We start from the raw sequence: 57,671 nt of genomic DNA on the forward strand, positions 1-57,671 counted from the left end.
GGCGGCGGTCAGCACGGCGAACGCCTGCTCGACGAGGTCGGGGGTTTCGGCGCCGAATTCGATGATTTTCACTGGGACAGTGTGCCGGGTGCGACCGACGGTCTCAATCGGATATCGGTGGACGCCCGGCTCCTGGCCGTTCGGCCAGGGCGTGGTCATCCGTTCGTACGATGTGCACCCGTGGCGGTTCTTCCGTCTCTACAGGTATCTCCACCGCATTTCCCTAGAGAAACGGAACCTACCGTGACCGGATCGTCTGTCCCCGCAGGGGAGCCGCCGGGTCCCCCGCCGCCAGGGGCGCCCACGAGGCAGAGCGAGTTCGAGGACTTCGTGCGGGCGCGGTCGGGGGCGCTGTACGCCTCGGCGTACCTGCTCACCGGCGACCGGGGCCTCGCCGAGGACCTGGTGCAGGACGCCCTCGCGCGCACCTGGCGCTCGTGGAAGCGCCTGCACCGCACCGCGAACGCCGAGGCGTACACGCGGCGCACGATGTACCACCTGCACGTGAGCTGGTGGCGGCGGCGGAAGGTCGCAGAAGTCGCGACCGAGACCGTGCCCGAGCGGGCGGGCGAGGAGCCCGACACGGCGCTGCGGTTGGCGGTGCACGCGGCGCTGCTGTCGCTGCCGGCGACCCAGCGCGCCGCGATCGTGCTGCGGTACTTCGAGGACCAGACCGAGGCGTCGGCCGCGGCGATCCTGGACTGCCCGGTCACGACCCTGCGGGCCCGCGTGCAGCGGGGCCTGCGGCGGCTGCGGAACGGGTTCCCCGAACTGGTGATAGGCGGCGATCCGGGCACCCGCCTGGCGCGCTGGGAGTCGGAATTCGCGAACGTGAAGGGAGAGGCCAATGCCTGACTCGATCCGCGAAGTGCTGCAGGGCATCGCCGGCGACGAGGGTCCTTCACAGGACCTGGCGGCCGGCGCGTACCGGCGGGCCCGGACGATCAGGCGGCGCAGGTTCAGCGCGGTCGCCGTCGCCGTCGTCGCCGCGCTGGCGATGGCCGGCGGGGCGACCGCCTCGATCATCGACCGCGACAGGGTCGAGCCGCCGGTGGGCGATCCCACCACCGGCACGACGGCCCCCACCGATCCCGCCACCACGCCGCAGGAGGCGACGCCCACCGGCGCGGAGGCCGACGGCGGGTGCAGCGGGCTCGACGGCTGGTCGGGCTGGGGGCCTTCGGCGTCGATGGGCGACCTCGACCAGCTGCCCGAGGCCCTCGTGTTCCTGGTGCGCCAGGACGACCTCGACGGCCTGGAGACCCTCGTCCGCTTCGACGGCCAGACGCCGTCGAACGCGATCGACGGCGAACCCGGGCCCGGATACGCGATGGCCCCCGACGGCGACCGCTTCATCTCCTCCAACGGAGGCACGTGCGACGGCACCCTGGAGACCGCGGGCGGCGAACGGATCGACGAAGTGGAGGTCTGGACGATGTACTGCAAGCCGTCCTGGTCCCCGGATTCGGACCGCGTCGTGCTGAACCGCGCCGACCCGGAGAGCACCGCCTACCTCCTCGACGTCGCCACCGGGGCGGTGTCGGACGTGCCCGCGGCGGTCGGGTGCTCGGCGACCTGGTCGCCGGACGGGGAGTTCCTGGTCAGCGCCGACGGCGCCGTGGCGATGCGGCCCGACGGCAGCGGCCGCGTGGAACTGGCGGGCGCGGACGCCTGGACCGAGGCGGCCGGATTCGTCGGCGTCGCGTCGATCTCGGCGGACCTGACCCGCGCGTGCCTGCACTTCGACGACTCGGAGGCCGCCGCGTCCGGCCACGTGGACGCGGAGCGCTGCGACCGGTATGTGGACACGGCCACCGGCGACGAACTGGCATTGCCCGTGGCAGCGCAGCACCCGAACGTGGTGTTCCTGGCGGACGGCTCGATGATCGTCTGCGACGACCAGTACGGCCAGATCGTGCTGACCATGGTGGACGCCGAAGGCACGGTCATGGACACGCGCACGCTGGAGGGCCAGGGTTCGGGCGGCACGTTCCTGCGGGGTTACTACACCGGTTGACCCCGGGCACCACAGAAGCCGCTGTCCTTCGCATCGGAAGGGCAGCGGCTTCGGCTGATGGGACTAGAGTGCGCGCAGGTTTGCGGCCTGCGGGCCCTTCTGCCCCTGCTCGACGTCGAACTCGACCCGCTGGTTCTCTTCCAGCGAGCGGTAGCCGCTGCCGGTGATGGCGGAGAAGTGAACGAAGATGTCGGGTCCGTTGTCATCGGGAGCGATGAAGCCGAAGCCCTTTTCGGAGTTGAACCACTTGACAGTGCCTTGCGCCATTACTGCGTTTCCTTGCGATGTTGATTTCCAGACCCGCCTCGCACCCGCCCCGGTAGCCCGGTGCGAACGCGGCGGCGAGGCCTGCGCGTACTGCCATTGCTGGCCTTTCACCACTTCGGCGAAGAATACTCCGAACCGGCTTCTGCACCCTACAATACTCCGGCTCCCTCGAACTGGGTCTTGTACAGCTCGGCGTAGAGCCCGCCGCGGTCCACCAGTTCCCCGTGCGTGCCGGACTCGGCCACGCGCCCGTCTTCGAGGACCACGATCTTGTCGGCCCGCCGCACCGTGGAGAGGCGGTGGGCGATGACCAGGGAGGTGCGGCCTTCCAGGGCCGTGTCGAGGGCGCGCTGGACGGCCGCTTCGGACTCGGAGTCGAGGTGGGCGGTGGCCTCGTCGAGGATCACGATCGGCGGGGCCTTGAGCAGGACGCGGGCGATCGCGAGGCGCTGCTTCTCGCCGCCGGAGAACCGGTAGCCGCGCTCGCCGACCACGGTGTCCAGCCCGGATTCGAGGCGGCGCACGGTGTCGCCGATCTGCGCCCGGTCGAGGGCCTCCCAGATCTGCTCGTCCTCGGCGTCGGGCCGGGCGTAGCGCAGGTTCTCGCGCACGGTGTCGTGGAAGAGGTGCGCGTCCTGGGTGACCATGCCGATGTGCGCGGCGAGCGACGCGGCTTTGAGGTCGCGCACGTCGATGCCGCCGACCTCGACCGCGCCGCCGGTGACGTCGTACAGGCGCGGGACCAGGGTCGCGGTGGTGGTCTTGCCGGCACCCGAGTGGCCGACGAGGGCCACGAGCTCGCCGGGGGCCACGTCGAAGGAGACGCCGTCGAGGATCTGGCGGCCGTTGTCCGAGCGGTCCGGCCGGGCCAGGTCCTCCAGGCTCGCGAGGGAGACCTCGTCCGCGCCGGGGTAGCGGAAGCTCACGTCGCGGAAGCGGATCGAGGCGGCGCCCGCGGGGAGCTCGCGGGCGTCCTCCTTCTCGCGGATGAGCGGCTGGAGGTCGAGGACCTCGAAGACGCGCTGGAAGCTGACGAGCGCGCTCATGACGTCGACGCGCACGTTCGACAGGGCGGTGAGCGGGCCGTACAGGCGGGTGAGCAGCAGCGCGAGGGTGACGACGGTGCCCGCGCTCAGCTCCCCGGCGAACACGAGCGCGCCGCCGAGCCCGTACGCGAGGGCCTGCGAGAGGCCCGCGACGAGGGTGAGCGCGACGATGAAGGTGCGGGCGTACATCGCGGTGGTGATGCCGATGCCGCGCACCCGGTCGGCCTTGTCCGCGAACTCGCCGGACTCGGTCTCGGGGCGGCCGAAGAGCTTCACGAGCATCGCGCCGCCCACGTTGAACCGCTCGGCCATCTGCGTGTTCATGGCCGCGTTCAGGTCGAAGCCCTCCTTGGTGAGGGCCGCGAGCTTGCGGCCGACCCACTTGGCGGGCACCAGGAACACCGGCACGAGCACGAGCGACAGCAGCGTGATCTGCCAGGACTGGAAGAACATGACGCCGATGATGAGCGCGACCGCGATGCCGTTCGAGACGAGCCCGGAGAGGGTGCTCGTGAACGCCCGCTGCGCCCCCATCACGTCGTTGTTCAACCGCGAGACCAGCGCGCCGGTCTGCGAACGGGTGAAGAACGCGACAGGCATCGACTGGACGTGGTCGAACACGACCCGCCGCAGGTCGAAGATGATGCCCTCGCCGAGCTTCGCGCCGTACCAGCGCATGGCGAGGTTGAGGACGCCTTCGACCGCGGCGAGCCCGGCGATGACGCACGCGATCGTGACGACCCCGCGCTGCGTGCCGTTCGCGCCGGTCAGCTCGTTGACGATGTCGCCGGCGAGCACCGGGGTGGCGACGCCGATCGCGGCGATGAGCGTCACGAGCCCGAGGAAGAAGCCGATGTCGCGCCGGTAGGGCCTCGCGAAGCGGAGGATGCGGCGCTTCACGCCGCGGGAGAGGGTGACGCCTTTGAGGTCGTCGGCGCGCCGCATGGAGCGCATCGCGTCCCATCCGGCAGGTCCCATGGATGACACTGGGCCTCCTGTGTTCAGGTATTGCCCAAGATCGGTCTGGGGCCCCGCTCGTCGTCTGCCTGCAAGGCGGAGCGGGTGGGCTTGGGCTGGAGCTGCTGTCTCGTCGCCCCCTCAACGCCCGGTCCGGCCCGGTTTATTTCCGCGGGCCCTTGCGGGCGCCTCCGCGGGTGCGCAGCTCGGTGCCGGACTCGGCGAGGAGCCGGTGCACGAAGCCGTAGGAGCGCCCAATGGTCGCGGCGATGTCCCGGATGCTCTGCCCTTTCTCGTACTCGACGCACACGAACTCGGTGAGCTCGCGGCGCTCGTCGCCGCGGACCTGCCGGTTCGGGTCGGTCCTGGTGGACTCGGCCGGGGGGAGGCCGGACGCACCACTGCTGCGGGAGGGAACCTCTGATGCCATGTGTCCTTTCCTATGCACGGAGGGTAATGAAGGTGCGTTGTGAAGTTTGCCGGAGTTTTCTCGCCCGGCGGTCGCTTGTGTCGGATACCCGATAGTTTCGTAACGTGACCGCACCGCAGACCTCATTCACCGACCGGGTCGAGGCCCTCGCCCCGGCCCGGCCCCGCCACGGCCGCGTGCGTGACATCGGCATCTGGATCACCCTCCTGGTGGCGACGCTGACGCTCGCGTCGGTCGCGGTCGAGACCGCGTCCGAAGTGGTCGGTCCCACGACGCTCCCCTGGTGGCCCGCCCAGAACCTCCAGTTCCACGTCACCGCCGGCATGGTGGTCGCGCCGCTCACCGCCGCGGCCGTGCTCGCGGTGGCCTCGCGGCCCATGGCGGCCCGCATGTCCTGGAACTCGCTGCTGGTGCTGTCGTACCTCGCCTCGATCACGTGGTCGGCGGCCCTGCACACCAATGTGGACCCCACGACGATGACGACGGCCACCGCCGGTGCGCGGCAGGCGATCGCGCTCCTGGTCTCGTACACCGGGTCGCAGGCGGGCCTGGCGATCACCGTGATCGCGATCTCGTGCCTGGCGGTGCCGCTGACGCTCGTCGCGGTCAAGTCGGTGGCCGGACCCGTTGCGGCGCGGTCGCTCTCGCCGGTGCTCATCCTCGGGCCGTGGGCGGCCTGGACCACCCTCGGCATCGACGGGATCTCGGCGGCGGCCTGCGCGGCCGTGCTCGCGTGCGGCGCGGTCGTCTCGGAGCGGAAGGTCCGCGGCGCGGACGCGTTCTGGGGCGCGGCGGCCGCCGGCGGCATGCTCGGCATCGCGGCACTGCTCTCCTACGGCGCGGCGTGGTTCGCGGTCTCGCTGCTCTGCATCTTCTTCGCGCGGCGCCGCTCCGCGCAGATCCTCACCGCGGCGGCTTCCGCGCTCGCGGTGCTCGGTTTGGCCGCGGCCCTGGGGAACTCGTGGCCGTACGGCCTCGTCGACACCTACAACGCGGCGATCGGCGAGATCGCGGCGCACCCCGGCCAGCTGTGGTGGCTCGCGCTCATGCCCGCACTCGTGTGCGTGGCGTGCGGCCCGGCGATCATCGAGAGCCTGCGGCGCTTCGGCACGAGCGCGGCGTGGCCGCTCATGATCGGCCCGCTGCTGGCGCTGATGATCGCGCCGCTGAGCGGATCGAACCCCGAGCAGCCCGAGTACGGCTGGATCGCCTTGTGCCCCTGGCTCATCGTCGCCGCGACCGCCCCGCAGGTCTACGGCGCGCACGCCGGCAAGGCCCGCACGCGGTCAGTGCGAGTGCCGCTCGTGACGGCGGGCGCGGGCGCCTGCGCGGCGATCGTGCTCATGTACTCCGGATGAGCACAGCCCGCTTACGCCAGCTCCACCAGTTCCATGAGGTCGTCAGACCAGAGGTCCTCGTCGCCGTCCGGGAGCAGGATCGCGCGCTCGGGACGCAGGGCCTCGACCGCGCCCGGGTCGTGCGTGACCATCACGATCGCGCCGGTGAAGCCGTCGACCGCGTCGAGCACCTGCTGGCGGCTCGCCGGGTCGAGGTTGTTCGTGGGCTCGTCGAGCAGCAGCACGTTCGCGCCCGAGCACACCAGGCTCGCCAGCGCCAGGCGCGTCTTCTCGCCGCCCGAGAGGACGTGCACGGGCTTGTGCACGTCGTCGCCGGGGAACAGGAACGCGCCCAGGATCTTCCGCAAGTCGGCGTCGGGGATGTCCGCGCCGGAGTCCGAGGCGGCCGACTGCATCTGCTCCAGCACCGTGCCGGTGTGGTCGAGCGTGTCATGCTCCTGCGCGAAGTAGCCGATGCGCAGGCCGTAGCCGGGTTCGACCTGGCCGGTGTCGGGTTCGAGGGTCCCGGCGAGCATCCGCAGCAGCGTGGTCTTGCCCGCGCCGTTGAGGCCGAGGATGACCACGCGGGAGCCGCGGTCGATGGCGAGGTCGACGCCGGTGAAGATCTCGAGCGAGCCGTAGGACTTCGAGAGCCCCGAGGCGGTGAGCGGGACCTTGCCGCACGGGGCGGGCTGCGGGAGGCGCACGTCGGCGACCTTCTCCTGCAGCAGGTCCTCTTCGAGGTTGTCGAGCATCTCCTCGGCGCGGCGGATCATGCCCTTGGCGGCCTTGGCCTTGGTGGCCTTGGCGCCGAGCTTCGCGGCCTGCTTGGTGAGGGTCGCGGCCTTCTTCTCGGCGTTGGCGCGCTCGCGGCGGCGGCGTTCGGCGTCCTCGGCGCGCTGGCGCTGGTAGGCCTTCCAGCCCAGGTTGTAGGCGTCGATGACCGAGCGGGTCGGGTCGAGGAACCACACGGTGTTGACGACCTCTTCGAGGAGTTCGACGTCGTGGGTGATGAGGACGAGGCCGCCCTTGTGCCCGGCCAGGAAGCCGCGGAGCCAGTTGATGGAGTCGGCGTCGAGGTGGTTGGTGGGCTCGTCGAGCAGGAGGATGCCGTCGCCGTCGTCGGAGAAGAGGATGCGGGCGAGCTCGACGCGGCGGCGCTGGCCGCCGGAGAGGGTCTCGAGCGGCTGGGCGAGGATGCGGTCCTCGAGGCCGAGCTTGGAGCAGATGCGGGCGGCCTCGGACTCGGCCTGGTAGCCGCCGCGGGAGGAGAACTGCTCTTCGAGGCGGGAGTAGCGGTTGACGAGCTTGTCGCGCTTGGCGTCGTCGGCGACCTCGGCGAGTGCGGCCTCGGTCTTGGCGAGGTCGGCGATGAGCTGGTCGAGGCCGCGGGCGGAGAGGACGCGGTTGGAGGCGGTCTGCGTGAGGTCGGCGAAGCGCGGGTCCTGCGGGAGGTACCCGAAGGGGCCGTTGTTCTCGATCTTGCCGGCGTAGGGCTGGGTGAGCCCTGCGAGGACGTTCATCGTGGTGGTCTTGCCGGCGCCGTTGCGTCCGACGAGGCCGATCCTGTCGCCGGGCTGGATCCGCAGATCGGCCCCGGACAGGAGGATGCGCGAACCGGCGCGCAGCTCGAGACCGGTGGCAGTGATCATGTGGGGACTCCTTCAGGCGATGGCGACCGTGGACGGCGACCGGGTGAGATGGCGGCGGTCGTACGAGCGACGCTGCCGCAGACTTTCCAAGTTTAGGCGGCGTCGTACGTCACGGTCATGCCGATATCAGCCGTCCTGCTGAATGTGAACGAGCACTCACTCCTGGTGATACCCCTCGTCCTTTCGGATGAGGCGCGGCCGCCCCGAGGTGCCGACCTCTGCCGCAAGAGGACCAGTCACAGCGTTGTATCGCCTGGTCGTGGGCTTGTTGTCCAATTCGGGTCTGTTAGGTTTCCCCGCGCTATGGGCAAACATGACGACACCAGCGAATCCGCTGGCAGAGAAATGACCAGCCGCCGGCTTCGGGCCGTGCTTCGGCGCCGCCGCATTCGTCGCGAACGTCACAGTTGGCGCTTCGTGAACGGCGGGCTCGCCGCCGCGATCCTCGTCGGCTCCGGGCTCGCCGCCCTTTCGGGGCAGAACGCCGCGGCGCAGGCCGCTGAGGCCGAAGAGCAGCAGAACGACACGGTCGTCCAAACCGAGTGGCAGGTCGACTCCGTCCTGGCCGGGATGGAGACCGAGTGGGCGGCCGAGCAGGCGGCCCGCGAGAAGGCCGAGCAGGCCGCTGCCGAAGAGGCGAAGCGACTGGCCGAGGAGCAGGCCGCGAAGGAGGCCGCCGAGCAGGCCGCCGCCGAGGAGGCGGCCCGCGTGGCCGCTGAGGAGGCCGAGCAGGCAGCCGCGGCGGCAGCTGAGGCGGCGAAGCCGTGGACGGCCCCGTCGGACGCGCCGATCACCTCGTACTACGGGATGCGCGACGGCCGGCTGCACGGCGGCACTGACTTCGGCAACTTCGAGGGGGACGACATCGCGGTGGTCGGCGACGGCACCGTGACCTATGTCGGCTTCGAAGCGGGCGGCTACGGCAACGTGGTCTACGTCGACCACGGCGACGGCATCGAGACCCGGTACGCCCACGCCTCTGAGGTCCCCGTCAGCGTCGGCGACAAGGTCTCCAAGGGCGACACCATCATCCTCTCCGGGAACACCGGCGGCTCGACCGGCCCGCACCTGCACTTCGAGGTGCTGATCGACGGCGAGAAGGTCGACTCGCTCGCCTGGCTCGAGGAGCAGGGCGTCAACGTCGGCTGACACGCCGTCGGCCGACCCCCTGAGGACTTTCCTCTCACCATCACAAGTGAATAGAGCGCGGCGGCCCTGGGGACATCTCCCCCAGGGCCGCCGCTGTGCGTGCGTCAGCGCAGCGTGAGCTGCGGTTCGATGAGTGTCGAGTCCGGGACGTCGAGGCCGTCGAGCTTGCGCATGAGGTGGCGCACCGCGGTCTGGGCGAGGGTCTCGGCCGGCACGAGGACGGAGGGCAGCTGCGGGTGGACCCGCTCGGCGACCTCGTCGGGGCCGATGACGACCACGTGGAAGTCCTCCCCCACGCGCTTGCCGGCGTCGGCGAGGGCGTGCATGACATGGCCGACCGCGGGTTCATTGTGGACGGCCAGTCCGGTGAGGTCCGGTCGCGTGGCGAGGAGCTCCTTCACCGTGCGCTGCACCTCGGTCGGGTAGTTCGGGCAGGGCCGCACCTCCGCGCGCAGGCCGGGGCGGCTGAGGAAGCCCTCCCGTACGCGCTCGGCGAAGCCCGTGCGCCGCTCGTAGACCGCCTCCGCGGCGCCCAGCAGCGCGATGTCGCCGCAGCCGCGTTCGGCCAGGTAGTCGGCGCAGACCCGGCCCGCCGCGGTGAAGTCGAGGTCGACGCAGGTGAGCCCTTCGGAGTCCGCTGGGAATCCGATCAGGACGCTCGGGAGTCCCAAGCGGCGCAAGGTCTCCACCCGCTGGTCGCGGACTTCGACGTCCATGAGGATGAGTCCGTCCACCATGGCCGAGGCGGCGACCCGGGCCAGGCCGGAGGGGCCCTCGTCGGCCGTCATGAGCAGCACGTCCTGGTCGTGGCGGCGCGCTTCGGCGACCGCACCCGCGGCGAACTGCATGAGCACCGGCAGGTGCATGCCGTCGCGGATGGGGAACATCATCGCGAGGACCCCGGCCCGCCGGGAGGCGAGCGAGCGCGCCCCGGCGTGCGGGTGGTAGCCGAGGTCGGCCACGGCCGCCATGACGCGGTCGGCCGTCTCCGGTGAGATCGACCGCTTCCCGCTCAGCACATAGGAGACGGTGCTGGCGGCGACGCCGGCCCGCGCCGCGACATCGGCGATCGTGACGCCCCGGCCGGCCACTACGCCTCCCCGTCGGGTTCGGCGCCGTGCGCAGCAGCGCTGTACTCAGTGGAGAAGTGCAGCGACGCGAGGCGCACCGGACCGGACTCGAAGGTCACGTACAGGTCCTTGACGCCCTCGATGCGGCCCAGTTCCACGGTCACGTCGGTGTAGTCGTACACGCCGCTCGTGGCGGGGGTGTCGATCTTGGCGAGCACGTCGCCGTCGAGCGGGTCGTCCACGCGCAGCGTGAGCTGCGAGGCCTGGCCCGCGACCCGGGCGGTCACCGCCGGGTACTGCTCGGCAGTGCCGAAGTCGCAGTCGCCCAGCATGATCCAGCCGCCGGCCTCGTCGGCGGCGATCACGTCGCCGGAGGTGCGGTTCTCGTCGCGCCACAGCACGCCCTCGTAGAGGTCGTTCGCGGTGGCGGCCAAGGGCTCCGAGAGGTCGCGGGCGCCCACGGTCTCGCCGTCGACCCGCACGGAGGCGGAGAGGACGATGTCCGTGGCGGAGCGGCCGACCATGAGGCGCTGGCGGGACTTCTCGATGATCATGCGCCCGGTCACGTTGTCCCAGTGGGCGAGTTCGTCCACGGGGAGGGTGAACGCGACAGTGCGGGTCTCGCCCGCGGCCAGGCGGACCTTCGCGAAGCGGCGCAGCTGGCGCAGCGGCTGCTTCACGCGGGAGCCGCACTGGTGCGTGTAGAGCTGCACCACCTCGACGCCGTCGCGGCCGCTGGTGTTGGTGACCTCCACGGTGACGGTGAGCTCGTCGCCGGGCTTGGCGTTCTCCTTGTCGGCCTTCAGGTTCGCGTACTTGAAGTCCGCATAGGAGAGGCCGTGGCCGAACGGGTAGAGCGGCTGGCCGAGGTAGTAGAGGTAGGTCGCGTCGGAGGCCACGATGTCGTAGTCGAGCATCGCGGGCAGCTCGGCCGCGTCGGTGTACCAGGTCTGCGGGAGGCGGCCCTCGGGGTCGCGGTCGCCGTAGAGGACGTCGGCGAGGGCGTTGCCCCATTCCTGGCCGCCGTGGCCCGACCACACCACGGCGCGCACGTGCTTCTCGGCCCAGTTCGCGGCGTAGGGGTAGGAGGAGGACATGACCAGAATCGTATTCGGGTTCGCGTCCTGGACGCGCCGCAGGAGCCACTCCTGGGAGTTCGCCAGGCGCAGGTCGGTGCGGTCCTCGGTCTCCCGGCCGTTCACGAGCGGGTGGTCGCCGAGGACGACGACGGCGACGTCGGCGTCGCGGGCGAGCTCGGCCGCAACGTCGTGGCCCTTGACGACCAGCTCGATGTCGAGCTCGACGGCGTCGGCGCGGTCGTCGCTGAGCACGATCCGGCCTGCTTCGAGGGCGTACCACTTGCCGCCCTCGTCGCCTTCGGCGACGTGGATCTGCTGGAGCGCGACCTTGCCGCCTTCGAGCTCGACGATGCGGAAGGTCTCGTGCACGTCGAACTCGTGCGGGCCGACCGAGTCGGCGCCCACGGTCCCGTCGAGGCGGCCGTCCACGTACAGGCCGGTGGCGGCGTTGCGGGCGGTGTACGACCAGCCGCCCCAGTCGAACAGGTCGTACTGGGCCGCCGCGCCGGTGGCGTCGGTGATCTCCAGGGCCTTGCCGTCCTCGACGGCGGTCACGTAGCCCTGCTTGTGGCGCAGGCGGACGCGGTCGACGGCCTCGCTGTAGACGACCTCGGCGCGCTCGCCGAGGGCCTGGCGGGCGGTGACGGCATACGGCAGGGTCCCGGAGTACCAGTCCTGCATCTGCGTGTCCGCGAACGGGCCGAGGACCGCGATCTTCTTGGGGGCCTGGCGGTCCGGGCCGCCGAGCGGCAGGATCCCGTCGTTCTTCAGGAGCGTGATCGACTGGGTCGCGGCCTCGCGGGCGAGCGCCTGGTGCTCGGGCGAGTTGACCGCGTCGTCGCCGATGTGCGCGTACGGGTCCTCGGGGTCGAACTCGCCGAGCCCGAAGCGCACGTGGAGGTTGCGGCGCACCGCCGTGTCGATGTCGCTCTCGTCGAGCAGGCCGCGCTCGAGGGCGGTCTCGACGTGGACGAGGACGTCGCGCGAATGCTCGTCGTCCTGCGTGAAGGAGTCGAGGCCGGCCTTCACGGCCGCCGCATAGGCGGTCGGGAGGTCCTCGAAGTAGCCCTGGAGGTTCGCGAGGTTGTTGGGCGCGTAGGCGTCCGAGACGATGTACACCTCTTCGTCGGTCCAGGTGCGCAGTTCATCGTTGACCAGCGGCGTCACATGCGCCGGGCGGCCGTTGACGAGGTTGTACGAGAGCATGACCGCGACCGCGTCGCCGCTCGCCAGTGCCGGGCGGTGGGCGGCGAACTCGTATTCGCGGAGCACTCGCGGCGGCATGTTCGAGGAGGTGGTGCAGCGGTCGGCCTCGTTGCCGTACGCCAGGAAGTGCTTGACGGAGGGCGCGGTCTTCCACACCGAGCCGTTGTCGCCCTTGAGGCCGCGCGCGTAGGCGGCGCCCATGAGGCCGGCCATGCCCGCGTCCTCGGAGTAGCCCTCCTCGTTGCGGCCCCAGCGGGGGTCGCGCAGGGGGTTCACGGTGGGGGCCCAGACGTTGCGGCCGACCTTGACCGGGTCGTTGTGGTTGAAGGCCAGCACCTCGTCGGCGACGGCCGCGCCGATCTGCTCCACGAGCTCGGGGTTCCAGGTCGCTCCCAGGGCGACCACCTGCGGGAAGACGGTGGCCTCGCCGAGCCACGCGAGACCGTGCAGCGCTTCGGTACCGGTCTTGAAGGGGCCCATGCCGAGGCGTTCGACCGGACGGTGGTACTGGTGCAGCAGGCCGATCTTCTCGTCGAGGGTGAGTCGGGCGAGGAGATCGGCGACGCGCTCGGCGCGAGGCAGGTTCGGGTCGCGGAAGGCGGGTCGCGGGTCGATGTCGCTCATGGGTGGACTTCCTTGCTTACTCGGACGTCGCTGTCGTTGTGAGGCCGTGCTCCTGGAACCGGCTCCTGGAAGCCGAAGCTCCAGGAAACCCGAGTCGAAGCGCTTCGATGATCAGGGCATTACGTCCGTGATCTGCAATTGGAAAGTGTCTTGTCGAAGCGCTTCGATGAGGATGCAAGATTTGTACACCTGGGCCGTGATCCAAGTCAAGGCAGGTGGGGTGCGACAACGTACGGGATTGACGGGTTTCGGCCGATTCGCAGGGCTTTAACCTGCGCAAACATGCGGGGTAACAATCGTGAAACAGGGTGCTAGGCGCCCAGGGGCGTGGGCATCCTTCCGGCGTCGATGTCGTTGAGGATGCCGGTGGCCGCTCCCAGGGCGGGGGCCTCGTGGCCGAGGGCGGAGACCACGATCTCGGCGCCGCCGGCCCCGGAGGCGTGGGTGCGGGCGGCGAGCTCGCGTTCGGCCGCCGGGCCGATCCAGGGGCTCAGCGCCTGGTAGTGCCCGCCGAGGACCACCGCTTCGGGGTTGAGCAGGTCGACGGCGAGCGCGATGCCCGCGCCGAGCGAGCGCCCGATGCGGTCCAGGGCCTCGAGGACGTCCGGCTCTTCGGCGCGGGCGCGGGTGACCACGTCCTCGACCTCGGCCTCGACCTCGGCCCCGGCGATGGCTTCCGACTCGGACAGCGTCTTGAGGACGGCGCTGATGCCCGCGAGGTCCTCGACGCGGCCGACGCGGCCGTCCACATCGATGAGGAGGTTGCCGATCTCCCCGGCGAAGCCCGTTGCGCCGCGGCGCAGCTCGCCGTCCACGATGAGGCCGGCGCCCAGGCCGATCTCACCGGTCAGGTAGATCATGTTGGACACCCCGGCCCAGGAGCCGAAGCGCTGCTCGGCCACGGCGCCGAGGTTGGCGTCGTTGTCGGCGGTCACGGCGTACTTGGGGTCGCGCATGGCCTGGCGCAGGCGGCCGGTGAGGTCGAACTCCTCCCAGCCGAGCATGGGGGCGCGCTGGACGACGCCGTCGTTGTCGATCATGCCGGGGACGGCGACGGCGAGCCCGAGGATCTGGCGGCCTTCGGCGTCCATCTTGTCGACGGCGCGCTTGGCGAGGCCCGCGAGGGCGGAGACGGAGCGCCCTGGGGTCGACCCGGCGCCGTCGTGGGCGCGGCGCCAGGAGAGCAGCCGGTTGCCCGCGAGATCGACGGCGACGAGTGTCATGTAGTCCACATTGACTTCGACGCCGAGCGAGGCGTAATAGCCGGTGTCGACACTGAGAAGCACTGCGGGGCGGCCGATGTTGCCGATGACCGAACCGGACTCGCGCAGCACGCGGCGCTCGATGAGCTCGGCCACGAGCGAGGAGACCGTGGCCTTGTTGAGGCCGGTCTTCGCGGCGAGATCCGCACGGGAGCAGCGCCCTTCGGCGCGCACCTGGCGCAGCACGAACCCGAGGTTGTTGGCCCGCACGTCGGTGAAGTCGGCGCGTTTGGCCCGGACCCGCGCTTCCTCGCCGGCAGCCCCGGCCGACTTCGACGCTATGCGCATCGCCATGTGTTCCTCCTGTGCATGTCCCGGCTCATTCTGATCGATCACGGCAACGGGTCCTCGAGCGGTCCCTGACGGTTGCGCAGCGAAGCGTTTCACCACAAGGGCCGTTCCCGAATCGTGATCAATCCGCGCCCGTATCGCCTGACCCCCGGCTTGTGTCGGGTGCCACCGTGCGCTACTTTAGTTTATCGAATAGCCGAACTAATTATCGGCCAGACCCCCCACAAGACCTGCAAGACCCTCACATGTGCATTACGACCGAAAGGACAGCATCGTGGCTACTCCCTCAGACGGGTCGATCTTCCGGCGCCGCTCCCTGCTCAAGGCAGCCGGCCTGGGCGCGGCCGGTGCCGCGGGCCTTCCCTTCATCGCCGCGTGCAGCGACATCGAATCGGGCAGCGGCACCTCGCAGACGACCGACGGCTTCGACTTCCTGCCCGAGTACAAGGAATGGCCCCTCCCGGTCGAACCCGACCTGGTCGGCGAGCCGCCGAACCACCCGTCCGGGTTCACGACCTACCCCGAGCCCGTCCCGGCCATCGAGAACCTCCCGTCCAACAGCGGGACCTTCGAGATCACCATGCCGATGTGGGGCGAGGCGCCCTCGAACGACGACCCGTACTTCGCGGCGATCGCCGAGGCCAGCGGCGGCACCAGGGTGGACCTGCGCCAGGCCGACGGCATGACCTACGCCGAGACCTCGGTGCAGTGGCTCAACGCCAACGAGTTCGGCGACGGCATCATGTTCTTCGCCTGGATGATCGCCTCGCACCCGAACTTCCAGGAGACGGTGGTCAACACCTTCTACGACCTGACCGACATCGTCAAGGGCGACATCTCCGAGCGCTGGCCGCTGCTCGCCGGCCTCCCGACCGCCTCCTGGGGCCAGTCGGTGTGGTCGACGGACCCCAATGACCCCGAGACCGCCCGCGTCTTCGCCATCCCGGGCTCCTTCTCCGGCGGTTCGAACAACGCGATGTTCGCCCGCACGGACCTGCTCGAGGAGAAGGGCCAGGCCCTGCCGACCTCCGTCGAGGAGCTCCTCGAGGTCGCCCGCGCCGTCAACGACGACGCCGGCGGCCGCTGGGCCTTCGGCGGCACCGACTACCTCACCCCGGCCTGGTTCGGCCTCGCCGGCGGCGACGGCTGGGCGTACATCGACGGCAAGCTCGTGCACAACTGCGAGCGCCCCGAGTACACCGAGTGGCTCGAGTTCCGCCGCACCATCTGGGACGAGAAGCTGGTCCACCCGGACCTTCCCTCGGGCACGCTCGACGGCCAGGCCCTCCACAAGGCCGGGACCATCGTCTTCCAGCTCGACGGCATCTCGTGGTGGCAGGGGTTCATCGACCAGTCCACGGCCGAGGGCACGGGCGGCACCATCGCCCCGCTCGGCGCGCTCGCCGCGAAGGGCCGCAAGCCCCTCGTGCACGTCAACACCAGCGTCGACTCCTGGACGTTCCTGAACAAGGACCTCTCCCGAGAGCAGGTCGAGGAGTTCCTCGACTTCTGCAACTTCGCCTCGGCGCCGTTCGGGACCACCGAGTACGAGCTGATCAACTACGGGATCGAAGGCACGCACTTCACCTACGGCCCCGACGGCGTCCCGGTCTTCAACGAGGTCGGCACCACCGTCGTCCAGGCACCGGTGAACCACAAGACGATCTCCGGGCACGTGCAGCAGTTCCTGACGGGCGCGCCCGACATGGTCCAGGCCCGTTTCGAGTACAACGCCTCCCTGCTGGAGTTCGCCGAGGTCAACATCTTCGAGGGCATGCGCGTCGAGGGCCCGGCCGACTTCAAGTCCGCCGGCCAGGTCCTCATCGACCAGCAGAACGACATCGCGTACGGCCGCGCCGACCTCTCGTCGATCCCCGAGATGGTCGAGACCTGGAAGGCCAACGGCGGCGAGGCCGGCCGCGAGCACTACACCGCGGCTTACGACAAGCTGCACGGCTAAGGCGCCCGGCCGGGTTCGCGACGCCCGTCGCGGCCCGGCCTCCCCGTCCCTGCACAGGTACTCACTGACTGGATTACACACAAGCGATGGCAGCTCTGCAGACCTCAGCGCCCCCGGTTCCGTCCGGGTCGGGCGGCCGCACCATTGGCAAGCGCAAGCGGAAGCGGACCGTGGCCCAGCGGTTCCGGTCCGACTGGCCGCTCCTGCTCATGACGCTCCCGGCGATGGCCCAGCTCGCGGTGTTCTTCTACTGGCCCTCGGCCTGGAACATCATCGCGTTCATGGACTACAGCCCGCACCGCGCGTTCTGGGAGAACCCCCTGGTGGGCTTCGCCTGGTTCGAGCGGCTGTTCAACAACCCGTACTTCGTTCCGGCGCTGCTGAACACGCTGAAGTACTCGTTCGCGAACCTGCTGTTCCTGTTCCCGCTCTCGATCGTCCTGGCGCTGGTCATGCACTCGGTGGTCTCCACCAAGGTCCGCAGCGTCTTCCAGTCGATCGTGTACCTGCCGTACTTCTTCTCCTGGGTCCTGGTCGTCACCGTGTTCGTCCAGACGCTCGGCGCCGACGGCCTGGTCTCCAACTGGATCCTCGGCTTCGGCGGCGACCGCCTCACGTTCACCTCGAACCCGGACACGTTCATGTTCCTGGCCTGGCTGCAGTGGGCGTGGAAGGACGCCGGCTGGGGCATGATCATCTTCCTGGCCGCCCTCGCCTCGATCAACCCGAGCCTCTACGAGGCCGCGGCCGTGGACGGCGCCAGCCGCTGGCGGCGCCTGTGGCACATCACCCTGCCGGGCATCCGGCCGGTGATCGTGCTGCTGCTGATCCTCCACATCGGCGGCATCCTCACGGTCGGGTTCGAGCAGTACCAGCTGCAGCGCGACGCGATCGGCTACCAGACCACGGAAGTGCTCGACACCTTCATCTACTACCGCAGCGTCATCGGCACCGAAGGGGCCTCCTTCGGCACCGCGGCCGGCCTGTTCAAGGGCGTGATCGGGCTGATCCTGATCCTCATCGCCAACAACGTCGCGCACCGCCTCGGAGAGCAAGGGATCTACCAGAAGTCATGACGGCCATCGACACCAAGCTCAAACTCAAGCCGCGCAAGAGTGCGCGCCCCGTCTGGGACGAGGAGCCCTCGTGGTTCGGGAAGCTCGTCAAGGCGCTCTTCCTGATCGCCTACGGCGCGGCCATCGTCCTGCCGATCTGGGCGGTCGTGGCCACCAGCTTCGCGAGCGAGGAGTCGCTCGCCAAGGCGGGCGGCAACATGCTGCTCATCCCGGCCGAGTTCAGCATCGCGGCCTACCAGGAGATCTTCGACGGCGGCGCGCTCACGAAGTCGCTGCTCCTCACGATCGGCCTGACCGCCGGCGGCACCGCACTGAGCATGGTCCTGACCATCGGCGCGGCCTACGGCCTCTCGCGGCCCGGCTCGCTGCTGCACCGGCCGATCCTCATGCTCGTGCTCTTCACGTTCCTGTTCGCGCCGGGCCTCTACCCGAGCTTCCTGGTCGTGCAGAAGCTGGGGCTGTTCAACAACTACCTGTCGATCATCCTGCCGATGGCGTTGAGCGCCTTCAACCTCATCGTGCTCCGGGCGTTCTTCATGAACAGCGTCCCGACCGAGCTCATCGACGCCGCCAAGATGGACGGCGCGGGCGAGTTCCGCACCCTGTTCAAGATCGTGCTGCCGATGTCGAAGGCGATCCTGGCGGTCGTCGCCCTGTTCTACGCGGTCGGCTACTGGAACATCTACTTCTCGGCGGTGCTGTACATCCCGGGTCTGGAGACCCAGCCGATCCAGGTCGTGCTGCAGCGGATGCTCATGTCCACGCAGGGCCTGCCCGGCGCCGCGGCGAACGTGAGCCAGTACCAGTCCGCCGCGCCCGACGCGGCGCTGAAGATGGCCGTGGTCGTCTGCACGATCATCCCGATCGTCATCATGTACCCGTTCATCCAGAAGCACTTCACGAAGGCCGTCATCACCGGCGCGATCAAGGGCTAATTTACGGCTCGCGAGCGTCGCCGTGACCGGCTGATTTACGGCTCGCAAGCGTCGCCGTGACCGGCCGACAGGCTCCCCCTGGTGCAAAGGGCCGCTTCCGCATTGCGGAGGCGGCCCTTTCACGTGCGGTCAGGTGAAAGCCGGGGTGAAAGGCGAATGGGACCGGAGTGAAAGCCGGGGCGCGCACGCTGGGCGGCACAGGAAGCAGACCAGTGCAGCACCAGAGAGGCGCACCCCATGCGATACGCCATCGAAGTCCGGGGACTGAAGAAGTCCTTCGGGGAGGTCCACGCCCTCAGCGGCGTGGACCTCGCCGCGGCCCCCGGCACCGTGCTCGGGGTCCTCGGCCCCAACGGGGCCGGGAAGACCACGGCCGTCCGCGTCATGTCCACCCTCACCAAACCCGACGCCGGGTCCGCCCGCGTCCTCGGCCTCGACGTGGTCGAGCAGGCCGCGCAGGTGCGCGAGCGCATCGGGCTCACCGGCCAGTACGCCGGGCTCGACCCGGCCCTCTCCGGCGAGCAGAACCTCGTGCTCGTCGCGCGGCTCCTCGGCGCGTCGCGCCGCCAGGCGAAGACCCGCGCGAACGAGCTCATCGAGCGGTTCGACCTCGCCCACGCCGCCACCCGCGCCGCGGGCAGGTACTCCGGCGGGATGCGCCGCCGCCTCGACCTCGCCGCGTCGATCGTGCGGCGGCCCGAGGTCCTGTTCCTCGACGAGCCGACGACGGGCCTGGACCCCCAGAGCCGCAACGGGTTGTGGCAGGTCGTGCGCGACCTCGTGGCCTCGGGCACCACCGTCCTGCTCACCACCCAGTACCTGGAGGAGGCCGACCAGCTCGCCGACGCGATCGCCGTGATCGACAGCGGCCGCGTGATCGCCTCGGGCACGCCGTCGCAGCTCAAGCAGGCCGTGGGCGGCCAGGTCCTGCGCCTGTCCCCCACCCGGCCGGACGCGGTCGACCAGCTGGTCCAGCTCGCCGAATGGGCCGTGGGCGTGAAGGCCCGCGCCGAGGGCGGCGAGGTGCTCGTGCCCGTCGCCCACGCGGGCGAGGCGCAGGCGGTCATGGCCCGCGTCTCGCAGGCCGGGGTCGACCTGGCCGGGTTCGGGCTCCACGAGCCGACCTTGGACGAGGTCTTCCTCCAACTCACCGGGCACCGCACCCGCACCGACGAGACCGCGAAGGAGCCGGTGGCATGAGCACCGCTGCAACCGAGACCACCTGGACGACCAAGCGCGGGACGCTCGCGCAGTCCGCCACGATGGCGGCCCGCTCGCTCGCCTCGATCAGGCACGCGCCCGCCCAGCTCATCGACTTCTTCATGATCCCGCTGATGATCCTGCTGTCCATCACGTTCTTCATGGGCGGGCAGATGATGGGCTCATGGCAGGACTTCCTGCAGTACGCCGGGCCGACCATCATCGCGATGGGCCTGTTCTTCGCCATCACCTCGACCGGGCTGGGCCTGTTCGGCGACATCAAGGACGGCGTGTTCGACCGCCTCACCGCCATGCCCGTGTCGCGGTTCGCGCTGCTCGCCGGGCGGGTCGCCGCGGACATGGTGAAGTACGCGTGGGCGCTGCTCGTCGTCGGCGGGGTCGCCTTCGCGATCGGCTACCGCGCCGAAGGCGGGCTCCTCGGCACCGCCGCGGCCGCCGGCGTGCTGCTGCTGTTCCTGTTCGCCGCCTCATGGTCGATGGTCCTCGTGGGCCTCACCGCCAAGAGCGAGGAGCAGATCCAGACCTGGATGATCAGCCTCCTCATGCCGCTCGCGTACACCTCGACGGTGTTCGTGGAGCTCGACACGCTCCCCGGCGCGGTCCAGTGGTGGGCCGAGCTCAATCCGCTCACGGCCCTCGCGGACTCGATGCGGGTCTTCCTCAACGGCGGCGACGCGGGCGGCGAAGTGCTCGCGCTCCTCGCCTGGTGCGCCGCGCTCACCGCCGTGTTCGTGCCGCTGTCGCTGCGGGCCTACCGCCGCAAGCTCACCGACTGAGTCAGGAGCTGAACGGCCAGGTGCTCTGCTCGAGCATCGAGGCGGCCCGGGCCTCCAGGTCCGGGTCGCCCTGCTCGCGCGCGATGGCCGCGAGCTGGCGGTACAGCTGCATCGCGACCTCCGAGAAGTGCTGGAACCGCGGCAGGTCCCGCTCGGCGTCGAGCAGTTCGCGCAGGGCCTCGTCGGTCTTCCCCATGCGGCGCAGGCAGATCGCCGCGACGGTGCGGGTGGCGAGGGCGTTCTCGGCGTTGCCGATCCGCTCGGCGCGCTCCCGCTGCGCCCGCATCCGCTCCAGCATCGCCTCCGGGTCGTCGCCGTGCTCGGCGTCGATCCGCCACAGCAGGTCGGCGATCACCGAGTCGGCCAGGTCCGCCCCGAACTCCGCTTCGGCCGCGATCGCCCGCAGCAGCAGCCCGCGCGCGCCCAGGTAGTCCCCCGCGGCCATCCGGTCGGCCGCGAGGCCCTGCCAGGAGAGGATGAGCCCGAAGCGCTCGCCCAGCGAGGCGAAGATCCGGTTCGACTCGGCCAGTTCGGCCGCGGCCTCCTCGGGCCGCCCGGACCGGTAGGAGAACTCCGAGACGAACAGCAGGCCGATCCCCCGCACCCACGCGTGCTTCTCGTCGCCGAGTCCGGCCATGATCTCGCGCAGGCGGGACGCGTCCCCGGCGATCATCGCCCGGATCATCGGGATCATCTGCAGCAGCGGCTCGACCTCGTAGAGGCCGTGCTCCTCGCTGATGCGCTGCGCCGCGGCGAACTCGGCGTCGACCTCGGCGGGGTCGCTGCGACCGGACCACAGGCCCCAGCTGCCGGCCATCGAGACCTTGGCGCGGTGCAGCGGGTCCACGTGGGCGGGGTCGAACGGCATCGCCCGGACCTGCCGGGCCAGTTCCATGCCCTCCTCGCGGTAGCCGCGCATCCACCAGTACCAGGAGAGCGGCGCGATCGCGCGGAACGCCACGCGGGCGTTCCCGGCCGCGACCATCCGGCGGATCGCCGCGAAGAGGTTCGCGTGCTCGGTCCCGAGCCGTTCGAGCCACTCGACCTGCTCGGCGCGCATGAGGTGCGGTTCGGCCTCTTCGGCGAGGGCCGCGTAGTGCTCGGCGTGCCGCTCGAAGCGCTCGGCGGTCTCCCCGGCCTCGGCGAGCCGCGCGGCGGCGTACTCGCGCACGGTCTCCAGCAGCCGGTACCGGCCGCCGGGCAGGCGCTGCACCAGCGACTTCTCGACCAGGCCCGTGATGTCGTCGGCGTTCGCGGAGCAGACCTCGCACGCGGCGGCGAGGTCCGTGCTGCCGCTGAAGACGGACATGCGGGCGAGCACGAGGCGCTCGACCGGGTCGAGCAGGTCCCAGCTCCAGTCGACGACCGCGCGCAGCGTCCGCTGGCGCGGCTCGGCCGTGCGCGGCCCGCGCCCGAGCAGGTCGAATCGTTCGGGGAGCCGCGCGGAGAGGTCCGCGAGGCTCATGGACCGGAGGCGGGCCGCCGCGAGCTCGATCGCGAGCGGCAGGCCGTCCAGCGCGACGCAGACCTGGAGCACCGCCTCGGCGTTCGACGCGTCGATGCCGAATCCCGGATCGCTCTGGCGGGCCCGCTCCTCGAACAGCGCGATCGCCGCGTGCGAACGCAGCTCAGCCACCGGGTCGGCGCTGGCTGCGGCGGGGCTGCCTGCAAGGGCGCTGTCTGCAAGGGCGCTGTCGGGCAGCGGCAGCGGCCCGACGCCGAACACGGCCTCCCCGGTGATGCCGAGCGCTTCACGGCTCGTGGCGAGCACCCGCAGGCCCGGCACGCGGCCGAGGAGGTGAGCGAGCAGTTCGGCGACGTCCTCGATGAGGTGCTCGCAGTTGTCCACGGCGAGGAGGAGTTCGCGCCCCCGCAGGGCATCGGTCAGGCGCGTCCGCGGGTCCTCGCTGCGCCGGGCGAGGATCGACTCGCCGAGGCCGATGGCGTCGCCGAGCACTTCGGGCAGGCGGACCGGGTCGGTGACGGGCGCGAGCTCGACCATGCGCACCTCGCGGTCCTCGGCGGCCAGCCGGTTCGCGGTCTCCACCGCGAGGCGGGTCTTGCCGGTCCCGCCGGGGCCGGTGAGGGTCACGAGCCGGTTCGCGCCGAGCAGCCCGGTCACGGCCGCGATCTCCGCTTCGCGGCCGATGCACGCGGTGAGCGGCTCCGGCAGTCGATGCTGCCGGTGCGGGGCCGCGGGCGGCTCGACGCCGCGCAGCACGTCCAGGTGCGCCTCGCGAAGCACCGTGGAGGGGTCGACGCCGAGTTCGTCGGCGAGCCGCTCCCGCACGGTGTCGAAGACGGCGAGCGCTTCGGCGCGGCGGCCGGCGGCGGCGAGCGCGAGCATGTACCGGGCGGCGTCCGGCTCGTTCAGCACGTCCGCACTGTGGCGGGCGGCGAGCTCCGCGAGCACTGCGTCGGCGCCGTCGAGGCGCATCCGGGCGTCGAGGAGCAGGGCGGCGACGGTGTCGCGGCGCATGGCGAGCCGGGTGCGGGCGGCCTCGGCGAAGGCGTACCCGTCGAGGTCGGCGAGCGCGGGGCCGCGCCAGAGCGCGAGGGCGGCTTCGGCGCTCGCGCGGGCGGCGGCGGGCCTGTCCTCTCTAGAGGCCGCTTCGGTGCGCGCGGCGAGGCGCTCGAAGGCGTCGATGTCGGTCTCGGCGGCGGCGAGGCGGTAGCCGCCGGGGCCGCTTTCGAGGCGGTCGCCGAGGAGGCCGCGCAGTCGCGACAACTGCGTGTGGAGGGCGCCGCCGGCATTGGCGGGCGGGTCCTCGGGCCAGACGGCGCCGATGAGGGCGGCGGCGGGAACGGCGCCGCGTTCGAGTGCGAGTCGTGCGAGGAGGGCGCGCTGGCGGCCGGCGGGGATCGGGACCTCGGTCCCGTCCTCGTCGAGCACTCGCAACGGTCCCAGCAGCTCCACTCGCATGCGGTCTATCTTGCCGCCCTTGCGGGGGCCGGGGCGACCCGGTCGGCGAGGGGCCTCTTGGACTCCCTAATGGAATCTGCCACTTGCATGAACAGGTTGTCACGGCATATCAGGGCCTTATCAGTGCTTTTCTGTCAAGTTCCCGACTGATCGAACATACGGCCCGATCGCGCACGTACTGTCGTTCCCAAAACCCCGAAGCAGTACGACCCCATGTGAGGTGCGGTGTCCGCCATGGCGATCAGTCTCGATCACAAATACGATGCTCTGCCCCGCACTGCCGAGTCACATGACCCGGAAGGAGATCCCCCCATGAGTCCTGGCCCCGCCGGCGCGCATATCGCCGGTTACTGCGTCGAGTTCCGGCTCGAGACCCGGGACAGCGGGACCCAGGTCCTCCTCGCCCAGGACCCCGACGGCGTTGCCGCCGCCGTCGCCACGATCGTGGCGGCCGACCTGCTCCAGGTCGCGACCGCGCTGGTGCGCGACCGGCCCGGCTACGAGCCCGGCGGCCGGCCCGACCACGGTCTCAAGATCATCGCGGACAAATCGGCGGAGATCGGGGCCCTGGCCTATTTCGGTCCTGGCGGCGAGGACTACGGTCCGGGCGCCTGGGTCACCTACTCGAACGAGCTGCAGGCCCCGCATCTGCGGCTCTTCCGGGACATGGACACGGCGAGCACGTTCCCGCCGGACGCGCACATCGCGCTGAGCACGCTGGCGCGCGCGGTGGAGGACTTCCGGGCCACGGGCGGCCTGCGCCCCTCGGGCTGCATGTGGCGGCCCAGCACGGTGTGGTGACGCCCGGTGTGTCGGCTTACCGCCTGACGGGATCGCGACCCGGTACCGGTCCAGTTCCTCGGTAGTCTTGCCGCTCATGAGCACCAGTGACACCTCCCCGGACCTCGTCGCCGTGCGCTACGCCGAGTCCTCGGACGCGGCCGCGTTCGCCGCGATCGTGAACCACTACATCGCCCGCAGCACCGCGAACTTCCGCACCGAGCCGCAGCCGGCGGCGGACTGGGAGCACGAGATCGCCGCATACGGCGACCGCTACCCGTGGCTGGTCGCCGAGCATGCGGGCGACGTGGTCGGCCTGGCGTACGCGAAGCCGTGGAACGCCCGGCAGGCGTACGACTGGACCGCCGAGGCCACGGTGTACGTCGCGGACGGCCAGCGCGGCCGCCGCGTGGGCTCGACGCTGTACCGGGAGCTGCTGGAGCGCCTTGAGGCCCAGGGGTTCCGGAGTGTGATGGCGCTGGTGACGAGTCCGAACGAGGGCAGCGAGGCGCTGCACGCGTCGTTCGGCTTCAAGCTGGTGGGCACGATCGAGGCCGCCGGGTTCAAGCACGGCGAGTGGCACGACGTGGGGATCTGGCAGCGCACGTTGGCGGCCCTGCCCGACCCGCCCGCGCCGACGGCGCCGACCGACCGTTCGGCGGCCTGAGCGGTTCCAATGAACCTCTAATCGTTCTCGCGTGGAATACAGAGGCCCCGTCCCTAATCTTCGGTGCAGGGGAAAGAAACCTCCTGAGGGGTGACAAGCCGCAAGGCGAGTCGAATCCAATTGATGGGTGTGGGGTAGTGATCGGGCCCGGAGCGGAAGCTCCGGGCCCGATCGCATTGTGCTTTCTAGCGAACGCCGTAGAGGTGTTCGAGGGCGAGCTGGTCGAGGTGCTCGAAGGCCATGCCCTTGGCGGCGAGGCCTTCGACGTCGACCTTGACGTCCTTGAGGTCGGCCCAGGTCTCGCCTTCGGCGAGGGTGGGGGTGGCGAGCTCGTCGACGCGGGCGGCCTTGAGGGCCTCCTGCACCTCGGGGTCGGCGCGGAAGGCGCGGACCTTGGCCTGCAGGATCTTGTAGTTGCGCATGCAGGCGGCGGCGGAGACCCACACGCCGTTGTCGTCTTCGACGCGCGGGGGCTTGTAGTCGAAGTGGATGGGGCCGGTGTACTGGCCCTTGGCGATGCCCTCTTCGACGGCGTCGACGACCCAGAACGCGCCGCCGACGTTGCCGGCGCCGAAGCGCAGGTCCTGGTCGAAGCGCGGACCGGTCTGGCCGTTGAGGTCGATGTGGTAGAGCTTGCCGTGCCACATGGCCTGGCGGATGCCGGCGGCGAAGTCGAGGCCGGCCATCTCCTCGTGCCCGATCTCGGGGTTGATGCCGACCAGTTCGGGGCGCTCGAGCTCGTTGATGAACGCGAGGGCGTGGCCCAGCGTCGGCAGCAGGATGTTGCCGCGGGGCTCGTTCGGCTTGGGCTCGATGGCGAAGCGGAGGTCGTAGCCCTGCTCGGTGACGTAGTCGCCGAGGGTGTCGAAGGCTTCCTTCATGCGGGCCATGGCGGACTGGACGTCCTTGGAGCCGCCGAACTCGGCGCCTTCGCGGCCGCCCCAGGCGACGTAGATCTCGGCGCCGAGTTCGGCGGCGAGGTCGATGTTGCGCATGACCTTCGCGATGGCGTAGCGGCGCACGTCGCGGTCGTTGTGGGTGAAGCCGCCGTCTTTGAAGATCGGGTGGCTGAAGAGGTTGGTGGTCGCGGTGGTGACCTTGAGGCCGGTCTCGTCGAGGGCCTTGCGGAACGCGCCGACCTTGGCGTCGCGCTCGGTTTCGGAGTCGTCGAAGCCGAACACGTCGTTGTCGTGGAAGTTGACGCCGTAGGCGCCGAGCTCGGCGAGCTTGCGCACGGCGCGGTCGGCGGCCATGGCCTCGCGGGTGGCCGAGCCGAAGACGTCCTGAGCCGCCCAGCCGACCGTCCAGATGCCGAAGGAGAACTTGTCCTCAGGCACCGGTGCGTATTTGTCGGTCATGATCAGTCCTTTTCTCATTGGTGTGCGGCCCAGGACGAGGTCTCGCCCCGGAGGCTCGCGTACTGCTCGGACACTGACGCGGCGGCGGTGCCGGTGAGCCGCGCGGTGTCGCCTGTCGTCCACTGTGGCGGGTTCTTGGAGCCGGTGAGGGCCCAGGCCGCCTGCTTGGCGGCGCCGAGGGCGACGTACTCGGCCGAGGGCGGGGCCTCGACGTCGACGCCGAAGACGCTCGGGGCGATGCGGCGCACGGCCTCGGAGGCGGAGGCGCCGCCGATGAGGAGCACGCGCTTGGCGGTGAGGCCCTGGGCGGCCATGGCGGCGAGGCCGTCGGCCTGGGCCGAGAGCATGCCTTCGACGGCGGCGCGGGCGAGGTCCTCGCGGGTCAACGCCGTGGTGATCCCGCTGAGGACTCCGGTCGCGTTGGGGCGCTTGGGGGTCCGTTCGCCGTCGAGGTATGGCAGGAGGGTGAGGCCTCCGGCGCCGGGGGCGGCGGCGAGCGCGAGCCGGTCGAACTCGGCGTGGTCGACGCCGAGGAGGGTCCGGAAGGTGTCGAGGACGCGGGCGGCGTTGAGCGTGCACACGAGCGGCAGGAATCGGCCGGTTGCGTCGGCGAACCCGGCCACGAGCCCGGTGGCGTCGGCGGCGGGGACGTCGGAGACGCCGAAGACGGTGCCGGAGGTGCCGAGCGAGACCACGACGTCGCCGGGGCCGAGGCCCAGGCCGAGGGCGGCGCCGGCGTTGTCGCCGGTGCCCGGCGCGACCTTGGCGCCCGCGGCGGTGCGGCCGACGATCTCGTTCGGGGCGGCGACGCGCGGGAGCACGAGGTCGCGGCCGAAGGCCTGGACGAGCCGGTCCCGCACGTAGCCGCCCGTGGCGGGCGACCAGTAGCCGGTGCCGGAGGCGTCGGAGCGGTCGGTGGTGGCGTCGGCGGCGGTGGCCCCGCGGAGCTTCATGGTGAGCCAGTCGTGCGGCAGCATCACCGAAACTGTTTTCGACGCGTTTTCAGGCTCGTTCTCGGCGAGCCAGGCGAGTTTCGTGGCGGTGAAGGAGGCCGCGAGGACGAGGCCGGTGTCGGCGGCCCAGGCTTCGGGGCCGCCGTGCTCGGCGGTGAGCCGCTCGGCCTGCGGGGCCGAGCGGGTGTCGTTCCACAGCAGTGCCGGGCGCACGACCTGGTCGTTCGCGTCGAGGGCGACCATGCCGTGCTGCTGCCCGGCGACGGCTACGGCCTCGGCGCGCTCCAGCAGGCCTTTGCCGGCCTCCTGGAGCGCCTCCCACCAGGCTTCGGGCGGGCACTCGGTCCCGTCCGGGTGGGAGGCGCGACCGGAGTCGACGATCTCGCCGGTCTCGGCTTCGACCAACAACACTTTCGTCGACTGCGTCGATGAGTCGACTCCGGCCACGAGGGTCATCTAGTTACGCTCCAGCTCCACGTTCGCGGGCTTGCCCGCAACATCTACGACGCTCACATTAGCGATATCCGCGGGCCCTGTCGACACCAGGGTCACAACAGTTTCTGAAACTGTTTCAATCCCTACGGTGGTGTCGCCGTCGACGTCGCTGATCACGATGCCGCGGTCGGGCGTGCCCCAGACTTCGAGGGTGATGCCCTCGAACGCGCCGTCGCCGATCTGGAGGCCGGGCTCCACGCGCGGGACGATCGCGCCGTAGCGCACGAACACCGGGAAGGTCTCCAGGTCGTGCTTGGTGTCGATGTAGCGCCCGCCCTCGTGGACCTCCTTGGTCCAGAAGTCGATCCACCGGCCCTCGGGCAGGTAGACCTTCCGCTCGCCCGACGGGTCGTTCACCGGCGCGACGAGGAGGTCCTTGCCGAAGCGGTACTCCTGGTCGGCGTTCCACGCCACCGGGTCCGAGGGGTTGTCCACATTGAGCGCCCGCAGCACCGGCTCGCCGGTCCGCGAGGCGTGCACGGCCGCGGAGTAGATGTACGGCATGAGCGAGTACCGCAGCCGCAGCGACTCGACCGCGAGGCGCTCGGCCTCCTCGGAGAACTCCCACAGTTCGCGGGTCGTCGTCCCGTGGTAGCGCAGCAGCGGCGAGAGCGCGCCGAACTGGGCCCAGCGGATGTACAGGTCGTCGGTGGGCGTGCCGTTGAAGCCGCCGGTGTCGTGCGACCAGAACGGGACGCCCGACAGACCGTGGGAGAGGCCGCCGCGGATGGTGCCGCCCAGGCCCGCCCAGGTGGTCTGGACGTCGCCCGACCACTGCGCGGAGTGGCGCTGCCCGCCCAGGAACGACGAACGGGCCCACACGAGCTCGTGCCCGTTGACCTCGCGGGTCACCTCGACCACCGCGTCGTTGTAGAGCAGGGTGTACACGTTGTGCAGCTCGGTGCCGGTCATGCCGTTGTGCGCCACCGCATCCGCGGGAACCCCCTCGGCGAAGTCGGTCTTGTACAGAGCCGCACCCGCCTGCAGCGGACCCCGCAGCAAGTCCTTCCACCACGCCACCGCGTCCGGGTTGGTGAAGTCGACGATGCCGCTGGCCTGGTGCGAGCCGTGCCAGACGTCCGCCACGTAGGTCTCGCCCTTGGCGTTCTTCAGGAAGTAGCCGCGCTCGTCGCCCTCGGTGAAGACCGGCGACTTGTGGGAGATGTACGAGTTCATCCACAGGCAGACCTTGAAGCCCTGGGCGGTGAGCTCGGTGAGCATCCGCTCCGGGTTCGGGAAGTTCTCGCGGTCCCACTGCATGTCGGACCAGTGCGGCTCGTGCTGCCAGAACGTGTCCAGGTGCAGCACGTCGCAGGGGATGCCGCGCTCGCGGATCTTCTTGGCCCGCTCCATGACCCGCTCCTCGGAGTCCACGAAGAAGCCCGAGGAGATCCAGGTGCCGAAGGCCCACTTCGGGGGCAGCGACGGGCGGGAGGTCAGCCGATCGAACCGGTCGAGGACCTCGACCGGGGTGCCGCCGAGCACGAAGTACTCGAGCGCGTCGTCGGGCACGATGAACTCGACGGCCGCGTGCGTCTGCTGGGCCATGTCGAACTCGACGGGCGCGCCGGAGTTGACGACGATGCCGTAGCCGCGGTCCGAGACGTAGATCGGGGCGTTCTTGTACATGCGGATCGACTCGGAGCCGAACGCGTCGAAGTTCCACATGACTGGGCGCTGGCCGCGCGCGTTCAGCGGCGCGAACCGCTCGCCGAACCCGGCGAAGGCCTCGTCCGGCGCGGCCGTGAACGACTCGTGGAACGCGACCGGCTGACCGTCCACGAGGGACCGGCCGAACGGCAGCGTCCGCAGGCGGCCCGAGATGTCCTGCTCGCCCGGGTTCTGGGCGACGAGCGTCTTGCCGGCGGCGTCGGTGTACCGCAGCGACCAGGTGCCGAGGGTCGCGACGGCGCGCACGGAGCCCGCGTCCACGACGACGACCGTGCCGCCCTCGTCTGTGCCGTCTTCAACCGTGACCTTCGCGTCCGCGTAGGCGCCGGCGTGGACCAGTTCGATGATCTTCTCGACGGCGGGGCGGGCGGCCGGGTCGGCCGACAGGCGGGCGCGCACGACGCCCTCGGCGACGGCGGCGAGCCCGATGTAGAGCTCCTCCCCCGCGCTCGTCACGGCCTTCAGGAGCACGGAGGCGGGGCCGGTCTCGGCCACCTCGGCGCTCGTGACGGCCGACAGACCCTGCTCGCCGTCGGCTCGCTGGGGAAGCTCCGGGGGGTCGGCGACGAAGAACTCGCGGGCGACCAGCGGCGGGCGATAAGGCATTGGATGCTCCTGCCTGTTGAGGGTGTGTACGACAGCGCGGGCCGGGGTGGGGCGGCACGACGCTCATTAGTTTATCGACTATCCGAACAAATTGCGACCGGGGGCGACGAGATTCCACAAGCGGGTTCGGTCCCGCCCCCCGGGGGCCTGCGATCCACGCCGGTGCGCCGAGTCGCCCACACGGCGGGCGCGGGAAAGCTACCCTGGGCGGTGCGACCGCCCGAACGCTCACGCCGCGCGCCGCGCAGCACGAGCCGCTGACCAGAGCCCAGTCCGATGCGAGGTACCGAGATGTCCACCGTCCGCTCCAGCCTTTCCGACGAGAACCGCGACACCACCGCGAAGGCCCTGCAGGGCGCGCTCGTCGACCTCATCGACCTCTCCCTCATCGGCAAGCAGGCGCACTGGAACGTCTACGGCAAGAACTTCCGCTCGCTCCACCTCCAGCTCGACGAGATCGTCGTGTCGGCGCGCAACGCCACCGACCTCGTCGCCGAGCGGGCCATCGCCATCGGCGTGAGCGCCGACGGGCGCGCGGCCACGGTCGCCGAGACCTCCTCCGTGCCGAAGATCCACGACGGTCAGATCAGCGACAACGAGGTCGTCTCGCTGTTCATCGAGGCCTACACCGCGATCATCGCCAACATGCGCGAGCGCATCGAGGTCACCGAATCGGCCGACCCGGTCACCCAGGACCTCCTCATCGGCGTCACCGCCGAGCTCGAGAAGCAGAGCTGGATGTTCCAGGCGGAACTCGGCTAGCGCATCGCGAACGCGGCAGGGGCCGGGCGGAGCGGCTGGTGAGCACGGCTTCGCCGCGCTCACAAATCGGCCGCTCCGCACCGGCCCCTGCCTGTGCGAAGAGATAGGTCTAAGCGGGTGTGCAGGTCACCGCGGGCACCGACGCGGTCGAGCCGTCGGCCTTGGTGATGTTGAATCCGAACGTGGTCGACTGGCCCGACGCGAGCGTGCCGTTGTAACTCGCGTTCGCGCCGTTCACCGTCGCCCCCGTGAGCGTCCCGGTCACGCTCCAGGCGTTGGAGATCCGCTCCGAGCCCGGCCAGGTCCACGTCACCTTCCAGCCGCTCAGGTTCTGATTGGCCTTGACGGTGGCCGAGTACGTCGCCCCCGTGTTCCATGGACTCGAGACGCTCAGCGTCGCGGTGCAGCCCGAGCCGGGCGGCGGCGAGGTGGTCGTCGCCGGGTCGGAGGTGGCCGGGGTCGTGGTCGGGTTGCTGGTGCCGCCGCCGAGCGCGTTCAGCACGGCGTTGTAGGCGGGCTTCTTCGAGTAGTCCTCGAAGAACAGCAGCGCCGCACCGGTGCCGGGGAAGGTGCCGGGCACCCACGAGTCGTTGTCGCGCAGGCCCCAGACGGTGATGCCGGAGCAGTCGGCGAGTTCGGCGCAGATCTCGGTCACGCGCCGGTAGTCGTTCGCCTGCTGCTGCAGTTCGTTGGCGTCGGCCGGGGTCGTGAGCCTGATGTCCAGCTCGGTGATGCGGACCTTCAGGCCCAGATCGACGAAGCGCTGCAGGTTCGCCTCCATCGTGGAGGGCACCTGGCCGAGGATGAGGTGCGCCTGGAAGCCGACGCCGTCGAGCACGTTCTGCGACTTCAGGCCCTGCGCGATCCGGTAGACCGTGTCGGACTTGGGGTTGATGCCGTCGATCGAGTAGTCGTTGATGTAGAGGTCGGCGTTCGGGTCGGCCGCCCGGGCGGTCTGGAACGCGGTGGTGATGTACCCCTCGCCCATGGTGCGCAGCCAGAACGAGTCGCGCATGGCGCCGTTGTTGTCGCTGACGACCTCGTTCACGACGTCCCAGGAGTCGACCCGGCCCTCATAGCGGTTCGCCACGGTGTTGATGTGGTCGACCATGGCGGCGCGCATCGCGGTCGCGTTGAGGTTCTGCACCCAGGTCGGGGTCTGGGCGTGCCAGACGAAGGTGTGGCCGTGCACGGACTGGCCGTTGTCCTCGGCGAAGTCCACGATGGCGTCGGCCTGGCCGAAGGTGTAGTTGCCGTCCGAGGGCTCGGTGGCGTCCCACTTCATCGCGTTCTCGGCGGTGAGTGAGTTGAACTCCCTGGCGATGGTCTCGCGGTACTGCGTGTTGCTCTGGAGCTTGTTGTAGTCCACCGCGACGCCGATGTCCTTGCCGATGGCGTCGGCGGCGGCGCGGAGCGTGGTGGCCTGGGCGCCCGCGAACTGCGTCGAGAGGCCTATGCCGAGGGCCGCGGTCGCGAGGGTGACGGCCCCCGCGATCACCGCCCGGCGGCGTTGACGGGTAAGCAGCACGAAAATCTCCTCATGGTGGTGCCGCGCCGTGAGGGAACGAGGCTGTTCAAAGGGTGGTCCGCGCCGGAGCGGAGCGCTCCCAGCGAGGTGAGCACAGCCTAGCGAATGCATCGATGCTGGTCAATACTCCGGCAGTCGTTTCGACGCCGCCCGCCGCACGAGGGGCCAACCGGCGGCGCACCGGCGGAACACCGGCGGGAATCGGGCGACCGCCGCACGAGGGGACCCGCGAGCAGGCGAGGAGACTTATTCTTCCGACATGGAGACCACCCCTTCGAAACCCGTCTACCACCGCCCGATGCCCTGGCACATAGTCGTGGCGCTCGTGGTCACCGGCCTCGACGCCCTGGCGCTGGCCTTCATGGCCGCCGGACTCGCTGCCGTCTCCGCCTCCGCGCCGCGACAGTTCCAGGGCCTACTGCTGATGCTGACGGCCCTGGTGGCGCTGGTAACCGTCGTCTACGTCAGCCTCGGCGTGTGCATCGCCGCGCGCCTGAACAAGGCGAGGAAGCTCGCCATCGTCCTGAACCTCGTCTTCTTCCTGGCCGCCGTCGGCATCTTGATCGTCCTCGCCGTCATCGGCGAGTTCTACCCCGCCGCCCTCGCGAGCGGCGCCCTCTCGCTCTTCATGATCGCCCTGCTGAGCAATGAGCGCTCCCAGGCGTACACCTACAAGAGCGGCGAAGCCCGCTGGCCCGAGGACTGACGAAGGCGGGCCCGCGGTCACGGGCCCGCCTCACGCTCAGCCCGGCTACTTGGCGACGATGGAGACCATCTTGCCCGCCACCACGATGACCTTCTTGACGTCCTTGCCCGCCAGGTTCGCGGCGACCTTCTCCTCGGCCAGCGCGGCGGCCTTCACGGCCTCCTCGTCGGCGCCCGCACTGATGTCGATGCGGCCGCGGACCTTGCCGTTGATCTGCACCGGGTAGGTGACGGTGTCCTCGACCAGGTGGCGCTCGTCGGCGACCGGGAAGTCCACATAGGCGATGCCGCCGTCGTGGCCCAGGCGCTCCCACAGCTCCTCGGCGATGTGCGGGGCGACCGGCGCGGCCATGGCGACCAGGGCCTCGGCGACCTCGCGCGGGACCGGGTTCAGGCCGGTCACGTGGTTGTTCAGCGTGATCAGCTTGGCGACGGCGGTGTTCATGCGCAGCTGCTCGTAGTCCTCGCGGACGCCGGCGATGGTCTTGTGCAGTTCGCGCATGGTGGCCGGTTCGGGCGCGACGTCGCTGACGTGGACCTCGCCGGTCTCCTCGTCGATGATGTTGCGCCACAGGCGCTGCAGGAACCGCTGGGAGCCGACGATGGCGCGGGTCTCCCAGGGCTTGGACTCGGCCAGGGGGCCCATGGACATCTCGTAGACGCGGAAGGTGTCCGCGCCGTACTCGGCGCAGATGCCGTCGGGGGTGACGACGTTCTTCAGGGACTTGCCGATCTTGCCGTATTCGCGGTTGACCTTCTGCCCCTGGTAGAAGTACTCGCCGTCGACTTCCTCGACGTCTTCGGCCGGGACGTACACGCCGCGGTCGTCGGTGTAGGCGTACGCGGAGATGTACCCCTGGTTGAACAGGCGGCGGAAGGGCTCGCGGCTGGAGACGTGGCCCAGGTCGAACAGGACCTTCTGCCAGAAGCGGGCGTACAGCAGGTGCAGGACGGCGTGCTCGACGCCGCCGATGTACAGGTCGACGCCGCCGACGTCCTCGGCGTCCTGCGGGCCCATCCAGTAGGACTCGTTGGCGGGGTCGGTCAGCTTCTCGGCCGACTTGGGGTCGGTGTAGCGCAGTTCGTACCAGGAGGAACCGGCCCAGTTGGGCATGGTGTTCAGTTCGCGGGTGTAGGTCTTGGGCCCGTCGCCCAGGTCCAGTTCGACCTCGACCCAGTCCTTGGCGCGGCCCAGCGGCGGTTCGGGGGCGGAGTCGGCGTCCTCGGGGTCGTAGGTCTTGGGCGAGAAGTCGTCCATCTGCGGCAGTTCGACGGGCAGGTGCTCCTCGCTCAGGGCGACGGGCAGGCCGGTCTCGTCGTAGACGATCGGGAAGGGCTCGCCCCAGTAGCGCTGGCGGCTGAAGAGCCAGTCGCGCAGGCGGAAGGTGGTGGCGCCTTCGCCGCGGCCGTGCTCGGCCAGCCAGTCGATCATGCGGGCCTTGGCCTCGGTGACGCGCAGGCCGTCCAGGAAGCCGGAGTTGACGGCGGTGCCGTCGGCGGTGAAGGCGCTCTCGCCGTCCCACGCTCCATCGCCAGCGACGACTTGGACGATCGGGATGTCGAAGGCCTTGGCGAACGCGAAGTCGCGTTCGTCGTGGGCGGGGACGGCCATGATGGCGCCGGTGCCGTAGCCGGCCAGCACGTAGTCGGCGATGAAGACGGGCACGGTGGCGCCGTTGACGGGGTTGGTGGCGTAGCCGCCGGTGAAGACGCCGGTCTTCTCCTTGGCGTCGGCCTGGCGCTCCACGTCGGTCTTGGCGGCGGCCTGGGCGCGGTAGGCGGCGACGGCCCCGGCGGGGGTGTCGTGGCCGCCGGTCCACGCGGCGGGGGCGCCGGCGGGCCAGGACTCGGCGGTCAGGGCGTCGACCAGCGGGTGCTCGGGGGCCAGGACCATGTAGGTGGCGCCGAACAGGGTGTCGGGGCGGGTGGTGAAGACGCGGATGTCCCCGGCGTAGGTGCCGAAGTCCACGTAGGCGCCGATGGACTTGCCGATCCAGTTGCGCTGCATGGACTTCAGCGACTCGGACCAGTCCAGGCCGTCCAGGTCGGCCAGCAGGCGGTCGGCGTAGGCGGTGATGCGCATCATCCACTGCTTCAGGGTGCGCGTGTAGACCGGGAAGTTGCCGCGCTCGGAGCGGCCCTCCGAGGTGACCTCCTCATTGGACAGCACGGTGCCCAGGCCGGGGCACCAGTTCACGGGGGCCTCGGTGACGTAGGCCAGGCGGTGGCCGTCGATGACGCGGCGGCGCTCGACCGCGCCCAGCTCCGCCCACGGGCGGCCGTCGGGGGTCTCGCGCTCACCCGACTCGAACGCGGCGACCAGCTCGTCGATCGGGCGGGCCCGGTCGGCCTCGGTGTCGTACCAGGAGTTGAAGATCTGCAGGAAGATCCACTGCGTCCACTTGAAGTAGTCGGGGTCGGTGGTGGCGAACTCGCGGCGCTTGTCGTAGCCCATGCCCAGGATGCGCAGCTGCTCGCGGTACCGGTCGATGTTCTCCGCGGTGATCTCGGCGGGCTGGCGCCCGGTGGCGATCGCGTACTGCTCGGTGGGCAGGCCGAACGCGTCGTAGCCCAGCGGGTGCAGCACGTTGTACCCGGCCATGCGCAGGTAGCGCGAGTAGGCGTCGGTGGCGATGTAGCCCAGCGGGTGGCCCACGTGCAGCCCGGCCCCGGAGGGGTACGGGAACATGTCCATCACGAACTTCTTGGGCGCCCCGGCGCGCGGGTGGCCCGGCTCGGCCAGGTCCCCGGTCGGGTTGGGCGCGCGGAAGGTCTGCTCGGCCTCCCAGCGCTCCTGCCAGCGCGGTTCGATCCGGTTGGCCAGCTTGGCGTCGTAGCGGTGTGCGGGTTCGGTCATGGCTCGTCCTGTGGTCCGGTGATGGCTCTGGGTTCGGGCTGCGGTTTCCGGGTACTGACCCTGTCTCGGCGAGTTTGCGAGCTGTAAATTTGCTCAGACAGCAAAAAACCCCTGGCATGCAGGGGTGGCCGTGTCGGTTCTCTCCAACACGGCTATCTAAGGAGCGCGGAACGCCGGGACATGCCTCCAGTGTAGCGGAGGGCCGTTCCGCTGGCGCGTGACATAGGCGCTGGGCGCGTCCGAGTAGGATGGCGGACAGGCGACCGTAACGCGGAACGGCGTTGCAGTTAGCGCATTCCACAGACTTTCTCCCGGGAGGACCATTGACCTTCGAGTCGTCCCCAGGCCAGCCGCCTCAGGCTCCGGCGCCGCTCTCCCCCCAGGAGTTCAAGGCGACGGCCGAGGGCATCCTGACGAACGTCGAGTGGGTGATCGAGGGCAAGTCCCACACGATCAAGCTCGCGATCGCGGTGATGATCGCGGAGGGCCACCTGCTGCTGGAGGACGTGCCGGGGGTCGGCAAGACCCAGTTGGCGAAGGCCCTGGCCCGCTCGGTCGACTGCTCGGTGCGGCGCATCCAGTTCACGCCGGACCTGCTGCCGTCCGACGTCACGGGCGTGAGCATCTTCGACCCCGAGAAGCGCGACTTCGTGTTCAAGCCGGGCGCGATCTTCGGCAACCTCATCCTCGGCGACGAGATCAACCGCGCCAGCCCCAAGACCCAGGCCGCGCTCCTGGAGTGCATGGAGGAGCGGCAGGTCACGGTCGACGGGAACACGTACAAGCTGCGCAGCCCGTTCATGGTCATCGCCACCCAGAACCCGGTGGAGATGGAGGGCACGTACCCGCTGCCCGAGGCGCAGCGCGACCGGTTCGCCGCGCGCCTGGCGATCGGGTACCCGGACATCAACGCCGAACTGGCGCTGCTGGACCGCCGCGAGGAGTACAACCCGCTCGACGCGCTCCGCCCGGTGGCGGACGCGGAGATGATCGTGCGGATGATCGCCGCCGCCCGCGCGGTGCACCTGGCCCCGGAACTGAAGCGGTACGTGGTCGACCTGGTGGCCGCCACCCGCACGAACGCGCAGGTCCGCCTGGGCGCCAGCCCGCGTGCGACGCTGCAGCTGCTGCGGTGCACGCAGGTGCTCGCGGCGATGGACGGGCGCGACTTCGCGCTGCCGGACGACGTGCAGCAGCTGGCCGTGCCCGTGCTCGCGCACCGGCTCATCCCCACCACGGAGACGACGATGGGCGGGGGCGACACGAAGGCGATCGTCTCCGACATCCTTCGGCACGTCCCGGTGGTGTCCCACCCGGGGAGGTACTAGGCGTGGAGCTCACCGGGCGCGGCAAGACGCTGCTGGCGGTGAGCGTGGTCGTCGGCCTCGTCGCCCTGCTGGTGGGCGAGGGCGACCTGCTGCGCGCGGCGCTCCTGGCGCTCATCGCGCCGCTGGGCGGGCTCGTCCTGCTGCGGTGGGCGCGCCCCTCGCTCGAGTCGAACCGGGTGCTCAACCCGCCGCAGGTCGAGGCGGGGCAGCCCACGCAGGTGCGGCTGGGCATCCAGAACACCGGGCGGGGCCGCCCGCCGGCGCTGATGCTGGAGGACCGCATCCCCTACCGGCTCGGGAACCGCCCGCGCCTGGTCCTGGAGCGGCTCGCGCCCGGCGCGCGCAGCGTCGTGAACTACACGATCACGCCGGGGACGCGCGGCGCGTACGAGCTGGGGCCGCTGACGGTCCGCACCTCGGACCCGTTCGGGCTGGCCGTCTCGGTGCAGGAGTTCCCGCTGACGACCGAGCTCATCGTGACCCCGCGCATCCAGCCGCTGCGCAGCCTCCTGCTGCCGGGCGGGGCCGGGATGTCCTCGGGCGAGTCCGCGGCGCACGCGGTCGCGATCACCGGCAACGACGACATCGCCGTGCGCGAGTACCGCCACGGCGACGACATGCGGCGCGTGCACTGGAAGGCCAGCGCGCACCGCGGCCAGCTCATGGTGCGCCGCGAGGAGCAGCCGTGGGAGAACAACGCGGCGCTCCTGCTCGACGTGCGCCGCGGCGCGCACCGCGGGGAGCTCTCGAGCTTCGAGTGGATGGTGGACGCGGCCGCCTCCGCGACGGTGCGGCTCTCGCGCGACGGGATCGACCCGTGGCTCATCACCGCGCACCGCGACTTCGAATGCCGCCAAGGCGATTACAGCCAGGCGATGCGCTACCTCGCGACCGTGGCCGCCGCCCCCGAGGCCCCGATCTCGCACCTGGTCGAGAAGGCGCAGCGGTCCCGGTCGGTCTCCGGGATCGTCGCGTTCCTCGGCCACCTCAGCGCCGAGGAGGCCACCACGCTGGGGCGGCTCGCCAAGCGCGGCGGGGCCTGCACGGCGCTCGTGGTCGACCCGGTGCGGTGGATCCCGAAGGCGGCGACGAGCCGCCCCGACCCGCGGGAGCGGGCGTTCGCCGAGCAGCACGTCGCGGCCGTCTCGGCCCTGTCGAACGCCGGCTGGCAGGTGATCCCGGTGGTCGCCGGAACCGAGCTGCGCCGGGTGTGGACCCGCCTGGGCGCGTGGAGGACTCTCACATGACCGGACAGCGGCACGCCACGATGGTCGCGGCGGCCACCCTCGCCCTGACGCTGACGCCGCTCATCGGCATCTTCGAGGGCGTCGGGTGGACCGTGCCGGTGCTGCTCACCATCACGGTGATCGCCACCTGCGGGTCGCTCATGCGCGCGGCCGGGCGCGGGCAGGGCCTCCAGACCGCCGCCATGTGCGCCGGGCTCCTGGTCGTGCTCACCGCCGGCTTCGGCGACGGCACCGCGTTCCTGTTCGTCATCCCGCTGCCGGCCACCTTCGAGCACTTCGGCTACCTCGCGAACGACGGCATCGCGGGGATCGTCACGAACGCCCCGCCCGTGGCCGCCGAGGGCGGCATCCTGTTCCTCACCCTCCTGGGTATCGGGCTCGTCGCGATCCTCCACGACATGTTCGTGGTCGGCCTGCGCACCCCGGCGCTGGCCGGGCTCACGCTCCTCACCATGTACCTGGTGCCGGTCTCGGTCGCGCCGGACGCCACGGCCTGGTTCTGGTTCATCCTCCCGGCCGTCTCGTACCTGTGGCTCCTCGCCGACGACAACCTGCGGCGCGTCTCCGCGTTCGGGCACCGCTTCACCGGCGCGGGCCAGCTCGTCTCGCAGCGGTTCCCCTCCCCGATGGCGCGCACCGCCCGCTGGTCCGCGCTCGGGTTCATCGTGATCACGCTCCTGGCCCTGACCGTGGTGCCCACCAACACCTCCGGGTTCATCGACCGCGTTGCCGAGGACTTCGAGGGCGGCGGCGACGCCGGGCTCGGCGACGTCAACCCGTGGGCGCAGCTGTCCGGGTCGCTCAACCAGCCCGAGGAGATCGACGTCCTCCGCGTCTCCACGGACGATCCGAACCCGCGCTACCTGCGCATGCACGTCCTCGACGAGCTCACCTCGGACGGCTTCGGCCCCAACGACTACGAGGAGGGCGGCTCGCTCGGCGACCTCAGCGCCGAGGGGTCGGAGGTGTACACCGCCGAGATCGAGAACCTCGCCCTGCGGGCGCCGGTCCTGCCCGTGTACGGGAACCCGGCCGGCGTCGAGGTCGACGGCGACTGGGCCGTCGACGACGACACCGGCGTCATCATCGGCGACGGCTCCGACATGGGCGACGTCGACTCGTACTCGTTCACCTTCACCGACGAGGCGCCCGACGCCGCGGAGCTCGCGGCCGCCGCCGGCATGGACCCCGGCGACGAACGGTGGGAGGACAACACCTCTCGCCCGGACGTGCCCGAGATGTCCGACATCGTCGAACGGGAGCTCGGCGGCGCGTCCACGGTCCACGAGAAGGTCCTCGCCGTCCTCGACTACCTGTCGGTCTCCAACGGCTTCCGGTACTCGCTCCAGACCACCGACGCGGGCAACGACGAGGCGATCCTCGACTTCCTGGCGACCCAGGAGGGCTACTGCCAGCAGTACGCGGCCGCCATGGCGTGGATGCTGCGCGAGGCCGACGTCGCCGCGCGCGTCGTCATCGGCATGGCCCAGGGCGAGCGCGACGGCACCGAGTGGATCCTCACCAGCCACGACTACCACGCCTGGGTCGAGGTGTACTACGAAGGGCCCGGCTGGGTCACCTACGACCCGACGCCGGTCGGGGGCGTGCCCGGCGCGGTCTCGTTCCCGTGGGCGACCGAGCCCCCGCCCGAGGACGAGCCGACCCAGGACCCCGGCGCGACGGCCGACCCGTCCGCCGACCCCAGCGAAGCGCCCAGCACCGCCGCGCCCGACCCCACGGGCGGCGTCGAGACGCCCACCGGCGGGCCCACCGCTCAGGCCGGCGACGGCGGCTCCGGCGGCGGCTCCGGCTTCGACCCCGCCTGGCTGCTCCTGCTGCCGCTCGCGGCCCTCCCGTTCGTCCCGGCCCTCTGGCGCGGGCTCCTGCGCCGCTCCCGGCTGCACCCCGCGCGGATCACCGCGACGACCGCGTGGGACGAGGCGCTGGACCTCGCCCTCGACTACGGCGTGGGCATCCCCGATTCGCTCACCCCCCGGCAGGCCGCCGGGGTCCTCGCCCAGGCCGCCCCCGACGCCCGCGAGGCGGCCGCCGCGCTCGGCGCGGCCATGGCCCGCCACCGGTACTCCACGCAGCCCGCCGACCCGGCCGGGCTCGGCGACGCCGTGCGCGACCTCCACTCCGAACTGGACAAGCGCGCCGAGCCGCGCCGCCGCTACCGGGCCATGTTCTGGCCCGCGTCGCTCCTGGCGACGCTCACCGCCAAGCAGGCCGAGGAGAGCGCCCGCCTCGCCCGGCGCTCCGCCCGCGCCACCGACCGCGTGCGTGCGGCGGTGCGGCGGCCGCGACGTTCGAACAACCGCAAGGACCGGTCTGTCACAGGTCGCCCTTAAGGTGGCGCACATGTACAGAAGCGGCGCTGCGAGCGACGGTGCACTCACCGACGGCGCATCGAACGAGGGCGGTTTCACCCAGCCGACCCTCGACAGCCTGGGGACCCCGCTCGCCGAGGTGACCTTCTGCGTCGTCGACCTCGAGACCACCGGCCTCGCCGCGGACGCGTGCGGCATCACGGAGATCGGCGCGGTCAAGGTCAAGGGCGGCGAGGTCATCGGCGAGTTCGGGACTCTCGTCAACCCCGGCGAGTCCATCGACCCGCGCGTCACCCGCCTCACGGGCATCACCGACGCGATGGTCGCCGACGCCCCCGGCATCGAGGCGGTCCTCCCCTCGTTCCTGGAGTTCGCGCGCGGCGCGACCCTCGTCGCCCACAACGCGGGCTTCGACATCGGGTTCCTGCGCCACGCCTGCGAACTCACCGACACGCGCTGGCCCCGCCCGCCGGTGGTCGACACCGTGGTCCTGGCCCGGCGCCTCACCGAGAAGAGCGAGGTCCCCAACCGCCGCCTCGCCACCCTCGCGCGGTTCTTCGGCTCGCCGGTCACCCCGAACCACCGGGCCCTCGACGACGCCCGCGCCACCGTCACCGTCCTCCACGGCCTCATCGAGCGCGCCTCCGGGCACGGGGTGACCACGGACGCCGAACTCGCCGAGTTCTGCCGCGCCATTCCCTCTGAGCTGCAACGGCGCAAGCGCCACCTCGCCGACGGGCTCCCGCACTCCCCCGGCGTCTACATCTTCCGCGACGCCGACGACCGGGCGCTCTACATCGGCGTCTCCGTCGACGTCGCCGCCCGCGTCCGCAGCTACTTCTCAGCCGCCGAGCAGCGCCGCCGCCTGCGCGACATGCTCGCCTCGGCCGAGCGCGTCGAGGTCGTCGAATGCGCCCACCGGCTCGAGGCGGGCGTCGCCGAACTGCGGCTCATCTCCGGCGGCAAGCCGCCCTACAACCGGGCCGCGAAATTCCCCGAGCACCGCTCCTGGGTGCGCCTCACCGACGAGCCCTACCCGCGCCTCCAGATCTCGCGCAACCCGCCCGGCCCGGGCACGCCGCGGCTCGGCCCGACCTCCGGCACGCAGGCGCAGGCGGCGATCAGCGCGATCGAGGCGGCCCTGCCGATCCGCTCGTGCCGCACCCGCCTGTCCCCCAAGCGGATGTCGCCCACGTGCGTGCTCGGCGAGATCGGGAAGTGCGTCGAGCCGTGCCGCCACAGCGTGAGCGTCGAGGAGTACACGGCAGTCGCCGAACGCGCGGCCCGCGCCATGGACGGCGACCCGGCCCCCATCGCCGCGGCCGTCACCGAGCGCCTCGCCGAGCTCGCGGAGGCCGAGCGCTTCGAGACCGCCGCCGAGCGCCGCGACGAACTCGGCGCCTACCTCCAGCTCGCCGCCGCCACGCACCGCACCAGGAGCCTCGTGGCGGCCGGGGAGATCGTGGCCGCGGGCCGGGCCAAGGGCGGCGGCTGGGAGATCGCCGTGATCCGCCACGGCCTGCTCGCCGGGGCCGCCCGCACTCCGCCCCGGGCGGACCCGATGCCGCACATCGCGAAACTGCGCGATACCGCCCGCGTCGTCGACCCGGTCGACGACGTCGCCGACGCCGCCCACGCCGCCGAGACCCGGCTCCTCCTCGAATGGCTCGCCCGCCCCGACGTCCGGCTCGTCATGGTCGAGCACGCGTGGGCCAGCCGCCTCGACGGCGCCGAACGCTGGAACGGCGCGATCCCCCACGACCCGTCCCCGTGGCGCCGCTCCAACGGCGAACGCTGAACCGTCGCAGGCGTGCCGGACCCCAACGGCGCCATGGTGTTCGGGTGCCGTGCCGGAACCCGGCCCGGCGGGCACGGCACCCCCGGCCCTTAACCGCCGAGGACGTCCTGGGCGCGGTCGAGCGCGGTCCGCATCTCGTCCTGCCAGGCGTAGAGGTCCTGCTCCAGCGCCTGGTACCGCTCCGCGAGCAGCTCCTCCCAAGCGGTCGCCGCCGCTTCGCGGAAGCCGGTCTCGTCACCGCACTCGGCGAAGTCGACGGCCATCTCGATCTCGTACTCCCGCTGGCCCTCGTAGTCCTCCGGCATGTCCTCCGGGTGCTCGGGCATCCCGGGGATGGTCTCGCCCTCCATCAGGCCCACGAGCTCCTCGCGGTGGTACACCAGCAGCCAGTAGTCGGCGACCGGCAGGTTGCCGCCGTCGTCGAAGGTCCAGCCGGTGTGGCCGCGCTCGGACACGCAGTCCAGGAACGCGCTCCCCGGTTCGGCGATGCGGCCGCCGTACTCGACGCGGTTCTGGTTGTGGAACTCGTCGCCCAGCGGCGATTCGGGCCGGAACGTCCAGGTCACGTTCCCCTCGTCGTCCTCCGACCGCTCCGGCTCCCCGTAGAGCGCCTCGATCATCGCCAGTTCGCACCCGCCGGGGCGGATCTCCTCCGAGGCGTCCTCACCGAAGTCCAGCTCCCCGTCCTCGCCGCCGGCGGGCCCCTCGGCCTCCATGTCCTCCAGGTCCGCCGCGGGGTTGAGGAACGACTCGCCGTAGACCGCGCCCTTCTCCTCGCCGTAGTAGGCGAGGTACCACTCGTACCGCTCGTCGGGGCTCAGCGCGTCCCACTCGCCGTTCTCGGGCGGGACCCACTCCTCGGGCGCGCCCTCCTGGAGCGACGCGAAGTAGTCGGCGGCCTCGGGCGAGCCCGCCGAGTCCTCCGTCGTGGTCCACTGGCCGAAACCCCAGGCCTGGGCGTCGGCGGCCTCGGGGAGGTAGATCGCGTGCGGGTAGTAGTCCACGAGGGTGGAGCGCTCGGTCGCGGGCGGCATCGCCAGCTTATTCTGGTCGTGGACGGTGAAGCCCTGGTCCTCCATGCACTGCTGGATGATCCGGGCCTCGGCCGTGTAGAGCTCCGCTTCGAGCTGCGCGCTCTGGTTCAGCGCCTCGAGGACGTCGGCGCTGCCCACGGCCGGTTCGCTCGCAGCGTTCGCGTCGCGTTCACCTTCGCCCGAATCCGTGCACGCGGCCAGAGCGGCCGCAGAAAGCGCGGCCAAGGCCAGTGATGCGGCTCTCTTCTTCATTGATTCGACTCCTCGTCGATGCGGGTTGCGATCAATTGATTGACGCATACCGTACTTGATCGAGTTGCATCCGCACTCCTTTGAAGATGCTTTCTTTCGCCACTGGGGACACATCGCCAACTCTCGTTACACTGCTGCATATGGACATCACGCGCGTTCAGGGGCCCGATGACCTCGTTGCGCACGCGTGTTCACTAGGACCCCAAAGAGAATCGCGGATGTCGCGTATTTGACACAACCGGTTCCGCCGGTGTTAGCCGCCGATCTGGAGAATGATCAAGAGCACTACCTCGGCAAGCGCTATTCCGCACCGCGAATTCACTTCCATATATGTCGATTTGCTTATGCAAAACTGATCTTGCGAGTTCCCCTAGCATGAATGGCGTCGAGTCCAAATCGGGCGGACAACGGCGATCAGCCGGGGCATCGGCCCCGGCGACCCCGCCGCCGCCCACCCCAACCAAAGGACCACGAAATGCGCATCCGCAAGATCACTCTCTCCCTCGCACTCGCAGTCGGGATGCTCCTGAGCGTCTTCGCCGCGACCAGCCCCGCCCTGGCGGCGCCGACCGCCGGCTCGGCAGTCTCGACCACCGAGGCGGCAACGGCCGACGACGTCCAGGCCGCCGCGTGCTACTACCGGGTGACCTCCGGCCCGGTCAACGTCCGGACCGACCCCTACACGACCGCCACCTCCGTGGGCCACGCGCAGCAGGGCGCCATCCTGACCAGCTACTCGTGCGGTTGGGGCCACTACGGCTCCTACAGCTCGTGCGGCGGGGGTGACACCTGGCAGGTGATCACCTACGGCGGCGTCTCGCGCTGGGTCGCGAAGCGCTGCATCACCCAGATCTAGTCATCGCTGGAAGCGGGGCACCGGGCCGGGCGGCCCGGTGCCCCGCGCCCTTGCGGCGCCCGGAACTCTGAAACCCGACAGCTCCTAGTGTCGACTTCAGCGCGGATTCGTTGTACATCTAGAATGCGGTCAACCTTGGGCATCGGAGGCTTTCATGTTGCGCGCATTGCTTTCGGCTACTCGCTCTGCCAAACCTGACGATCCGTGGGACCTCGCGGGGAAGGTGGCGCAGCTCGAGGCGGCCCACCGTGCGCACTACGAGCAGCCCGACATGCTCCTCGTCCGCCGCGCCTACCGCATCGCCGAGCAGATGCACCGCGGGCAGGCCCGACGCTCCGGCGAGCCCTACATCACCCACCCGATCGCGGTCTCGACCATCCTCGCCGAGCTCGGCGTCGACACCGCGACCATCGCGGCCGGGCTCCTCCACGACACCGTCGAGGACACCAGCTACTCCCTCGAAGCGCTCCGCGGCGACTTCGGCGACGAGATCGCCGTGATGGTCGACGGCGTCACCAAGCTCGACAAGATCCACCTCGGCTCCGCCGCCGAGGCCGAGACGTTCCGCAAGCTCGTGCTCACCGCCGGGCGCGACATCCGCGTCATGGTCATCAAGCTCGCCGACCGCCTCCACAACATGCGGACCATCAAGTTCAAGAAGCGCCCCAGCCAGATCCGCATCGCCGAGGCCACCAAGGACGTCCTCATCCCCCTGGCCGACCGCCTCGGCCTCTACGTCATCAAGCGCGAACTCGAGGACATCGTCCTGGAGACCCTCGAACCCGAGGTCTTCCAGCGCATCCGCGAGCACCTCGGCTCCGACACCGACCGCAACCGCCAGGTCGCCGTCATCGCCCCGCAGGTCCGCCGGGCGCTGCGCGAGTTCAAGGTCGCCGCCCGCCTCCTCGACCGGCCCCGGCACCCGTACTCGATCTACCGCGAGATGCAGAAGCACCCCGGCACCGGCCCGGCCGACCCGCCGCGCCTGGTCATCGTCGTCGACGGCCCCGCCACCGACTGCTACGCCGCACTCGGCGCCATCCACAAGCTCTGGAAGCCCATCGGCGGCAAGTTCCGCGACCTCATCGCGGCCAAGAAGTTCAACCTGTACCAGTCGCTCCACACCGCCGTGGCCGGCCCCGGCGGCAGCCCCGTCGAGTTCCTGATCCGCACCAAGGAGATGCACGAGACCGCCGAGGTCGGCATCGTCGCCGGCCTGCGCCAGTCCGGCGCCAACCCGGTCGAGATCCAGCTCCCCTGGCTCCAGCGCCTCCTCGAGTGGCAGAACGAGGTCGCCGACTCCGGCCAGTTCCTCGACTCCCTCCGCTGCGACCTCGCCGACCAGGACATCCTCGTCTTCACCCGCGACGGCGAGCAGCTCATGGTCCCCAAGGCCTCCACCCCCGTCGACGTCGCGTACTGCTCCGGCCCCTCCAAAGGGCACCGCCTCATCGCCGCGTACGTCAACGGCGAGATCGCCCCCCTCGCCCAGAGCCTCCGCGACGGCGACACCGTCGAGCTCGTCCTCACCAACGAGCAGCCTTACGGCCCTTCGAAGCAGTGGCTCGAGCACGCCAAGACCCCCGAGGCCCAGCTCCACATCAACGACTGGTTCGGGGCCATCGAGGACGTCGACTCCACCGGCGAACTCCCGATCATCCCCATGCAGCGCTTCGAAGACGAACTGAAGGCCGGAAAGAACCGCCTGTGGCGCTCCCTGATCGCCCGCGGGCGCGGACTCTCAGGGGAACAACCACTCCACGGTGTCGCCTCGTCTCTGGGCTTCCCGGACCTCGACTCCATGTACCTCGCCCTCGCCCGCGAGAAGCTCGACCCCGACGAGCTCGCCGACAAGCTCATCACCACCGTCGACCGCTTCTGACCGCGCTCGATCCCGCTTCAAGGTCCTTTCAGGTCCCATCGACTGCGGCCGCATAGGCTACGCTCGTACACCGAAGCCCCTGGCATTCGACCCTTCACTTCGCTCCTTCAAGCCCCTTGAGTGCGCGCCAAGCACTTCGCATCCCATCGGAGCTCTGCCCCTGTGGATTTCATCCCCAACTTCATTTCGATCCTGCTGTTTGCGCTCCTCATCAGCGGATCCGTGTACATCGGCCTCCGCCTGCTGTTCCGGTCCGAGGACTCACCACGGACGAAGCGAGCCATCAAGATCACGGTCCTCATCACCCTGCTGGTCGCCTACGCGACCCTCGGTTTCGCCAACCACGGCTCCGAGACTGCGGAGCCGGTCCCCAGTAGAGGAACCCTCACACTTGAAACGGACGTCGAACTCGCGGTCTCAGTTGAAGTAGACGGCTGGCAGGACGCCTTCGCCGAGTACGGGCTCACATGGCCCCCTCCCGGAGAACTCAGCACGTCCGGAGGAGGTCGGCAGATCATCGGTTCGATCACCGGAACGTTCACGGACGCCGGGCTCACCCGTGAAGCCGCCATCGGCGTGGGAGGAGCGGGCGTCACCGGCTTCAATTGCGTCGTCCAAGGAGTCAAAGACCAGGCTGCGACCGAATCGTTCTTCCAAACCTGCTGGACAGCGGCGAAGATCGAGGGTGCCGACATTGCACTCGGCAGCCGGTGGGTGGCGGAGGCCGTCGACTCCATCTACAACCCTGCGCACGAGGCGGACATCAACCGGCTCAGCGAAACCGTATGCCCAGCCGAACTCACCATGCTGTCCGTCGGCAGTTCCGAAGCGGCCCAGTCGCTCACCTTCAGCATCCTGCCCTCCCCCACTGAGTGTGAAACGGCGACCAGCGACTAACCCGGCAACAATCAGGAGCCCGAGGAACCCGGCCCTCATCTGGGTGGCGGCAACGAGGATGTGCCGAGGGTCAAGCCTGACCTTGGCAGCGACGCTTGCAGTTCGGCTTGGCAGTGACAAAGAGGTGGGCGAGAGCGGGGTTGGGTGCTTCGGCTTCCCGGTCTCGATGGTCTGCGGTTCGAGCGGGCGGCGACAACGGGTGAGTGCGGGGTTCGGGTTCGCTTCCAGCCGAGCGGTCTGACGCGATCGGGGTTCAAACCGGCAGCGACAACGAGGTGGGCGTGGGACCTGCTCTCTGTTCGAGCCGGAGGTCACAGCTGCCCCTGGTCCAGGCGGGCGGCGACAGGAAGGTGCAGGCGGGGGTCGCTTTTCGGCCTCGGGCATGCTGAGGGGCCCGACCCCTCCCGGGATCGGGCTGCGCTGCTTGGTGTTGCGGCGCTTCCCCCAGCGGTCGCCCGCTGGGGCAGCCTAAGACCGGGACCGGTGACTGACTCCCGAACTTCTCTCTGCATCTTGCTTTCGCCGCCCGCATCGCTTTGATGGACCGGTCGCGTTCGGTCATCTCGGCGAAGCCATCCAGTTCGGGCTTCATTACTTCGGACCATTCCGAGCGGTAGAGCCCGGTCGGGAACACGTCCCAGTCAGTGTCTTGGTGTTCGGTGTCCATGTCCGCATCGGTGCGCCAGTCGGAGCAGCCGCACCCAGCCGTGTCGGTGGGGGCGCTCGAGGTGGCGGAGCCTGCGTGGTCGTGGTGGGTGATGACTGCCTGGCCCGGACCGGTCTTCTCCACGCTCCAGCCAGCGGTGTGAACACGGCCGTGATGGAACCGGCACAGCAGGATCAAGTTCTCCGCGACAGTTGCGCCGCCGTCGGCCCAGTGAGTGATGTGGTGCGCTTCGGTCCACGCGACCGGCCGCGAACAGCCGTGCCAGGCGCACCCTTCGGGTTGTTCGAGTTCGAGCTTGCGGCGGAGGGCGGTGTTGGGCAGGCGCAACGCCCGACCCAGTTCGACGGCCTCACCGGACTGGTAGTTGAAGACCGAGGGGATGACACCGGCTTCACAGGCGAGGAGGCGGGCGCGGGCGACCGAGATCGGCTGGCCTTCCAGGAGGGGCAGCCGACCGGTGTCCTTGCCCTGCAAGGTCTCGATGTCCACGGTCAGGTCGAGGGTGGCGGTGTGCCCGTGGCGGGTCGCAGCTTGGGGCGAGGAGCCGTAGCCGGCCAGGAGCTGGTGGAGGGCTTCGGCGTGGCGGTTCGCCTGAGGAGGAAGCAGGCCGCCTTCATCCTCGGTGTCCTGGTCTTCTTGGCGCGGGGGCGGGCAGGCGGTCTTCAGGTACTTGTCCAGGAGACGGCCGGTCGCCTCGGAAAGGGTGCCTTCCAGGGCCCACATGCCGTTGCCCTGCGGGGTCAGTTCGAGGCGTTGGAGGGACTGCTCACCCAACTCGTCGAAGAGTTCGGTCTCGTCGGCGATGGCGGCCCAGAGCTCGTCGAGGTGGCGGCGCAGTTCCTTGAAGGAGGCGTGGGTGCAGTACTGGGCCACCATCGCTTCGGGAGTGGTGCACTCGACCGAGGCGTCGAAGGGGGAGGGGATCGGTGCCCGGAAGGGGGTGCGGGCGAACAGGCGCATGGCCGGGGTCTGGTCGAGCTGGCGGACGGCGTAGGCGACCTGGTCGATTCGGGCCCTGCCCGTCGTTGCCGCTTGAGCGAGGAGGCGGAACTTGCCGGAGAGGCGGGCGATCGCGGCGATGTCAGCAGCAGTGCGGTTGTGGAAGTCGAACTGTGAGGCCAGGAGATCGCGCAGGGCCGAGTACCCGAACTCGGAGCGGTGGAGGTTCGTCTCCTTCATCTCGATCACCGAGGAGAGGACTGCCGCGTGCTGGGCGTTGATGAGGGCTGCTGCGTCATCGAGAGCGATGCGGATGGCTGCGGCGCGGGCGGAACGGTCGGAGGCCAGAGGGGGGAAGGAGCTGAGGGTGTTGGCCATCTGGCACCCTCCTCGAATATCCGGTTGATTTCGCCTGCTTGTACTGCATCAAGCATAGATGGGACGAGAGTGTGATGCCATCACCTAATCGGGTGAATGTTTGATGTTTTTGCAGTTCAATGGCACCGTCATTCGCGGTCGGGCGTGTCCGCCGGCCCTGGCCGGGGCGTTGTGCCAGCGCCCGAGTCGGACCCCTCGCGGGCGCACCGGGGATCGAGTCTGATGCGGCAGTCCGACCCGTGGCAGCTCAGACCTCTTGTCGCCGCCAGTTTGAACGCCGACTCGAACGGTCCGCAAGCCGAAGACCGCCCAAATAACCCCGTACCCTTGTCGCCGCCAGATTGAACACCGACATGACCGCCCCGGGAAGCCGAAGGACCCGCCCGAAGGGACCCCTACCGTTCAGGCACCGCCGGCACTAAATCCGATCCCGCACGGCCGCAAGGACACCACCAGTTCCGATCGGCAGCACGCACGCCAATGCACGCAAAGCGAAAGCGGGGCCGCACCTTCCGGTGCGGCCCCGCTCTGCGTCGTTCGCTTAGTGCTTGCCCGACTCGATCTCGTCGCGCCGCTCGGCGCGGCCGTCCTCGGACGGCTCCTCGATCGACTTGAAGAAGCCCTTGTCGGCGGGCGGGAGCGCGCCGATGCGGTTCATCTTCTTCGGGACCACCCAGCCGTTGTACTCCAGCTCGGTGTGGCCGTGCTCGTCCGGCTCGGCCAGCGGCTGGTGCACCTCGTAGAAGCGGCCGTTCGGGTCGCGCATCAGGATGCCCGTCTCCAGGCCGTGCGCGAGGACCTCGCGGTCGTGCTGCTGCAGGCCCAGGCAGATCCGGTACGTCACGTAGTACGCGATGATCGGCAGGACCACGAGTCCGATGCGGCCCGCCCAGGTCATGGCGTTCAGGCTGATGTCGAACTTCTCGGCGAACACGTCGTTGCCGCCGGAGATCACGCCGATGATCCAGAAGACCACGACCATGACGCCGAGGCTGGTGCGGCCCGCGTTGTCGCGCGGACGCTGCAGCAGGTTGTGGTGCCCGCGGTCCTTGGTGAACCGCCGCTCCAGCGCCGGGTACAGCAGCGGCAGCATGACGGACAGACCCATGCCCACGATGCCCGGCCAGAACACCGGCGGCAGCGTGAAGTACGGCGGGATGCGCAGCTCCCACGCGGGGAACAGGCGGATCAGGCCGTCCAGGTACATGACGTAGAAGTCGGGCTGCGAGGCCGAGGACACGACAGAGACCTCGTACGGGCCGAAGAGCCAGATCGGGTTGATCTGGAACAGGCCCGCCATCGCGCCGATGACGCCCCAGATGAACAGCATGAAGCCGACCTGCTTCATGACGTAGTTCGGGAACATCCGGAAGCCGACCACGTTGTGCTCGGTGCGGCCCGGTCCGGGCCACTGGGTGTGCTTCTGCGCGAACACCAGGCCGATGTGGACCGTGATGAGCGCCAGGATCAGCAGCGGGAACACGAACACGTGGATGATGTACAGCATCGAGATCACGCTCGTGCCCGGGAACTGGCCGCCGAACAGCGCCGCCGAGGCCCACGGGCCGATGAACGGGATCGAGACCGTCATGCCCTCCATGATGCGCAGGCCCGTGCCCGAGAGGCCGTCGTCCGGCAGCGAGTAGCCGAAGAAGCCCTCGAAGAAGCCGAGCCAGAACAGCAGGATGCCGATCATCCAGTTCGTCTCGCGCGGCGCGCGGAACGCGCCGGTGAAGAAGATCCGGAGCATGTGGACCAGGATCGACGCCATGAACAGCAGCGTCGCCCAGTGGTGCATCTGGCGCATGAACAGGCCGCCGCGCACCTCGAACGAGAGGTCCAGCGCGGACTCGTAGGCCTTGGTCATCTCGATGCCCTGCAGCGGCACGTACGCGCCCTCATAGGTCACGTGGGCCATGGAGGGCTCGAAGAACAGCGCCAGGAAGGTGCCCGAGAGCAGCAGGAGGATGAACGAGAACAGCGCGATCTCGCCCAGGAGGAAGGACCAGTGGTCCGGGAAGACCTTGTTGAACAGCACCCGGGCCGGGCCCGCGAGCTTGAACCGGTCGTCGAGTTCGCCACCCGCCTTGGTCAGCAGGCTGTCACTCGTGCCTTTGCGGCGTTTCACTTCTCATCCTCCTCGGGGAGGGACGGGCGGTTCCAGAACGCCGGCCCCGGGGGCACCAGGAAGTCCGACTTCGCGATGAAGAAGCCCTCTTCGTCGACGGTGAACGGCAGCATCGGCAGGTGCCGGGTCGCCGGGCCGAAGACCGGAGCGGCGTTGTCCACCACGTTGAACTGCGACTGGTGGCACGGGCACAGCAGGCGCTGGCTCTGCTGCTCGTAGAGACTGGTCGGGCAGCCGACGTGGGTGCAGATCTTCGAGTAGGCCACGAAGTTGCCCCACAGCGCCTCGACGTCCTGGTACATCGGGTACAGGTTCTTGCGCAGGGTCTCCGCGTCGGTGTCCCGCAGGTGGATCAGCAGGACCGGCGAGGTCGGGTGCTCGTTGGTGGCGCCGTGGTCGATGGCCGGGTAGACGGTGATCTGACCGCCGACCGAGACCATGTCCGGGCGCACCATGGCGCCGTCCCGCATCATGAAGCGGATGGGCTCGCCATTGTTGTGCCGCTCGGCGTTCCAGCCGGTGACGGTGAGCATGTCGCCCGGGTCCTTGATGAGCGCGCCGAGCGGGGCGATCGCGGCCAGGCCGAGCGGCGCGGCGCCCAGGAGGGCGGCCTTCACCAGGAACGGCCGGCGCTTGAGCCCCAGGTCCTCGACCATGTTGTCCACCGTGGCCTCGGCGATCTTGCGGTCGTCCGAAGAGGACCCGCCGTCGTGGCGGTCCTGCACGAGCTCCTCGACCGGGAGCAGCTTCTTCGCCCAGGTGAGCACGCCGACGGCGAAGAACAGCAGCGAGAGGCCGAGCGTCGTGCCGAGCACCGGCGTGTACCAGGTCTGGAGGTCGCGCCAGGTGGCGGCGCCCTCGTACTCCCAGGGCCACCAGATGTACGCCACCACGAACGCGGTCGCGAACAGGCCGGAGAACAGGAACAGGCCGCCGACGATGCGCTCCATGCGCTTCTCGGCCTTGGTCCCCGGCTTGGCGAAGCGCGGCTCGTAGTGAATGATCTCGATGTCGTCGCGACGCAGGCCCTCGGTGTAGACCTCGAAGCGGCTGAGCTTCGGGTTGCTCAGGTCCACCGGTTCGGGCGGGTTGCTGTCGTTGTGGGCACTCACGATTTACCTGCAATCCAGAGCGTGGTCAGCAGGAGCGCGGTCATGCCGACCAGGAAGATGGCCAGTCCTTCGGTGGCCGGTCCGAAACGGCCGAGAGTGAACACCCCGCCCGGGTCCTTGTCGTCGTTCACCAGGTACTGGGCGTACGCGATGAGCTCGGCCTTCTGCTCGGGGGTGAGCTCGTTGTCGGCGAAGACCGGCATGTTCTGCGGGCCGGTCAGCATCGCCTGGTAGAACTCCTCGTTGCTGACCCCTTCCAGGGACGGCGCATGCGCGCCCGAGGAGAGGGCGCCGCCGCCGCCGCCGTAGCCGTGGCAGGAGGAGCAGTTCACGCGGTACAGCTCGCCGCCCGCGGCCACGTCGGCCTCTTCGACCATCGCGTCGAGGTCGTCGGGCGTGCCCGCACCGCCGCCGAGGTACTCGATGTACGCCCCGAGCCACGCGGCCTCTTCTTCGGTGAAGACCGGGTACTCCGTGCTGGGGGCCTGAGCGCCCTGCGCGGCCATCGGCATGCGGCCGGTGTTCACCTGGAACTCGACGGCGGCGGAGCCGACGCCGATGAGGCTCGGTCCGCGCCCTTCGACGCCTTCGCCGTTATCGCCGTGGCAGGAGATGCAGCTCGTGTCGTAGAGCTCCTGGCCCTTGACGGCCTCGGAGTCGATCGCGTTGGACTCGGCCTCCTGCGCGTACAGGCTCGGGGAGAACGCCGAGTAGAGCCCTCCGACGATGACCAGTGCGCCGGTGAACCTGGCCAGCGCGCCGAGGCGCTTGCGCCAGCCTCGCCGGCGTTTCGCTGATGCAGCCACGGTTGTTGCCTCACCTTTATCTAGCTCTCGGACCGGACCGGGCCCGTTGTGGTCCCGGTTCGGCCGGCGGCCGCCTCCGGGGGGCGGCCGTCGCATTTCTCGGATGCGGCTCCGGTGTGACCGGAGCCTGACTTGCCTTGGGTCGGTTCGACACTGCTCGTTGCGAGCGCGAACCGGCCGGAGTGTTAGTACTGGGCCATCGGAAGGAAGTAGATCACGGCGAACAGCGCGATCCAGACCACGTCGACGAAGTGCCAGTAGTAGGACACCACGATGGACGCGGTGGCCTGGGCGGGGCTGAAGCGTCCCATCGTCGTGCGGATGAGGTAGACGATGAACGCGATGAGGCCGCCGGTCACGTGGAGGCCGTGGAAGCCGGTGGTCAGGAAGAACATCGTCCAGTAGCCGTCGGACGCGATCGTGTGGCCTTCGGTGACCAGGTTCCGGTACTCGTTCACCTGGCCGAGGACGAAGACGAGCCCCATCACGAACGTGACCGCGAACCAGAGGCGCAGCTTGTAGACATCGCCCCGCTCAGCGGCGAAGACGCCCAGCTGGCAGGTGACCGACGAGGCCACGAGGATCACGGTGAACACCAGCGCGTACGGGATCTCGAGGTGGTGGTAGCCCTCCTCGTACATCGCGGGCGCGGCGGCCTGGATGGAGAAGTACATCGCGAACAGGCCCGCAAAGAACATCAGTTCGCTGCTCAACCACACGATGGTGCCGACACTGACGACGTTGGGCCGCGTCAGTGAGTGGATACGGCTGGGGTCGATAGTTGCTTCGGCGGCAGTCACGCGCACATTATTACGGCCCGGCAGGCCCAAGCTGCGCATGGGGTGTGTTTTTCGCGCGTGTCGCGCGGTTGTAGGCTCCCAGGCTTCTCACACCGTGTGCCCAGGTCATTCGCGGTTCGGCCAATGTGGGCGTCGCGCGCGGGGGAAGTGGCCGCGCCGCTCTTCCCATTTCAGTGTGGCCGGTTTAATATGCGAGGCGTGACTACCTCAACGTCTGAGTACGCGGTCCTGCTGTACAGCCATCGACCCGCGGTCATCGAGCAGATGCGCTCGGCGATCGGCGATGAGCCGGTGGAGGGGGTGAAGATCGAGTACGCCGTCGCGGGAGAGTACGACGAGGCGGTGTCCCTGATCGACAAGTACGCCGTGGACCTGGTGCTGCTCGACGGCGAGGCGCAGCCCGCGGGCGGGCTGGGGATCGCCCGGCAGCTGCGGGACGAGTTCGATGAGCCGCCGACGCTGGCGGTCGTCGTGGCCCGGGCGGCGGACCGGTGGCTGGCGGCGTGGTCGCGGGCGGATGCGGTGCTCATGCACCCCCTTAACCCCGTGACAACCGGGCAGACGGTAGTAGACTTGCTGGTCAGCCGCGCATCAGGCGTGGCACCGGCGCAGCGCGCCGCCTGACCTCCCCCTTTTCAGGAGTCCTTATGTCTAGTGCGACCTGGCCTGACGTCCTCGGGCGCCTTTCGAACGGCGATCACCTCGATGAGGCCAGCGCGGACTGGGCGATGGCCGAGATCATGGCGGGCAACGCCGATCCGGCCCAGCTGGCGGCGTTCGCGGTGCTCCTGCGCTCGAAGGGTGAGACGCCCGAGGAGATCGGGGCGATCGCGGGGCGGATGCTGGCGGAGACGACGCGTCTGGACCTGTCGGACCTGGGCGTCGCGGTGGACATCGTGGGGACCGGCGGCGACGGCTCGAACTCGGTGAACATCTCGACGATGGCGGCGATCGTGGTCGCGGCCGCGGGCGTGCCGGTGATCAAGCACGGCAACCGCTCGGCGTCGTCGAACGTGGGCTCGGCGGACCTGCTCGAGGCGCTGGGCGTGGACCTGGAGGCGACGGCCGAGCGGGTCGAGGCCTCGGTGCGGGAGATCGGGATCGGGTTCTGCTTCGCGCGGACCTTCCACCCGGGGATGCGGCACGCGGGTCCGGTGCGGGCGGCGCTCGGTATTCCCACGGTCTTCAACCTGCTGGGGCCGCTGACGAACCCGGGCCAGCCGGCGGCGGGCCTGATCGGCTGCGCGGACCCGGTGAAGGCGCCCCTCATGGCGCAGGTGTTCGCGGCGCGCGGCGCTTCGGTGTTCGTGGTGCGCGGGGACGACGGCCTGGACGAGATCTCGACGTCGGCGACGACCTCGGAGTGGATCGTGTCGGGGGGGCGGGTCTCGCAGGGCTCGATCGACATCGAGGAGTTCGGCCTGGTGCAGGCCGGGCCGGAGGCGCTGCGCGGCGGCGACATCGTGTTCAACACGGCGGTCGCGCGCGAGGTGTTCGCGGGCGGGAACCGGCCGGTGCGCGACGCGGTGCTCATCAACGCGGCGGCGGCGCTGGCCTCGCGGCAGGGGCTGATCGACGCCGTCGACCTGCATGACGTCAAGACCCGCAAGGGCCTGCTGGAGTCGAGCCTCGTCCTGGCGGCGAAGGCCATCGACGACGGCAAGGCAACTGAGCTGGTCGAGCGCTGGGCCGAGTTCAGCAAGGAGCGGTAAGCCGGAACACGTACGAGGGGCCGGACGCGCGATGCGCGCCCGGCCTTTCGCCGTCTGCATTCAGCCGTTCATGGCGCTCTGCACCGCTTTGACGGCCCTGATCACCGGTACGCCGAGCTCACCCACGTAGGTCGCAATGCCTGCGATTCGCTTGAGCGGGCCGCTGAGCTGATCCGCTCCCGCAGCGGGGTCGAGCCGTTCGACCGCCCCTTCGATGACCCGATCGTCTTCTTCCTCCAGGCCGGGGCGCAGGGCGTTGACGGCCGCGATCAACTCGCCTATGGCGGTGGCGATCGAGCCGGTTCCGGCGTTGCGGCCCCCGACGCTCGCGTTCGCGCCGGTGACGTCGCCGAAGACCTGGTTGACGTCACCGCCGCGGAGGTTGTTCTGAATGTTGAAGTGGTCGCCGCTCACCGGCCCCCTACTTTCGGTTTGCCCCCGGCGATGTCGCCGAAGACCTGGTTGACATCGCCGTCTTCGACATGGTTGTGAATATTGAAGACGTTGACCGGGCGGTCCGGGTCGGTCAGCGCCGCTGTGACGGCGTCGGCGAGCGCGGCGATCTCGTCCTCGTCCGTGCTCCACACCGCGGCCAGGTCCGTGCCGGAGGTGGTGAGGATCAGCCCGAACACCGGCGGCTTCAGGAGGTCGGACAGGTGCACGAGCGCCATGATCAACACGCCGGCGATGCCCACCGCCGTCCCGATGTTCCTGTCCCAGCAAGCGATCAGCAGCCCGAGGACGATCATGCCGAACGAGGCCTGGATGAATTCCTTCCACGCCTTCCACTGGTCGATGTCGAGCCGGCGGGTGGCCACGCGCGCGACCTGCCGCAGCGGGTAGACGTCGGCGGCGACTCGGATGAGCCCCATGCCGACCTGGACCTCGATGTCGTCTTTGGGGAGGGCCATGTCCCGGTCCTCGCTTCCTGAACTCGCGGCTCGCGAACGGCGATCATTTGGGCGGCCGAACGCGGGTGCGCTGCAACGATCGTCAAGCAAGGATATCAATCGCCCGCCTTCTCCTCGGTCCCGAGAAGATCACCGAATCCATTGGGGCTCAGCGCTATTCGAGGTGCGTGAGTGCTCATGCACCGGGAATGCGGGGAGAGGGGCTCAGCGAAGGGCGGGTCGCGCGATGCGCCCGCCCTCCTCTGGTCGCTATGTGTACTTCTTGAGTTCGTCCTCGGAGCCGAGCGTGGTCGGCTTCGATTGCGGCAGTTCGGTTCTGATGAGAATGGCGTTGCAGTCCTCGCAGCGGATGACCTCGTCGATCGGGGCGGTCTTGATCGGGATCATGTCCGCCGGGGACTTCTCGAGCCGGCAGGAGCCGCAGCGGCGGCCGACGAGTTCGGCGGCGGCGATGGGCTGCTTGGCGTGGAGGCGCTCGTAGAGCTCCACGAGCCGGTCGGGGATGTTGATCGCGAGGGCCTCACGCGTCGAGGTCGCGTCCGCGGTCTCGGCGTCGATCTCGCCGAGCTGGCGGCCGCGGTCGGCCTCGGCGTCGGCGAGGACCTGGCGCGACTCCTCGACCTGGCGGCGGACCTCGCCGAGTTCGGTTTCGAGGAGTTCACGGCGCTCCATGAGCTCGAGCTGGTCGTCCTCGAGGGTCCGCTGGCGGCGGGCGAGGGACTCCAGTTCGCTCTGCAGCCCTTCGAGTTCCTTCGCGGTGGCGGCGCCGGAGGCCATGCGGGTGCGGTCGGATTCGGCGCGCTTGGTGACGAGCTCGACCTCGCGCTCGACGCGCTCGATGTCGCGGTCGAGGTCGGCGAGGTCGCCCGTGAGGTTCGCGGCCTTGTCGGCGAGCGCGCGCTGGCGCTGCACGGCGGTCGCGTACACCGGGTCG

The 57,671-nt window shown here is 70.0% G+C and carries 45 protein-coding genes (2 of these 45 running past the window's edge); 22 read left to right on the top strand and 23 right to left on the bottom strand.

The window, feature by feature from the left end:
* Positions 1 to 72, bottom strand: partial view of a GNAT family N-acetyltransferase gene (locus AB0I03_RS00495; RefSeq protein WP_360404052.1) — the start only. 957 nt of this gene lie to the left of the window's left edge; the window shows 72 of its 1,029 coding nt (coding positions 1-72); the start codon lies at positions 70 to 72; the stop codon falls past the left edge of the window.
* Between the two features lie 171 nt (positions 73 to 243).
* Here AB0I03_RS00495 and AB0I03_RS00500 point away from each other — a divergent pair, with 171 nt between their 5' ends.
* A complete protein-coding gene (locus tag AB0I03_RS00500) occupies positions 244 to 855 on the top strand; it encodes a SigE family RNA polymerase sigma factor (RefSeq protein WP_360404055.1) in 612 nt (203 codons plus the stop codon).
* Positions 848 to 2,017 carry a hypothetical protein gene (locus AB0I03_RS00505; protein ID WP_360404058.1) on the top strand — a complete coding sequence of 390 codons (1,170 nt, stop codon included), beginning with the start codon at positions 848 to 850 and terminating at the stop codon, positions 2,015 to 2,017. The genes AB0I03_RS00500 and AB0I03_RS00505 overlap by 8 nt, the downstream gene beginning before the upstream one ends.
* 63 nt (positions 2,018 to 2,080) lie before the next feature.
* Here AB0I03_RS00505 and AB0I03_RS00510 read toward each other — a convergent pair whose 3' ends face one another.
* The 3 genes from AB0I03_RS00510 to AB0I03_RS00520 all read right to left on the bottom strand — a co-directional run bounded on the left by AB0I03_RS00510 (position 2,081) and on the right by AB0I03_RS00520 (position 4,717).
* On the bottom strand, positions 2,081 to 2,284 hold the full coding sequence (locus tag AB0I03_RS00510; RefSeq protein WP_360404061.1) for a cold-shock protein: 204 nt from the start codon (positions 2,282 to 2,284) through the stop codon (positions 2,081 to 2,083).
* 149 nt (positions 2,285 to 2,433) lie between these two features.
* Positions 2,434 to 4,308, bottom strand: coding sequence for an ABC transporter ATP-binding protein (locus AB0I03_RS00515; RefSeq protein WP_360404064.1), 1,875 nt, complete (start codon positions 4,306 to 4,308; stop codon positions 2,434 to 2,436).
* A 142-nt stretch (positions 4,309 to 4,450) separates the two neighbouring features.
* Positions 4,451 to 4,717 (bottom strand): helix-turn-helix domain-containing protein, encoded by a 267-nt coding sequence (locus AB0I03_RS00520; protein ID WP_360404067.1) that lies wholly within the window; start codon positions 4,715 to 4,717, stop codon positions 4,451 to 4,453.
* Positions 4,718 to 4,821: 104 nt separating this feature from the next.
* Between AB0I03_RS00520 and AB0I03_RS00525 the strand changes: the two genes are divergently transcribed.
* A complete protein-coding gene (locus tag AB0I03_RS00525) occupies positions 4,822 to 6,075 on the top strand; it encodes a hypothetical protein (protein ID WP_360404070.1) in 1,254 nt (417 codons plus the stop codon).
* An 11-nt stretch (positions 6,076 to 6,086) separates the two neighbouring features.
* Here the strand turns inward: AB0I03_RS00525 and AB0I03_RS00530 are convergent, their stop codons facing one another.
* Positions 6,087 to 7,706, bottom strand: a complete 1,620-nt coding sequence (locus tag AB0I03_RS00530) for an ABC-F family ATP-binding cassette domain-containing protein (RefSeq protein ID WP_360404073.1) — start codon at positions 7,704 to 7,706, stop codon at positions 6,087 to 6,089.
* 417 nt (positions 7,707 to 8,123) lie between these two features.
* Between AB0I03_RS00530 and AB0I03_RS00535 the strand changes: the two genes are divergently transcribed.
* On the top strand, positions 8,124 to 8,855 hold the full coding sequence (locus tag AB0I03_RS00535; protein WP_360404076.1) for a M23 family metallopeptidase: 732 nt from the start codon (positions 8,124 to 8,126) through the stop codon (positions 8,853 to 8,855).
* A gap of 104 nt (positions 8,856 to 8,959) precedes the next feature.
* Here AB0I03_RS00535 and AB0I03_RS00540 read toward each other — a convergent pair whose 3' ends face one another.
* The 3 genes from AB0I03_RS00540 to AB0I03_RS00550 all read right to left on the bottom strand — a co-directional run bounded on the left by AB0I03_RS00540 (position 8,960) and on the right by AB0I03_RS00550 (position 14,390).
* Positions 8,960 to 9,946, bottom strand: coding sequence for a LacI family DNA-binding transcriptional regulator (locus AB0I03_RS00540; RefSeq protein ID WP_360404079.1), 987 nt, complete (start codon positions 9,944 to 9,946; stop codon positions 8,960 to 8,962).
* Positions 9,946 to 12,834 carry a glycoside hydrolase family 3 C-terminal domain-containing protein gene (locus tag AB0I03_RS00545; protein ID WP_360404082.1) on the bottom strand — a complete coding sequence of 963 codons (2,889 nt, stop codon included), beginning with the start codon at positions 12,832 to 12,834 and terminating at the stop codon, positions 9,946 to 9,948. The genes AB0I03_RS00540 and AB0I03_RS00545 overlap by 1 nt, the downstream gene beginning before the upstream one ends.
* A gap of 311 nt (positions 12,835 to 13,145) precedes the next feature.
* Complete coding sequence (locus tag AB0I03_RS00550) at positions 13,146 to 14,390, bottom strand: ROK family transcriptional regulator (RefSeq protein WP_360404085.1); 1,245 nt, start codon at positions 14,388 to 14,390, stop codon at positions 13,146 to 13,148.
* A 271-nt stretch (positions 14,391 to 14,661) separates the two neighbouring features.
* Here AB0I03_RS00550 and AB0I03_RS00555 point away from each other — a divergent pair, with 271 nt between their 5' ends.
* From AB0I03_RS00555 to AB0I03_RS00575, 5 genes are all read left to right on the top strand, one after another.
* Complete coding sequence (locus AB0I03_RS00555; RefSeq protein WP_360404088.1) at positions 14,662 to 16,347, top strand: hypothetical protein; 1,686 nt, start codon at positions 14,662 to 14,664, stop codon at positions 16,345 to 16,347.
* Positions 16,348 to 16,433: 86 nt separating this feature from the next.
* Positions 16,434 to 17,423, top strand: coding sequence for an ABC transporter permease subunit (locus tag AB0I03_RS00560; RefSeq protein WP_360404091.1), 990 nt, complete (start codon positions 16,434 to 16,436; stop codon positions 17,421 to 17,423).
* Complete coding sequence (locus tag AB0I03_RS00565; RefSeq protein ID WP_360404094.1) at positions 17,420 to 18,358, top strand: carbohydrate ABC transporter permease; 939 nt, start codon at positions 17,420 to 17,422, stop codon at positions 18,356 to 18,358. The genes AB0I03_RS00560 and AB0I03_RS00565 overlap by 4 nt, the downstream gene beginning before the upstream one ends.
* 237 nt (positions 18,359 to 18,595) lie before the next feature.
* Entirely contained in the window at positions 18,596 to 19,558 is a 963-nt protein-coding gene (locus AB0I03_RS00570; protein ID WP_360404097.1) for an ATP-binding cassette domain-containing protein, read from the top strand.
* Positions 19,555 to 20,355: an ABC transporter permease gene (locus AB0I03_RS00575; protein WP_360404100.1), complete on the top strand. Its 801-nt coding sequence runs from the start codon at positions 19,555 to 19,557 to the stop codon at positions 20,353 to 20,355. The genes AB0I03_RS00570 and AB0I03_RS00575 overlap by 4 nt, the downstream gene beginning before the upstream one ends.
* A gap of 1 nt (position 20,356) precedes the next feature.
* Here the strand turns inward: AB0I03_RS00575 and AB0I03_RS00580 are convergent, their stop codons facing one another.
* Positions 20,357 to 23,278: a BTAD domain-containing putative transcriptional regulator gene (locus AB0I03_RS00580; protein WP_360404103.1), complete on the bottom strand. Its 2,922-nt coding sequence runs from the start codon at positions 23,276 to 23,278 to the stop codon at positions 20,357 to 20,359.
* Positions 23,279 to 23,590: 312 nt separating this feature from the next.
* Here AB0I03_RS00580 and AB0I03_RS00585 point away from each other — a divergent pair, with 312 nt between their 5' ends.
* Positions 23,591 to 24,079, top strand: coding sequence for an Imm1 family immunity protein (locus AB0I03_RS00585; RefSeq protein ID WP_360404106.1), 489 nt, complete (start codon positions 23,591 to 23,593; stop codon positions 24,077 to 24,079).
* 76 nt (positions 24,080 to 24,155) lie between these two features.
* A complete protein-coding gene (locus AB0I03_RS00590; protein WP_360404109.1) occupies positions 24,156 to 24,725 on the top strand; it encodes a GNAT family N-acetyltransferase in 570 nt (189 codons plus the stop codon).
* 185 nt (positions 24,726 to 24,910) lie between these two features.
* On the opposite strand, the gene xylA is transcribed toward AB0I03_RS00590, so the two are convergent.
* Genes xylA through AB0I03_RS00605 form a run of 3 tightly spaced genes read right to left on the bottom strand, consistent with a single transcriptional unit; the run spans position 24,911 to position 29,808 of the window.
* Entirely contained in the window at positions 24,911 to 26,083 is a 1,173-nt protein-coding gene (xylA, locus tag AB0I03_RS00595) for a xylose isomerase (protein WP_360404112.1), read from the bottom strand.
* A 14-nt stretch (positions 26,084 to 26,097) separates the two neighbouring features.
* Positions 26,098 to 27,492, bottom strand: coding sequence for a xylulokinase (gene xylB, locus AB0I03_RS00600; protein ID WP_360404115.1), 1,395 nt, complete (start codon positions 27,490 to 27,492; stop codon positions 26,098 to 26,100).
* On the bottom strand, positions 27,493 to 29,808 hold the full coding sequence (locus AB0I03_RS00605) for a TIM-barrel domain-containing protein (RefSeq protein ID WP_360404118.1): 2,316 nt from the start codon (positions 29,806 to 29,808) through the stop codon (positions 27,493 to 27,495).
* A gap of 291 nt (positions 29,809 to 30,099) precedes the next feature.
* Here AB0I03_RS00605 and AB0I03_RS00610 point away from each other — a divergent pair, with 291 nt between their 5' ends.
* A complete protein-coding gene (locus tag AB0I03_RS00610; protein ID WP_360404121.1) occupies positions 30,100 to 30,570 on the top strand; it encodes a DNA starvation/stationary phase protection protein in 471 nt (156 codons plus the stop codon).
* A 109-nt stretch (positions 30,571 to 30,679) separates the two neighbouring features.
* Here the strand turns inward: AB0I03_RS00610 and AB0I03_RS00615 are convergent, their stop codons facing one another.
* Positions 30,680 to 32,098: an endo-1,4-beta-xylanase gene (locus AB0I03_RS00615; protein WP_360404124.1), complete on the bottom strand. Its 1,419-nt coding sequence runs from the start codon at positions 32,096 to 32,098 to the stop codon at positions 30,680 to 30,682.
* Between the two features lie 259 nt (positions 32,099 to 32,357).
* Between AB0I03_RS00615 and AB0I03_RS00620 the strand changes: the two genes are divergently transcribed.
* The gene (locus AB0I03_RS00620) at positions 32,358 to 32,804 is read left to right on the top strand and encodes a hypothetical protein (RefSeq protein WP_360404127.1); all 447 of its coding nucleotides are present in this window, start codon (positions 32,358 to 32,360) and stop codon (positions 32,802 to 32,804) included.
* Between the two features lie 45 nt (positions 32,805 to 32,849).
* On the opposite strand, the gene leuS is transcribed toward AB0I03_RS00620, so the two are convergent.
* The gene (gene leuS / locus AB0I03_RS00625) at positions 32,850 to 35,660 is read right to left on the bottom strand and encodes a leucine--tRNA ligase (protein WP_360404130.1); all 2,811 of its coding nucleotides are present in this window, start codon (positions 35,658 to 35,660) and stop codon (positions 32,850 to 32,852) included.
* A 323-nt stretch (positions 35,661 to 35,983) separates the two neighbouring features.
* Between leuS and AB0I03_RS00630 the strand changes: the two genes are divergently transcribed.
* Genes AB0I03_RS00630 through AB0I03_RS00645 form a run of 4 tightly spaced genes read left to right on the top strand, consistent with a single transcriptional unit; the run spans position 35,984 to position 42,363 of the window.
* The gene (locus tag AB0I03_RS00630) at positions 35,984 to 36,988 is read left to right on the top strand and encodes a MoxR family ATPase (RefSeq protein ID WP_360404133.1); all 1,005 of its coding nucleotides are present in this window, start codon (positions 35,984 to 35,986) and stop codon (positions 36,986 to 36,988) included.
* A gap of 2 nt (positions 36,989 to 36,990) precedes the next feature.
* Positions 36,991 to 38,235 carry a DUF58 domain-containing protein gene (locus tag AB0I03_RS00635; protein WP_360404136.1) on the top strand — a complete coding sequence of 415 codons (1,245 nt, stop codon included), beginning with the start codon at positions 36,991 to 36,993 and terminating at the stop codon, positions 38,233 to 38,235.
* A complete protein-coding gene (locus AB0I03_RS00640; protein WP_360404139.1) occupies positions 38,232 to 40,586 on the top strand; it encodes a transglutaminaseTgpA domain-containing protein in 2,355 nt (784 codons plus the stop codon). The genes AB0I03_RS00635 and AB0I03_RS00640 overlap by 4 nt, the downstream gene beginning before the upstream one ends.
* Before the next feature lie 10 nt (positions 40,587 to 40,596).
* On the top strand, positions 40,597 to 42,363 hold the full coding sequence (locus AB0I03_RS00645) for a DEDD exonuclease domain-containing protein (protein WP_360404142.1): 1,767 nt from the start codon (positions 40,597 to 40,599) through the stop codon (positions 42,361 to 42,363).
* An 89-nt stretch (positions 42,364 to 42,452) separates the two neighbouring features.
* Here AB0I03_RS00645 and AB0I03_RS00650 read toward each other — a convergent pair whose 3' ends face one another.
* Positions 42,453 to 43,649, bottom strand: coding sequence for a hypothetical protein (locus tag AB0I03_RS00650; protein WP_360404145.1), 1,197 nt, complete (start codon positions 43,647 to 43,649; stop codon positions 42,453 to 42,455).
* 475 nt (positions 43,650 to 44,124) lie between these two features.
* On the opposite strand from AB0I03_RS00650, the gene AB0I03_RS00655 reads away from it, so the two are divergent.
* The 3 genes from AB0I03_RS00655 (at position 44,125) to AB0I03_RS00665 (ending at position 47,284) form a co-directional block, all read left to right on the top strand.
* Complete coding sequence (locus AB0I03_RS00655) at positions 44,125 to 44,505, top strand: hypothetical protein (RefSeq protein WP_360404148.1); 381 nt, start codon at positions 44,125 to 44,127, stop codon at positions 44,503 to 44,505.
* 223 nt (positions 44,506 to 44,728) lie between these two features.
* Positions 44,729 to 46,387, top strand: coding sequence for an HD domain-containing protein (locus AB0I03_RS00660; protein WP_360404151.1), 1,659 nt, complete (start codon positions 44,729 to 44,731; stop codon positions 46,385 to 46,387).
* A 120-nt stretch (positions 46,388 to 46,507) separates the two neighbouring features.
* The gene (locus AB0I03_RS00665; protein ID WP_360404154.1) at positions 46,508 to 47,284 is read left to right on the top strand and encodes a hypothetical protein; all 777 of its coding nucleotides are present in this window, start codon (positions 46,508 to 46,510) and stop codon (positions 47,282 to 47,284) included.
* 253 nt (positions 47,285 to 47,537) lie between these two features.
* Here AB0I03_RS00665 and AB0I03_RS00670 read toward each other — a convergent pair whose 3' ends face one another.
* The 5 genes from AB0I03_RS00670 to AB0I03_RS00690 form a co-directional block, all read right to left on the bottom strand.
* On the bottom strand, positions 47,538 to 49,268 hold the full coding sequence (locus AB0I03_RS00670) for a DUF222 domain-containing protein (RefSeq protein WP_360404157.1): 1,731 nt from the start codon (positions 49,266 to 49,268) through the stop codon (positions 47,538 to 47,540).
* 541 nt (positions 49,269 to 49,809) lie between these two features.
* Positions 49,810 to 51,396, bottom strand: a complete 1,587-nt coding sequence (locus AB0I03_RS00675) for a ubiquinol-cytochrome c reductase cytochrome b subunit (protein ID WP_360404160.1) — start codon at positions 51,394 to 51,396, stop codon at positions 49,810 to 49,812.
* Positions 51,393 to 52,508 (bottom strand): Rieske 2Fe-2S domain-containing protein, encoded by a 1,116-nt coding sequence (locus AB0I03_RS00680; RefSeq protein ID WP_360404163.1) that lies wholly within the window; start codon positions 52,506 to 52,508, stop codon positions 51,393 to 51,395. The genes AB0I03_RS00675 and AB0I03_RS00680 overlap by 4 nt, the downstream gene beginning before the upstream one ends.
* Positions 52,505 to 53,314, bottom strand: a complete 810-nt coding sequence (locus AB0I03_RS00685) for a cytochrome c (protein ID WP_360404166.1) — start codon at positions 53,312 to 53,314, stop codon at positions 52,505 to 52,507. The genes AB0I03_RS00680 and AB0I03_RS00685 overlap by 4 nt, the downstream gene beginning before the upstream one ends.
* A 185-nt stretch (positions 53,315 to 53,499) precedes the next feature.
* Positions 53,500 to 54,114 (bottom strand): heme-copper oxidase subunit III, encoded by a 615-nt coding sequence (locus tag AB0I03_RS00690; protein WP_360404169.1) that lies wholly within the window; start codon positions 54,112 to 54,114, stop codon positions 53,500 to 53,502.
* 264 nt (positions 54,115 to 54,378) lie between these two features.
* Here AB0I03_RS00690 and AB0I03_RS00695 point away from each other — a divergent pair, with 264 nt between their 5' ends.
* Complete coding sequence (locus tag AB0I03_RS00695) at positions 54,379 to 54,738, top strand: hypothetical protein (protein WP_360405864.1); 360 nt, start codon at positions 54,379 to 54,381, stop codon at positions 54,736 to 54,738.
* Positions 54,739 to 54,761: 23 nt separating this feature from the next.
* Entirely contained in the window at positions 54,762 to 55,826 is a 1,065-nt protein-coding gene (trpD, locus tag AB0I03_RS00700) for an anthranilate phosphoribosyltransferase (protein ID WP_360404172.1), read from the top strand.
* Positions 55,827 to 55,886: 60 nt separating this feature from the next.
* Here the strand turns inward: trpD and AB0I03_RS00705 are convergent, their stop codons facing one another.
* The 3 genes from AB0I03_RS00705 to AB0I03_RS00715 form a co-directional block, all read right to left on the bottom strand.
* Entirely contained in the window at positions 55,887 to 56,240 is a 354-nt protein-coding gene (locus AB0I03_RS00705; protein ID WP_360404175.1) for a hypothetical protein, read from the bottom strand.
* Positions 56,237 to 56,737 carry a DUF6232 family protein gene (locus AB0I03_RS00710; protein WP_360404178.1) on the bottom strand — a complete coding sequence of 167 codons (501 nt, stop codon included), beginning with the start codon at positions 56,735 to 56,737 and terminating at the stop codon, positions 56,237 to 56,239. The genes AB0I03_RS00705 and AB0I03_RS00710 overlap by 4 nt, the downstream gene beginning before the upstream one ends.
* Before the next feature lie 249 nt (positions 56,738 to 56,986).
* Positions 56,987 to 57,671: the 3' portion of a hypothetical protein gene (locus AB0I03_RS00715; RefSeq protein WP_360404181.1), read on the bottom strand. 98 nt of this gene lie beyond the right edge of the window; 685 of the gene's 783 nt are visible here — the last part of the coding sequence; its start codon lies off the right edge, out of view; the stop codon is at positions 56,987 to 56,989.

Origin of the sequence: Glycomyces sp. NPDC021274 (assembly GCF_040641195.1) — a bacterium.
Lineage (GTDB): Bacteria > Actinomycetota > Actinomycetes > Mycobacteriales > Micromonosporaceae > Glycomyces.

Coding starts and splice junctions, on each gene's coding strand:
- AB0I03_RS00710 (WP_360404178.1), bottom strand. CDS start 56,737: ATGGCCCTCCCCAAAGACGACATCGAGGTCCAGGTCGGCATGGGGCTC.
- xylB (WP_360404115.1), bottom strand. CDS start 27,492: ATGACCCTCGTGGCCGGAGTCGACTCATCGACGCAGTCGACGAAAGTG.
- AB0I03_RS00565 (WP_360404094.1), top strand. CDS start 17,420: ATGACGGCCATCGACACCAAGCTCAAACTCAAGCCGCGCAAGAGTGCG.
- AB0I03_RS00610 (WP_360404121.1), top strand. CDS start 30,100: ATGTCCACCGTCCGCTCCAGCCTTTCCGACGAGAACCGCGACACCACC.
- AB0I03_RS00575 (WP_360404100.1), top strand. CDS start 19,555: ATGAGCACCGCTGCAACCGAGACCACCTGGACGACCAAGCGCGGGACG.
- AB0I03_RS00640 (WP_360404139.1), top strand. CDS start 38,232: ATGACCGGACAGCGGCACGCCACGATGGTCGCGGCGGCCACCCTCGCC.
- AB0I03_RS00590 (WP_360404109.1), top strand. CDS start 24,156: ATGAGCACCAGTGACACCTCCCCGGACCTCGTCGCCGTGCGCTACGCC.
- AB0I03_RS00515 (WP_360404064.1), bottom strand. CDS start 4,308: ATGGGACCTGCCGGATGGGACGCGATGCGCTCCATGCGGCGCGCCGAC.
- leuS (WP_360404130.1), bottom strand. CDS start 35,660: ATGACCGAACCCGCACACCGCTACGACGCCAAGCTGGCCAACCGGATC.
- AB0I03_RS00560 (WP_360404091.1), top strand. CDS start 16,434: ATGGCAGCTCTGCAGACCTCAGCGCCCCCGGTTCCGTCCGGGTCGGGC.
- AB0I03_RS00645 (WP_360404142.1), top strand. CDS start 40,597: ATGTACAGAAGCGGCGCTGCGAGCGACGGTGCACTCACCGACGGCGCA.
- AB0I03_RS00505 (WP_360404058.1), top strand. CDS start 848: ATGCCTGACTCGATCCGCGAAGTGCTGCAGGGCATCGCCGGCGACGAG.
- AB0I03_RS00520 (WP_360404067.1), bottom strand. CDS start 4,717: ATGGCATCAGAGGTTCCCTCCCGCAGCAGTGGTGCGTCCGGCCTCCCC.
- AB0I03_RS00605 (WP_360404118.1), bottom strand. CDS start 29,808: ATGCCTTATCGCCCGCCGCTGGTCGCCCGCGAGTTCTTCGTCGCCGAC.
- AB0I03_RS00510 (WP_360404061.1), bottom strand. CDS start 2,284: ATGGCGCAAGGCACTGTCAAGTGGTTCAACTCCGAAAAGGGCTTCGGC.
- AB0I03_RS00570 (WP_360404097.1), top strand. CDS start 18,596: ATGCGATACGCCATCGAAGTCCGGGGACTGAAGAAGTCCTTCGGGGAG.
- AB0I03_RS00695 (WP_360405864.1), top strand. CDS start 54,379: ATGCGCTCGGCGATCGGCGATGAGCCGGTGGAGGGGGTGAAGATCGAG.
- xylA (WP_360404112.1), bottom strand. CDS start 26,083: ATGACCGACAAATACGCACCGGTGCCTGAGGACAAGTTCTCCTTCGGC.
- trpD (WP_360404172.1), top strand. CDS start 54,762: ATGTCTAGTGCGACCTGGCCTGACGTCCTCGGGCGCCTTTCGAACGGC.
- AB0I03_RS00650 (WP_360404145.1), bottom strand. CDS start 43,649: ATGAAGAAGAGAGCCGCATCACTGGCCTTGGCCGCGCTTTCTGCGGCC.
- AB0I03_RS00550 (WP_360404085.1), bottom strand. CDS start 14,390: ATGGCGATGCGCATAGCGTCGAAGTCGGCCGGGGCTGCCGGCGAGGAA.
- AB0I03_RS00620 (WP_360404127.1), top strand. CDS start 32,358: ATGGAGACCACCCCTTCGAAACCCGTCTACCACCGCCCGATGCCCTGG.
- AB0I03_RS00585 (WP_360404106.1), top strand. CDS start 23,591: ATGAGTCCTGGCCCCGCCGGCGCGCATATCGCCGGTTACTGCGTCGAG.
- AB0I03_RS00580 (WP_360404103.1), bottom strand. CDS start 23,278: ATGCGAGTGGAGCTGCTGGGACCGTTGCGAGTGCTCGACGAGGACGGG.
- AB0I03_RS00655 (WP_360404148.1), top strand. CDS start 44,125: ATGCGCATCCGCAAGATCACTCTCTCCCTCGCACTCGCAGTCGGGATG.
- AB0I03_RS00670 (WP_360404157.1), bottom strand. CDS start 49,268: ATGGCCAACACCCTCAGCTCCTTCCCCCCTCTGGCCTCCGACCGTTCC.
- AB0I03_RS00545 (WP_360404082.1), bottom strand. CDS start 12,834: ATGAGCGACATCGACCCGCGACCCGCCTTCCGCGACCCGAACCTGCCT.
- AB0I03_RS00530 (WP_360404073.1), bottom strand. CDS start 7,706: ATGATCACTGCCACCGGTCTCGAGCTGCGCGCCGGTTCGCGCATCCTC.